The sequence below is a fragment of the Microcoleus sp. N9_A1 genome (genome assembly GCF_036701795.1).
Taxonomy (GTDB): Bacteria; Cyanobacteriota; Cyanobacteriia; order Cyanobacteriales; family Microcoleaceae; genus Microcoleus.
Genome location: NZ_JAUBRI010000027.1, coordinates 1 through 57,671 on the forward strand (window position 1 = coordinate 1; position 57,671 = coordinate 57,671).

45 protein-coding genes and 1 tRNA gene (1 of these 46 running past the window's edge) are annotated in these 57,671 nt (G+C 45.2%); 16 read left to right on the forward strand and 30 right to left on the reverse strand.

What is annotated here, in order from left to right; all coding sequences use genetic code 11:
• Both QUA58_RS14555 and QUA58_RS14560 read right to left on the reverse strand, forming a co-directional pair.
• Positions 1-262 (reverse strand): transposase family protein (locus QUA58_RS14555; RefSeq protein WP_333394602.1); only part of this gene is annotated, 262 nt, incomplete at its 3' end.
• A 127-nt stretch (positions 263-389) separates the two neighbouring features.
• Positions 390-1,403 carry a hypothetical protein gene (locus QUA58_RS14560; protein ID WP_333394603.1) on the reverse strand — a complete coding sequence of 338 codons (1,014 nt, stop codon included), beginning with the start codon at positions 1,401-1,403 and terminating at the stop codon, positions 390-392.
• Between the two features lie 269 nt (positions 1,404-1,672).
• Between QUA58_RS14560 and QUA58_RS14565 the strand changes: the two genes are divergently transcribed.
• Positions 1,673-2,239, forward strand: a complete 567-nt coding sequence (locus tag QUA58_RS14565) for a hypothetical protein (protein WP_333254021.1) — start codon at positions 1,673-1,675, stop codon at positions 2,237-2,239.
• A 149-nt stretch (positions 2,240-2,388) separates the two neighbouring features.
• On the opposite strand, the gene QUA58_RS31520 is transcribed toward QUA58_RS14565, so the two are convergent.
• The gene (locus tag QUA58_RS31520) at positions 2,389-2,556 is read right to left on the reverse strand and encodes a DNA cytosine methyltransferase (RefSeq protein ID WP_445243689.1); all 168 of its coding nucleotides are present in this window, start codon (positions 2,554-2,556) and stop codon (positions 2,389-2,391) included.
• 182 nt (positions 2,557-2,738) lie between these two features.
• On the opposite strand from QUA58_RS31520, the gene QUA58_RS14570 reads away from it, so the two are divergent.
• On the forward strand, positions 2,739-5,210 hold the full coding sequence (locus QUA58_RS14570) for an ATP-dependent Clp protease ATP-binding subunit (RefSeq protein WP_333254023.1): 2,472 nt from the start codon (positions 2,739-2,741) through the stop codon (positions 5,208-5,210).
• 265 nt (positions 5,211-5,475) lie between these two features.
• Here QUA58_RS14570 and QUA58_RS14575 read toward each other — a convergent pair whose 3' ends face one another.
• The 8 genes from QUA58_RS14575 to gshA all read right to left on the reverse strand — a co-directional run bounded on the left by QUA58_RS14575 (position 5,476) and on the right by gshA (position 17,980).
• On the reverse strand, positions 5,476-6,066 hold the full coding sequence (locus QUA58_RS14575) for a PEP-CTERM sorting domain-containing protein (protein WP_333254025.1): 591 nt from the start codon (positions 6,064-6,066) through the stop codon (positions 5,476-5,478).
• A gap of 1,146 nt (positions 6,067-7,212) precedes the next feature.
• Positions 7,213-11,262, reverse strand: a complete 4,050-nt coding sequence (locus tag QUA58_RS14580) for a hypothetical protein (protein WP_333254027.1) — start codon at positions 11,260-11,262, stop codon at positions 7,213-7,215.
• A gap of 216 nt (positions 11,263-11,478) precedes the next feature.
• Positions 11,479-12,018 carry a redoxin domain-containing protein gene (locus QUA58_RS14585; protein ID WP_333394604.1) on the reverse strand — a complete coding sequence of 180 codons (540 nt, stop codon included), beginning with the start codon at positions 12,016-12,018 and terminating at the stop codon, positions 11,479-11,481.
• Positions 12,019-12,130: 112 nt separating this feature from the next.
• On the reverse strand, positions 12,131-12,730 hold the full coding sequence (locus QUA58_RS14590; protein WP_333254032.1) for a peroxiredoxin: 600 nt from the start codon (positions 12,728-12,730) through the stop codon (positions 12,131-12,133).
• 126 nt (positions 12,731-12,856) lie between these two features.
• Positions 12,857-12,929: transfer RNA gene (locus tag QUA58_RS14595), tRNA-Met, on the reverse strand.
• Positions 12,930-13,067: 138 nt separating this feature from the next.
• Positions 13,068-15,542: a peptidoglycan DD-metalloendopeptidase family protein gene (locus tag QUA58_RS14600; RefSeq protein WP_333254034.1), complete on the reverse strand. Its 2,475-nt coding sequence runs from the start codon at positions 15,540-15,542 to the stop codon at positions 13,068-13,070.
• Between the two features lie 579 nt (positions 15,543-16,121).
• Positions 16,122-16,583 carry a tRNA (cytidine(34)-2'-O)-methyltransferase gene (locus QUA58_RS14605; RefSeq protein ID WP_333068971.1) on the reverse strand — a complete coding sequence of 154 codons (462 nt, stop codon included), beginning with the start codon at positions 16,581-16,583 and terminating at the stop codon, positions 16,122-16,124.
• A 245-nt stretch (positions 16,584-16,828) separates the two neighbouring features.
• Positions 16,829-17,980, reverse strand: coding sequence for a glutamate--cysteine ligase (gene gshA, locus QUA58_RS14610; RefSeq protein WP_333254036.1), 1,152 nt, complete (start codon positions 17,978-17,980; stop codon positions 16,829-16,831).
• 424 nt (positions 17,981-18,404) lie between these two features.
• Between gshA and QUA58_RS14615 the strand changes: the two genes are divergently transcribed.
• Positions 18,405-19,541 carry an RNA-guided endonuclease TnpB family protein gene (locus tag QUA58_RS14615; protein ID WP_333394605.1) on the forward strand — a complete coding sequence of 379 codons (1,137 nt, stop codon included), beginning with the start codon at positions 18,405-18,407 and terminating at the stop codon, positions 19,539-19,541.
• Between the two features lie 287 nt (positions 19,542-19,828).
• Positions 19,829-20,872 carry an AI-2E family transporter gene (locus QUA58_RS14620; protein WP_333394606.1) on the forward strand — a complete coding sequence of 348 codons (1,044 nt, stop codon included), beginning with the start codon at positions 19,829-19,831 and terminating at the stop codon, positions 20,870-20,872.
• A 156-nt stretch (positions 20,873-21,028) separates the two neighbouring features.
• Here the strand turns inward: QUA58_RS14620 and QUA58_RS14625 are convergent, their stop codons facing one another.
• On the reverse strand, positions 21,029-21,844 hold the full coding sequence (locus tag QUA58_RS14625) for a cobyrinic acid a,c-diamide synthase (protein ID WP_333254044.1): 816 nt from the start codon (positions 21,842-21,844) through the stop codon (positions 21,029-21,031).
• A 324-nt stretch (positions 21,845-22,168) separates the two neighbouring features.
• Between QUA58_RS14625 and QUA58_RS14630 the strand changes: the two genes are divergently transcribed.
• The 5 genes from QUA58_RS14630 to QUA58_RS14650 all read left to right on the forward strand — a co-directional run bounded on the left by QUA58_RS14630 (position 22,169) and on the right by QUA58_RS14650 (position 25,566).
• Entirely contained in the window at positions 22,169-22,411 is a 243-nt protein-coding gene (locus QUA58_RS14630; RefSeq protein ID WP_333254069.1) for a hypothetical protein, read from the forward strand.
• Positions 22,396-22,482, forward strand: coding sequence for a Mo-dependent nitrogenase C-terminal domain-containing protein (locus tag QUA58_RS14635; RefSeq protein WP_333254065.1), 87 nt, complete (start codon positions 22,396-22,398; stop codon positions 22,480-22,482). Before QUA58_RS14630 ends, QUA58_RS14635 begins: the two co-directional genes overlap by 16 nt.
• A 234-nt stretch (positions 22,483-22,716) precedes the next feature.
• Positions 22,717-23,580, forward strand: coding sequence for an Npun_R2479 family HD domain-containing metalloprotein (locus tag QUA58_RS14640; RefSeq protein ID WP_333254047.1), 864 nt, complete (start codon positions 22,717-22,719; stop codon positions 23,578-23,580).
• A 429-nt stretch (positions 23,581-24,009) separates the two neighbouring features.
• The gene (locus QUA58_RS14645) at positions 24,010-24,390 is read left to right on the forward strand and encodes a hypothetical protein (RefSeq protein ID WP_333394607.1); all 381 of its coding nucleotides are present in this window, start codon (positions 24,010-24,012) and stop codon (positions 24,388-24,390) included.
• A gap of 6 nt (positions 24,391-24,396) precedes the next feature.
• Positions 24,397-25,566 carry a hypothetical protein gene (locus QUA58_RS14650; protein ID WP_333394608.1) on the forward strand — a complete coding sequence of 390 codons (1,170 nt, stop codon included), beginning with the start codon at positions 24,397-24,399 and terminating at the stop codon, positions 25,564-25,566.
• Positions 25,567-25,689: 123 nt separating this feature from the next.
• On the opposite strand, the gene QUA58_RS14655 is transcribed toward QUA58_RS14650, so the two are convergent.
• The 6 genes from QUA58_RS14655 to QUA58_RS14680 form a co-directional block, all read right to left on the reverse strand.
• Entirely contained in the window at positions 25,690-27,588 is a 1,899-nt protein-coding gene (locus QUA58_RS14655; RefSeq protein ID WP_333394611.1) for an aminopeptidase P family protein, read from the reverse strand.
• Between the two features lie 16 nt (positions 27,589-27,604).
• Positions 27,605-28,774: a pyridoxal phosphate-dependent aminotransferase gene (locus tag QUA58_RS14660; protein WP_333254055.1), complete on the reverse strand. Its 1,170-nt coding sequence runs from the start codon at positions 28,772-28,774 to the stop codon at positions 27,605-27,607.
• Positions 28,775-28,954: 180 nt separating this feature from the next.
• Positions 28,955-31,996 (reverse strand): SMC family ATPase, encoded by a 3,042-nt coding sequence (locus QUA58_RS14665; RefSeq protein WP_333394613.1) that lies wholly within the window; start codon positions 31,994-31,996, stop codon positions 28,955-28,957.
• Positions 31,997-32,142: 146 nt separating this feature from the next.
• Positions 32,143-33,318 carry an exonuclease SbcCD subunit D gene (locus tag QUA58_RS14670; protein ID WP_333254059.1) on the reverse strand — a complete coding sequence of 392 codons (1,176 nt, stop codon included), beginning with the start codon at positions 33,316-33,318 and terminating at the stop codon, positions 32,143-32,145.
• Positions 33,319-33,511: 193 nt separating this feature from the next.
• On the reverse strand, positions 33,512-33,838 hold the full coding sequence (locus QUA58_RS14675; protein WP_333254061.1) for a DUF433 domain-containing protein: 327 nt from the start codon (positions 33,836-33,838) through the stop codon (positions 33,512-33,514).
• Positions 33,839-33,914: 76 nt separating this feature from the next.
• The gene (locus tag QUA58_RS14680) at positions 33,915-34,808 is read right to left on the reverse strand and encodes an ion channel (RefSeq protein ID WP_333394615.1); all 894 of its coding nucleotides are present in this window, start codon (positions 34,806-34,808) and stop codon (positions 33,915-33,917) included.
• Between the two features lie 112 nt (positions 34,809-34,920).
• On the opposite strand from QUA58_RS14680, the gene QUA58_RS14685 reads away from it, so the two are divergent.
• Positions 34,921-35,241: a hypothetical protein gene (locus QUA58_RS14685; RefSeq protein ID WP_333039230.1), complete on the forward strand. Its 321-nt coding sequence runs from the start codon at positions 34,921-34,923 to the stop codon at positions 35,239-35,241.
• Positions 35,242-35,547: 306 nt separating this feature from the next.
• Here the strand turns inward: QUA58_RS14685 and QUA58_RS14690 are convergent, their stop codons facing one another.
• The 7 genes from QUA58_RS14690 to QUA58_RS14720 all read right to left on the reverse strand — a co-directional run bounded on the left by QUA58_RS14690 (position 35,548) and on the right by QUA58_RS14720 (position 44,027).
• Positions 35,548-36,873 carry a hypothetical protein gene (locus tag QUA58_RS14690; RefSeq protein WP_445243693.1) on the reverse strand — a complete coding sequence of 442 codons (1,326 nt, stop codon included), beginning with the start codon at positions 36,871-36,873 and terminating at the stop codon, positions 35,548-35,550.
• A gap of 563 nt (positions 36,874-37,436) precedes the next feature.
• Positions 37,437-37,958: a hypothetical protein gene (locus QUA58_RS14695; protein ID WP_333254941.1), complete on the reverse strand. Its 522-nt coding sequence runs from the start codon at positions 37,956-37,958 to the stop codon at positions 37,437-37,439.
• Between the two features lie 292 nt (positions 37,959-38,250).
• A complete protein-coding gene (locus tag QUA58_RS14700; protein WP_333254940.1) occupies positions 38,251-38,601 on the reverse strand; it encodes a hypothetical protein in 351 nt (116 codons plus the stop codon).
• A 387-nt stretch (positions 38,602-38,988) separates the two neighbouring features.
• Positions 38,989-40,089 carry a saccharopine dehydrogenase NADP-binding domain-containing protein gene (locus tag QUA58_RS14705; RefSeq protein WP_333254936.1) on the reverse strand — a complete coding sequence of 367 codons (1,101 nt, stop codon included), beginning with the start codon at positions 40,087-40,089 and terminating at the stop codon, positions 38,989-38,991.
• Between the two features lie 2 nt (positions 40,090-40,091).
• Positions 40,092-40,259 carry a hypothetical protein gene (locus QUA58_RS14710; RefSeq protein ID WP_333254934.1) on the reverse strand — a complete coding sequence of 56 codons (168 nt, stop codon included), beginning with the start codon at positions 40,257-40,259 and terminating at the stop codon, positions 40,092-40,094.
• A 422-nt stretch (positions 40,260-40,681) separates the two neighbouring features.
• Positions 40,682-42,379: a beta-carotene ketolase CrtO gene (crtO, locus tag QUA58_RS14715; RefSeq protein WP_333254932.1), complete on the reverse strand. Its 1,698-nt coding sequence runs from the start codon at positions 42,377-42,379 to the stop codon at positions 40,682-40,684.
• A gap of 547 nt (positions 42,380-42,926) precedes the next feature.
• Positions 42,927-44,027: a tetratricopeptide repeat protein gene (locus QUA58_RS14720; RefSeq protein ID WP_333254930.1), complete on the reverse strand. Its 1,101-nt coding sequence runs from the start codon at positions 44,025-44,027 to the stop codon at positions 42,927-42,929.
• 150 nt (positions 44,028-44,177) lie between these two features.
• Here QUA58_RS14720 and QUA58_RS14725 point away from each other — a divergent pair, with 150 nt between their 5' ends.
• Both QUA58_RS14725 and QUA58_RS14730 read left to right on the forward strand, forming a co-directional pair.
• Entirely contained in the window at positions 44,178-44,504 is a 327-nt protein-coding gene (locus QUA58_RS14725) for a YbjQ family protein (protein ID WP_172184303.1), read from the forward strand.
• A 269-nt stretch (positions 44,505-44,773) separates the two neighbouring features.
• Positions 44,774-45,397, forward strand: coding sequence for a hypothetical protein (locus tag QUA58_RS14730; protein WP_333254928.1), 624 nt, complete (start codon positions 44,774-44,776; stop codon positions 45,395-45,397).
• 139 nt (positions 45,398-45,536) lie between these two features.
• On the opposite strand, the gene metH is transcribed toward QUA58_RS14730, so the two are convergent.
• Entirely contained in the window at positions 45,537-49,130 is a 3,594-nt protein-coding gene (gene metH / locus QUA58_RS14735; RefSeq protein ID WP_333394617.1) for a methionine synthase, read from the reverse strand.
• A gap of 141 nt (positions 49,131-49,271) precedes the next feature.
• Positions 49,272-49,493, reverse strand: coding sequence for a hypothetical protein (locus QUA58_RS14740; RefSeq protein WP_333254925.1), 222 nt, complete (start codon positions 49,491-49,493; stop codon positions 49,272-49,274).
• 773 nt (positions 49,494-50,266) lie between these two features.
• Between QUA58_RS14740 and QUA58_RS14745 the strand changes: the two genes are divergently transcribed.
• The gene (locus QUA58_RS14745; protein ID WP_333254923.1) at positions 50,267-50,422 is read left to right on the forward strand and encodes a hypothetical protein; all 156 of its coding nucleotides are present in this window, start codon (positions 50,267-50,269) and stop codon (positions 50,420-50,422) included.
• A 289-nt stretch (positions 50,423-50,711) separates the two neighbouring features.
• Complete coding sequence (locus QUA58_RS14750) at positions 50,712-51,833, forward strand: EAL domain-containing protein (protein ID WP_333254921.1); 1,122 nt, start codon at positions 50,712-50,714, stop codon at positions 51,831-51,833.
• Between the two features lie 166 nt (positions 51,834-51,999).
• Here QUA58_RS14750 and QUA58_RS14755 read toward each other — a convergent pair whose 3' ends face one another.
• The 3 genes from QUA58_RS14755 to QUA58_RS14765 form a co-directional block, all read right to left on the reverse strand.
• A complete protein-coding gene (locus tag QUA58_RS14755; RefSeq protein ID WP_333254919.1) occupies positions 52,000-52,875 on the reverse strand; it encodes an SDR family oxidoreductase in 876 nt (291 codons plus the stop codon).
• Positions 52,876-53,046: 171 nt separating this feature from the next.
• A complete protein-coding gene (gene xth / locus QUA58_RS14760) occupies positions 53,047-53,832 on the reverse strand; it encodes an exodeoxyribonuclease III (RefSeq protein WP_333394619.1) in 786 nt (261 codons plus the stop codon).
• Positions 53,829-55,238 (reverse strand): NB-ARC domain-containing protein, encoded by a 1,410-nt coding sequence (locus QUA58_RS14765; RefSeq protein ID WP_333394620.1) that lies wholly within the window; start codon positions 55,236-55,238, stop codon positions 53,829-53,831. Before QUA58_RS14765 ends, xth begins: the two co-directional genes overlap by 4 nt.
• A gap of 215 nt (positions 55,239-55,453) precedes the next feature.
• Between QUA58_RS14765 and QUA58_RS14770 the strand changes: the two genes are divergently transcribed.
• Positions 55,454-56,653 (forward strand): hypothetical protein, encoded by a 1,200-nt coding sequence (locus QUA58_RS14770; protein WP_333254915.1) that lies wholly within the window; start codon positions 55,454-55,456, stop codon positions 56,651-56,653.
• A gap of 24 nt (positions 56,654-56,677) precedes the next feature.
• Positions 56,678-57,671: the 5' portion of a hypothetical protein gene (locus tag QUA58_RS14775; protein WP_333394621.1), read on the forward strand. It continues 641 nt past the right edge of the window; the window shows 994 of its 1,635 coding nt (coding positions 1-994); the start codon lies at positions 56,678-56,680; its stop codon lies beyond the right edge, outside the window.

Below are 57,671 nucleotides of genomic sequence, written 5' to 3' on the forward strand. Positions count from 1 at the left end.
ACTGCCGTCGTGGGATTTTTAAATACACAGAACGACCAAAAACTGGTAAATCTCTTACTAAAATTGGTCGATTCTGATGCCTTTGTTCGGTATAATTTTGACAATGATGACAAACCATACCTTCTCCTAAAATCCTCAGTCCTAATAAAATTTTTCCCTCAATTTGAGTACAACTTTCAACCTTCACTCCAGGCAAGTCTAATATATAGTCCAAATAAAAGTCCATGACAGTAAATGTATTGTTTGTTGCATTATACACCATAAAGTTATGAGAGCCAAATTATTGTTTAATGATGAACGCCAATCCTCTCTTTATGAATAAATTAAAACTAAAATTTTTCCTCCTAACTTAATTATAATTGTACAGGGATCGAATATGCAAGAACCCATCAATCGCGCGCACCCTCAGACCAAACAGGCAATTGATTAATCTTGTCCAGGGTTATATCTACATACTTTTTACCGTCCGCCGCCCGATTTTCCCCAAAATATCCATCATCGCCATCGTGTTTGTGAGGGCCACTCAAAGCTTCTGCATAGCGGCCTTGCAAACGAGCTTGGTTGAAAGGAGAAGTTGCGTACCAGTACCAGCGAGTCGGAAAAACTATGCCGCCAATATCCTCAATTGAATCGCGAGTGCCGCGCAAATGGAAAATGCGATCGGCCTCTGCAAAACCATTTTCTCCCGAAAACACGCCCCCAACTGAAATAACAGTAATTTCTGCTTTCAGCCATTCTTTAAGATAGGGAGTAGCACCCAAAGCAACTTGTGCGCCGCCGCTAGTGCCAATTAAAATAACTTGCAAAGGTTTTTGAAGATTAGCTGAAATCAGAGATTTAGCATTCATTCGCTCGATAATTGCATGAGCAATTCCCTGATTGTATGCAAAACCGTAGCGATAATCCAGAGAAATTGCAAACCTCCAAAGATTGCGGATTTTGATGAATATATCCGCCCCAATCGGCCCACTTTTTGCCTGTGCTGCAAACCGCCAAAAAGGAGCTAGCCAGCGCTGTCCGCCTAAACTTTTGTTAGAAGCTGAATAAGGAAAAATATCCCCCACGGCTACGCACTGCGGGTGACTTTCAACTAAATGTTTGAGAAAAAATGCTTCTCCCGGTGTTAGTTCGTCCCCCGAAAAATCGCCAACTCCCGGTAAAAAGATGATATAACAATTGCTCGGTGAAGACTGGCGCGCTTCCGGGCTGCTGTCGTTCGGGGGCAATATCTCTGGCGAATTTTGCTTTAAACCCAAAGTTTCGGCACTTTGACCCAGCCACCATATAACAGTTCCCACTGGCGAAAGAATGCCCCAAACTAACAGGATTAGACCTGCGATGAGCAACAAATTTAAACTTCCTCCGCGCAGCCACGCAAGTATCTGCAAAATCAATCTTAGCATTTCATAAAATCTGGTAGAATGCCGGTTATACCAATTTAATGTGAAGTTGCACATATTCCGATCCCCCTAAATCCCCCTTAATAAGGGGGACTTTGATAGGAATCTTGTCCCCCCCTTATTAAGGGGGGGTTAGGGGGATCAGATTCGGGAGCAGCCTCATAAAAAATTGATATTAATTACCTAATTATGTAGAAATATTTTGGTGATTGTGCTGTATTAGAGCTTATTTTGTCCGAGTTGTCAACTATCTTGAGGAGCAGGAGTTAAAGGTGAGGGGAGAAGATTCAATTGCAGGTTTGCGAAGAACGCTTTGGAACGCACTTTCTTTGAACAGCAACTTTTACGAAAAAACTCCCTACACTGCCAGAACGAAGCGGATAGCTTTAACGATTGTAATTTTAGCAGCGGTGTCCCGCGTTTTTGGCAGTGCCGTCATTTTGTTAATCAATCGAACTGAGCTATCCGTGTTATTGTTAGCACTTTGGATAGATGCTTTGGCACTGGTGGGGGGTTATTATTTTTGGACTTTCACTATCTTTAAAATCGGGCAGTGGCTGAAGCCGGGTCACGTAACTTATGGGGAGTTGTTGGTTCCGATCGGCTTTGCCTACGCCCCGCAAGTGCTGAATTTCTTAACCTTAATTCCCTTGCTGGGAGAAGGGATAGAGCGGATATTAACTGTGTGGAGCTTGCTATCTGTAATTGTGGCGGTTCGCCAAGGTTTGGATATTAAAACTCGCTGGGCGGTGTTAATCTGTTTTGTGGGTTGGCCGCTGATTCAAATTGCGATCGGGTTTGTGAAAGTTATTAAACAGTTGCTTCCACAATGGCTTTAAAAGTAGCAACTTGTAATAATTAAAAAGGCAAAGAATACAAAAAAACTGCATTCTCAAGCCCTCCTAATTTCTGCGGCAAGTATGCGACTAATAGCCATTCAAAAAAGCCGCCAATTTTGCGATTGCGCTCCGGTGCGACAACAAGTCCCTTAACCTGTTAAAATAAAATTGCTTTGGGGCGCAAATACCCCAGCCAAGCTTGGGATTTCAAACAAAAGCATTCCCCGATCGTCATCGAGGCAGTTTCGCTTGCCAATTTGAGAGAATGCTTGACAGGGTGGCCGCGGCAAAGTAGATTTAGGCACAGCAGATAGCATGATTCTTGACGGCAACCACACCCCTACTATTCGGCTCTCCCCACTGTCCCTCCCCCCTTAGCAAGATACATTGTTAGAGAAGGAAATACACAAAAATTTACATCTATAATTTGTGTAGTGTTCCAAATCGCTCCTCACCAGCAGCGATACAGCCCTCGCCCAGACAGTAGGATAGAAAAAATATGTTTGAACGCTTTACAGAACAAGCCATTAAAGCAATCATGCTAGCCCAAGAGGAAGCGCGGCGCCTCGGCCACAATTTTGTAGGCACCGAGCAAATTCTCTTAGGACTCGTCGGCGAAGGCACTGGCATCGCTGCAAAAGTATTACTGGATATGGGCCTCAACTTGAAAGAGGCGCGCAATGAAATCGAAAATATCATCGGTAGAGGTTCCGGGTTCCTCCCGCCGGAAATTCCGTTTACCCCCCGCGTCAAGCGCATTTTTGAGACGGCGCTGAACGAAGCGCGACAGTTAGGACACAATTACATCGGCACCGAGCACATCCTGCTGGGACTGATCCAAGACGATGAAGGGGTGGCCGCGAAGGTGCTGCAAAACTTGGGGATCGATCGCCAGAGAGTTCGCACGCAGGTAATTCGTGCCGTGGGAGAAGTCGCGGCGGTATCAGGAGGGCGAGGAGATAGCGGTGGCGATCGCAAAATCCCAACTTTAGAAGAATTCGGCACTAACTTAACCAAGCTAGCAGCCGCAGGCAAACTAGATCCAGTCGTGGGCCGCGAAAATGAAATCGAGCGCGTGATCCAAGTGCTGGGGCGCCGCACGAAGAACAATCCAGTGTTAGTAGGCGAACCGGGAGTCGGCAAAACAGCCCTCGCCGAAGGCCTCGCCCAGCGAATTGTTAACAGAAACGTCCCGGAAATTTTAGAAGACAAACAAGTAATCAGCCTCGATATGGGTTCGCTGATTGCCGGTACAAAATTCCGCGGCGAATTTGAGGAACGGCTGACGAAAATTATGGCAGAAATTCGCGCAGCAGGCAACATCATTCTGGTAATCGATGAAATTCATACCTTAGTCGGTGCAGGCGCGATCCAAGGCAGCATGGATGCTTCCAATATGCTCAAACCAGCCCTGGCCCGAGGCGAATTGCAGTGTGTCGGCGCGACAACCTTGGACGAATATCGTAAGCACATCGAGCGCGACGCTGCCTTAGAACGCCGCTTCCAACCGATCAAAGTCGGCGAACCCAGCGTGGCTGAAACAATAGAAATATTGTACGGGTTGCGATCGGCTTACGAACAGCATCACCGACTGACAATTTCCGATGCAGCTATAGAAGCAGCGGCTACACTGTCAGACAGGTACATTAACGATCGATTTTTGCCAGACAAGGCGATCGACTTAATTGACGAAGCAGGTTCCCGCGTCCACGTCCTCAACTCGCAAACGCCGCCCGAAGTTAAAGAACTCAAAAAACAACTTCCGGCCGTCAGCAAAGAAAAAGATGCTGCTGTGCGCGAACAAGACTTTGATAAAGCTGGTAAATTGCGCGATCGCGAATTAGAAATCGAAGCCGAAATCGCCGAAGCTACGATCAACAAAAGCCACATCAGAATCTCTCCCATCGTCACTGAAGAAGACATCGCCCACATCGTGGCAAATTGGACGGGAGTACCAGTTAGCAAGCTGACAGAATCGGAATCGGAATTGCTGCTGCACATGGAAGACACATTGCACCAGCGTTTGATCGGTCAAGAAGAAGCTGTCAGCGCAGTTTCTCGCGCCATCCGCCGCGCGCGGGTCGGCTTGAAAAATCCCAATCGCCCGATCGCCAGTTTCATCTTTTCCGGGCCCACAGGCGTCGGCAAAACAGAACTGACAAAAGCCTTAGCAACATATTTCTTCGGTTCCGAAGAAGCAATGATTCGGTTAGATATGTCCGAGTTTATGGAACGCCACACAGTTTCTAAACTCATCGGTTCGCCTCCAGGTTACGTCGGCTACGACGAAGGCGGTCAACTAACAGAAGCAGTGCGTCGTCGTCCTTACACAGTGATCTTGTTCGACGAAATCGAAAAAGCTCACCCGGATGTCTTCAACATGATGCTGCAAATCTTGGAAGACGGCCGTTTGACCGATGCCAAAGGTCGGACAGTAGACTTTAAGAATACGCTGCTGATCATGACATCAAACATCGGTTCGCGAGTAATTGAAAAAGGCGGCGGTGGGCTTGGTTTCGAGTTTGCTGAAGGTGCCGCAGACGCGCAGTACAGCCGCGTTCGCAACTTGGTAAACGAAGAATTGAAACAGTTCTTCCGTCCCGAATTTATCAACCGCTTGGATGAAATTATCGTCTTCCGCCAGTTGAACAAGGAAGAAGTCAAGCAGATTGCAGATATCATGTTGCAGCAAGTCTTCGGCCGCTTAACCGAACAGGGTATTACTTTGTCGGTGACAGACAAGTTCAAGGACTTGTTAGTTACAGAAGGCTACAATCCCAGCTACGGTGCTCGACCATTGCGCCGCGCCATCATGCGGTTGTTGGAAGATGTACTGGCTGAGGAAATGCTGTCTGGAAAGCTGAAAGAAGGCCAAAGTGCGATCGTTGATGTGGATGAAAACGGTCAGGTTAAGGTAGTGCCCGATGGTCCATCTGAGCCGAAATTGCCAGAATTCGCATTAAGCCATTAATGCACTCTACAAACGCATAAATACTGTTGATTAAAAACCCGGTTTCTCTGAGAAACCGGGTTTTTAATTAACGGTAGTAATAAATATCTAATCACTACATATTTATTACTACCTTCAAAAATACCAGTAACATGAATCACATCTGCGGAATGTGGGGTAAAGGATACATAAGTCCTGAAATCATAGCCCTGTTTTACCATCAGTTTGCCTTAAAATCTTCAGTGTGGGGGGTGAAAAAGACTTGTGATAGCCGCAACAGGAATGTTTAGCGTTGCTTGAGGCGACGACGAGCTATTGTCCCTGCGACAAGTGCCAAAAGCGTACCACCTAATGTTAACGGCTCAGGCACAGAGGGAGAGGCAACAGCATATTGTTTTGGATAGTCGAGCTCAAATTCAAAAGAGATAAGACCCAACTCCCACACCACCTCACCCTGCCAAAGAGCCCGCCAAGCTGATTCCCCCAAGCCATAAGACTCTGAAGAAGGGTAATGTAACAAACGGTTAGCAAAAATTGGGCCACTAACTATATATTCATCACAAACAACACAGGGTTTGGGGTAAGTTCCCCCATAGTCGTTATCGCTTCCCAGCAGGAAACCTACAGTCTTGGCAAATGAATAAGCCAAGCTTCCATCATCCCCCCACCAAACTTGGTTCTTCAATTCTGACTCCAAATCACGAAAAGAGCCAGTTTTGTAAGACACATCATAGCTCGTTCCTTCAACTTCAACCGTCACACAGGGTTGAGAGAGGCAAGCAGCAGCGGCTGGCTTAGTCTCAAGGGTGATAGATGCAACAGCTACCAGACTAGAAACAGTCAAAATCGATTTGACTAAACCTAATGGAGCTTTCATGATTTTTCTCGGTAAATTTATTGTTGAACTCTGTTTTTCTAAATTAACCTATTTGATGGGAGGTTGACCTGGGTAAACGCATCTAATTTTTAAATTCCCATATATAGCGTTTGAGGAGAGACAAAAGCGCTACAGGTGGAAAAACCGTTCTCAATAAACACCAATAAAGCCGAGTCCGCAGTGCTAAAACCCCTCGTTATTGACAAGATGCGTTTACCCTGGGAGGTTGACTACGACTACAGATAGGACTTACGCACACAAAAAGTAGTGGCTCTTCTAGACTAACGATGATAAATTAATAGCAAAATGCCAATTTAATAGAACTCTTCTTCTAACCCACATTCCGCAGATAAATTACCATTCCTAATAATTATTTTAATTTTTCTAGCTGTAAGCCTTACAGAGTAAAGATTATACGGATTTTTAACTCCAATTTTTTCTCCAAGCTTATTAAAAATTTTTATTAATAAGAAGTCCCACATCTGAGTCAAGATGTCGAAAATCCGTTAAATTACTTGATTTATAAGTCAATGTGCGGAAGGTGGGTTTCAAAAGAATCCCCCACTATAAGTAAATATAATGAGGGAATTCTTTTTTGAACTAAATAAAGTTCAACTCCGAAAGGAGTGGTTTTCTTTGTCAATGTTTGCCCAGGTTTTCATTAGCAACACTTTCCCCTTAACTCCAGAGGTATGTTTAATCACTAACCTCCGTGTTCAACGCTAGAAAACGGCTTACCAAGCCTATACGTTGAAGTGCCTATATATTCCGAAGCACTCGTAGCAACCAAGAGTGTAACGAGCTACTAAGACTAATGACACGCTCCTTAATTTCTTAAGAAGCCCACACTGTAACGGTCTTCCGTTCAGTGCGTGGAGTTGTCACGCTCTCAAATCGCGCCGCTAAAAAAAATGTTTTTACCTATTGACTTAACTTGATTTTCGGGTTATATTTTAAATGATGGTATTGGTAACTCAAATTTTAAAATTTTCACCCATCCCATTATTTTATAATACCCTGTCAAGCCGGCGTGTCAAGCTTTTTACTCGAAAAAAAAGGGCAAATTTTAAAAATTTGATTAAAAAATAATCGGAGGGTATTGGTAAACGCGCCCTCCCCGCGCGACAGGATTTGATTGCAGAAAACTCAATCCCATGACTGAAATTGTACAACCCAATGCTGCACAAAAGCTGAAATGCGATCGCGCCGCGTTTCAAAAGTAGCAGCAATCCAGATAAATACAATCCCAAAAGCCAGACCAATCGCCCATTTAATCAGCGGATAATCGAAGATCAGAACCACCAACTGATAGAAAACATTGATTAAAAATACAGCCGTTCCCACAAACAAAAACGCCCGAACTCGCAGCGCCAAACCCGCTGCAATAGCCACCAAACTAAAATATCCCGCAACTAAACCGTGGCTTTGCTGAGTCAAAAGAGGTATCCCGCAAATCAGCGCAGTTGCTAGCATTCGCAGAGTGTGGCGCAGCGGTTTTTCTGCTGGTAATTTGAGAGTGCTATCGAACTGAGTAATGTAAAGCAAAGAAAGTCCTAAAGGAGTAACATAAAACTCTGGCTGAGTCAATCCTATTTGCCAGAACCACCGCAGCATTATCCAGTCAATTATTGCCACACTCACATAGGTAAAACGGGCTTCCTGCCTTTCCCAACCTAGGAAAACATAGAAGGCTGCAGCTATCAGCAAGCTAATCGGATAAAACTTAGCCGGACTTTCCAAAATAGCAACTATTGGAATCAGCGAAGCAATTACCTGCCAAGGTTTTTTTGACCAACCCCAGTTGTCCCAAGGCAAAATGTAAATGAAATAGGCAAATAGAGAAGTGAGGGCAACTTTCCAAGGCTCCAGCGGCCCGGAAATATACTTAACTAAAGGTGTATTGATCCAGTAAAGCCGGAGGCCAAAGGCTTCTAGCCAACCCAAGTAAATCCAAATTTCTGCCCATTGGCGATCGAGATTATTTCGCCCTTGCAAGAAAGCGTATTGAACTAATAAAGCACCAGTGACTAATCCTAAACTTAGGCCGGACTTAATATCATCGGCAGAAGCCCAAATCAGCAGCAAACTGCTCAAAACCCAGTGCAGGTGAGCAAATATTTTTAACTCTGCATTAGTTAAATGTAAATAATTGCTGAGCCAAGGAGATAAAATGCGATAGATATATGTTAAAGTTGTGCCGAGAGTGGCCAGGACAATTAAGCCGTCGCTAAAAGCTCCTCCTGGTGTTTGAAAAAGTTGATAGAGTAGCGATTCGTAAGCAGCAACCGACACGCCAATTAATCCTAAATAAACTAAAGGTTTGAATTCGGGTTCCCGCCTACCAATGCCGATCGCAATTAAAGACGCACCCAACACAGTTAAACCAGTCCAATTGGCAAAAGTTTGCGATCGGAAAGTTAAACCCAATACGCCGTAAGCCAAAGGTATAAAATGAATGCTAGGTAAAATTGTTGGATCGCGGTGGCGGCGCCGCCACACATCGCCCAATAATTGCGTAGACAACCCGATCGCAATATTCGCCACTGCCAAATTAATCGTAGTGCGATCGACAAAACTCAAACCAACTGCTATCAACAACTCCAAACTCCAAGCCAAAGCATAAATTGCCAGAGGGGAAAGTTGGCGTAAACTTCGGAAAATAATCGCAGCCATTATCACCAAAATAGCAGCCAAAACTTCAGTAGAAGGCGGAAAACTCAAGGTACTGCCTGCGTACAGTTCATAGGAATAAAAAGTAATAGTTGTTAACAGTAAACCTGCCAGTAAGATTGCCCACCCATCTAAAGCTCGATCGTAAATTTGAGCTAATTGAGAAGGCTGAGGTAAACGGCTGGAAAAACGAACAACCATGCTGCGAAGCAACCACAGACACAAAAGAGCGATCGCGCCGGCAATTCCCCAATCCCAACCCGACACAAAACCTAATTGATCGATCGCCGCCGCTACGAAACTCAAGCCAAATCCCACTCCAATCACAGCCGCTGGTAGCTCTACTAAATAGTAAGTATTGACCAACATTAATCCGGTTGCCAAGCCCAAAGCAATTAACCGATATCCCGGAAAAGTAAAAATTAGAAATTGTGCGAATATTAAGGCGATCGCGCTAAAGGTACTGGCGACTTTTTTGTGAGGAACCTCAGTATATTTAGCAACAACAGTCAAAGCCAAAGGAGTCGCCAGCCAGAGCAAACTCCACTGAGGGCGATAAGTGGCAGTACCCGCCATTAAATAATTTTGGAGCACGATAAAGCTGAATCCTGCTATTGCCAAGCCCAGATACCAGGAACTTTGGAACCATGCAGGATGCCAGCGGAAAAATGCAGAACTTTCTCGGGAATTTGCCGCTTTCATCCAGACAAAAAATCCCCATTCAGCAGCCATAAAAATTAATAAAATTGCTGACCAAATATTGGGTGGCTGGTTGGGGAAAAATAAGTCAATTGCCGAAGCGATCGCGCCTAAACCCATAATGTGAGTTATGGGAACCAAAATTGCGGGATTTCCCTGTTGTTCAACAGCAGAAGCCTGCCTCGCAACTCGCCGGGAATTCTCGGCACTTAAGTATTTCCAAGTGATCCAACCTAAAATTAAAGTAGAGACTAATAAATTGAGCGATCGCCAAAACGGATTGACTAAACTAATAACAGTTAAAACAATCCCCAAACCGAGAGCAAGGTTTTCGCCAAAACGGGCAAGTTGAAACTTTCGCTGGCGGTAGAGCCATTGGGCCGCAGTTACCATTAAAATTAAATAAGGCAACAGCAAAACACCCCAAAAAGCCCAAGGAGTTTCCTGAGAGTTTGTAAGCTGAGTTAAAAATGCCACAACTTGTGTTTTAATCCCTAAAGGAAGCACTCGCCAAAACAGCCAAATACTCTGAAGTCCCACAGCCTCAAGCATTAGCAAATCAAACTCTTGCCAAAACCGCACTAAACGGTTATAAAAAAACCAAACAGCCAATCCGCTAACTGCGATCGCCTGTAGCGGAATGTCGCGAAAACAAACCAGCCATCCCAAACCCACCAAACCCATTCCCGCTAATTGCCATTTAAAAAAATTGCTGGGATTTTGCGGGTCAGATATATTGTTTTCAAGAGTCCCAGATGCCAGGGGGTGCTGCCAATCTAGCCATGCTAAAAGCACGCCACAAATTCCCAAAGCTAAACCCATTTCAGCGATATTTATATCCTTGACAAATATCGCTCTACCCAGTAAAATTCCTAACGAATAAGCTACTAAAGCCGCTTTTTTGTAAGTCAGAAAATCTCTGCTCAAACTGAAAGCAGCGGGGAATGTTTCAGTAGTTCCCCCGCGTTGGATAGATTGCAATCGTTGTTGGTGAACTTGATAAACTGTAGCAGCAGCAGTTCCCACTGTACCCAAATAAACCGCAGCCAGGGAAAAGCCTCCAAATGCCCAACCCCAGTGCAAATAACTCAATCCCAAGTGATTTAGGGCGATCGAGTGAGTGATGTTTTTTCCTGAAAAGCTTTGATATTGATCTTTGATAATCCGGGCAGTTATCCAAGTCAAAATAAGTGCCGCTGCGATTGCTACCGCCCAATCCCAAGGATACCGCCACAATCCAAAAGTATCCATTGCCCAAAAATTGATCGGCACTAGCAACAGCGTCACTTCTTGCAAAGTTTGGGCAGTCAAGTGCAAATTATGCTGTCTGTTTGCCCAACTGCTAATCGCCCAAAAGGTTAAAGTATAAGCTAATAAAACTCCATATTGTCCGGCGGCAGGAAATCTTTCCCACTGACTGGCAGCTAAGACTCCAGAGGAGACAACTACCATGAACACTCCTAAAAACAACAGCCACACCACGCTAATTTCTGCCATTAACGAGTGCAAAATTTGAGCGATAAAATTAGCGGTGTGAGTAGTTTTTGTGGGCGTAGCAACGCTTTCTCTGCTGCTAGGTAATGCTTGAGGCGTTGATAAGGCAGGTACTTTTGGCTGGTTCCTAGGAGCTCGCGGGCCGTCTATTTCAGAAAGGTCTACAGCGGGAACTCTGAGTGGGCAGACTAAATACTGTCGGCACAATTCCTCAACCTCAGCGGGCGAAAGTAAACCTAGTCGCAGCCACGCATCTAAACCTGTCAACAACTCAGGATGCGAGGCTAAGACGCTCAATTCAATTTTGCTCGATCGATCTTTGGGAGACGACATTGGCTTAAACTTGTACTAAGTACCTTCAAGCTATAGCCTAGATTAATGTCGATCGAACATGGCAACATTCCGCCATCGAAATTGGCACAATAAGTATTTATAACTAAATATCAGTTGCAGCCAGTGTCAACCGATAAAAAAAAATCCCGCTGATGGGCCGAAACCAGCGTACATCAGCGGTGAAAAACTCCAAATTAGGACACAGCAGCGGTTTCCTTACCGATCGACATATTGCAGCAAAGTGTCCACACTAGCATTGTGGTCTATGAAAGAAAACAAATGTTTGAAGAGGAGTTTTCCCTCTGCATCCAAAACAAACTGAGCAGGCAAAGGAGCACCTAAAGCCTGACCGACTTGATAAGCCCGAAAAACTTGACAGCCTGGATCGGACAGCAGAGGCATTTTCAAGCCTAAATCTCTAACCACAATTTGGCTTTGGCGATCGTCGATACTGGCAACCATCAATAATTCTATATTGCGATCGGCAAATTTTTCCCAGTTTTCATTCAAAGCTTTAATGTGAGGAAAACAGAAAGGGCAATATTGCTTTTCAGTAAAAATCCGCGTAAAAGCCAGAACTACGGGCTTATCGCCCCGATAATTCGACAGCCGCACCAATTTGCCATTATTAATATCCGGCAATTCAAAATCTGGCGTTCTCTGTCCCAGCTTCAGAACATTACTCGCCGGAACAGGCAATAAATTTTGGAAAAACCGCTCATTTAACAAGCCGCTAAAATTAGTAGAAGTCAGCATATTTCCTAATTGGGTAATTGCTAATAGCTAATTGGTAATTAAAAATCCGGTTAAATAAATGCCTCTGCGGGTACGGACACGGCAGCGCCGTGTCCGTACAAATATAATCTGCTTAAACAGCAGCAAAGAATACCTTAGACTTGACCGGATCGGGAGTCATAGTCTTGTCACCGGGCTGCCAGCCGGCGGGACAAACTTCATCGGGGTGAGACTGGACGTGTTGGATAGCTTGCAGAGTGCGGAGAGTTTCGTCCACGTTGCGGCCGAAGGCAAGATTGTTGATAGTAGAGTGTTGGATGATGCCTTCTTTGTCGATGATGAACAGACCTCTGAGGGCAATGCCTGCTTCTGGGTCGAGGACGTTGTAGTCGGAACTAATTGTTTTTTTGAGGTCAGCAACCAAGGGATAGTTGAGGTCGCCGACACCGCCTGCTTTGCGGTCTGTTTGTATCCAAGCGAGGTGAGAGAATTCGCTGTCAACGGATACGCCGAGGATTTCGGTATCGATTTTCTTGAAGTCCTCATGGCGATCGCTAAATGCTGTAATCTCAGTCGGGCACACAAAGGTGAAGTCCAAGGGATAGAAGAACAGGACTACATACTTTTTGCCTTTATAGTCTGACAGTTTAACTGTCTTGAATTCCTGATCCACTACGGCTGTTGCTGCGAAATCGGGTGCAGCTTGACCAACCCGGAGGCATTCACTGGTCATAGATTTTGTTTCCTTTTTTACGAACTGTTACAAATATATCATACTCATAACGACTACAAGTATCTTCTCGATCAATCAAAAAAAGACGCTCTCAAATTTGAGAGCGCAGTTTTTTTGATTAAATAATGGCTCAGGCGGGATTTGAACCTGCGACCTTGGGCTTATGAGTCCCCTGCGCTAACCACTGCGCCACTGAGCCAAACCTACTTCACGATTTACTATCATAGCACGGTAGGGCTAGCTATGTCTTGTTTTCAAGAAACACTATTTCTAATGACTTCCAGTAAAAGTTATGAGTTTTGGTAATCATTCAAAACCCATAACTTCTGACCAGTCGTTACCGAGAAGCGCTGGACGCATCGTCGGGCAGAAAAGCCATTGGGTTGATAGCACCCTGTCCGGCGGGATGAATTTCAAAGTGCAAGTGCGGCCCGGTACTGAAGCCAGTGCTGCCCATTTCTGAAATCTGTTCGCCTTGAGTGACTCTCTGACCTTTTTGCACCAAAATTCGGCTGTTGTGGGCATAGACAGTCTCAGTGCCGTCGGGATGGGTAATTTCCACCAGATACCCGTAGCCGCCGTCGTTCCACTGAGCATAGGTAACCACCCCATCTGATGCTGCCACAATTGGCGTGCCGATCGGCCCTGCAATATCAATTCCCTTGTGCATCCGTCCCCACCGCCAGCCGTAGCCAGAAGTAAGAACACCCTTAGACGGCCAAATAAACCCGTTAGCCGACTGTTGTTTGCCGTTAGGCAGATAAGTATCAGGGCTCGAAAGCGGAGGCAGTTCTGGAGAAACCATGCGTCCCAAAGACGGGTTGCTTAGGGGATCGTAACCCTCGGCTCCCAAAGGAGCAGTTGCTACCACAGGCCGCTGCCCAGCAGAGGTCGGCGTCAGGTTGATTGGTTGCAGTTCCGCTGCGCGAGCGGGGTCTAAACGCTCTTGCTGCTGCTTCTGAACCTGCTCAGACCAGGCTCTCGATGGCGGTCTGCTGATTTCATTCTGCACCGCCTCAGTATAGTCGGGGGTGTAGAGATATGGATTGACACTTGGCATATCCTCAGACGGGTTGACCGAGGGCCCGTCAGTTGGAGTCAGGGACACCGCATTGGCGCCGATCGAATTGCGCGAGGCACGATATTCCTCTCGCAGCCTGACAACTTCTGCCCTCAAGCGTTCGGAATAAGGGTTGAGAGCTTCTGCGGTGGGGAGAGCCTCCGAATTCGACTCTGGTAAAGCGCTAGTTGGATCGGCATTTGAAGCCTGGGCGCTAGTATTTGCCACGAAGCTGATCGGCTGCGGGTATGCTCCCGTAGCGATGGCGGTAGCATTTGCACTGGCTGGTCCAGGCAGGGCACTGGTGTCAACTGCACCTGTAAATGTTGGTTCGCCTTGAAGATCCAGCTTCCGTGGATCGCTAATGGTTTGGGAAACTTGAGTCAGCGGAATGCTGTTAATTTGGGGAACCATCGGCGCTGAAATATTGTTCAGACCTTCCAGGTTCTCCAGGGGAGAGACAACAGGCACTGTGGGTGCGGGTGCTGCAACGCCAGCACCGGCTATTTCCGAGGTAGACGAGCTGGGGTTCAAAGATGCGGGAACCGAACTCGCCGCCCAGACAGATGTAGAGTTGGAGGCCGAATAAGAGGCTGCTGCCTGCACCCCTGGATTTTTAAACCCAACTTGGGGAATTTTCAACCGTTGATTAACATTCAGGAAGTTGGGGTTGCCGAGCTTGTTGACGGATATCAGCTCTTTGGGTGATACGCCGTGACCTTTGGCGATTGCATCTAGCGTATCTCCCGGACGCACGCTGTAGAGTACCCCAGCCGGTGCGGCGGTACTTTCTGCAGGGGGGACTAGCACAGTCGAGGGCAAACTGGGTGTTGCCAAAGACAGTTCAATTGACTCGAATGCTCGATCGGGCGATGCTGCTTGACCTCCCCCGGAATTGGGAATTACAGGTGTGGCATTGAGGTCAGGAATAGTTGTCCCAGTTGCATCTCCGGGGGAGGTCAGCGTCGGTGCTGACTCAGGCAAAAATGCCGCAGGTGTAGATAAATTTGCTCCCCCCTCCGACCCGAACATAGTTCGACCCGATTCTGTGGTGCGGTTTTCCTGTTTTTTCAAACTGTCGATCGCCCCGTCTGCATTCGGGATTTCGATCAAACTCTGTTCCGGTACCGTCGTGACCAGCGGGGTCGCTGCGGTTGATGGCAGCGCTGTCATGGCTGCACTATCCAATGGCTCGGAGCCAGTCAGATTTAACTCTTGTTCGGGATTGACCGTCGCTGCGCGATCTAGCGAAGCCGATGTGCTATAGCCGGCGTTCTGTTGTGGTGTGGCTTCCGTCGCAGTCGGAATTCTGAGCTGTTGGCCCACTTGGAGTATGGTATCGGGTTTGATGTCGTTGGCAGTTGCTAGTGCCAACGGTTCAACTTCATAATCCCGAGAAAGCTCCCAAAGGCTTTGCCCCTCCTGCACCTTAACCGTCGCGGGTTCATAAGGTGATCCGGGCTGTTCGGCCCTGGAACCGTCAACTTGTGCCGACGTAGCGGGCCCGTTGGCCGATACTGGCTGTACTTCAGCGGTGGATTCTGATGTCGGTGCGAGTTCAGACGCGCGAGCGCTGTCTCCATTTCTCGGTAGCAGGATGCCAGAAGCACCTACCGATATTGCCAGCCCGATCGTGGCGAGAGAGCGAACTCTGCCTGTGCTGAGCGTTGTCTGTTTGGATGGTTCCGCAGAACCATCTCTGTCGATTTCACTAGCCTGAACAGGCTTAATTTGGGGATATGTTCGTTTCAAAAAAACGACCTCCTACTGAGAAGCGCTAACTGTCCTTGGAAACACTCAAGGGGATCGCATGACGCTGAGTTATCAACAAGCAAAAATATTCTGATTGTTGACAGCTATCATGCTTAGGCCAGATTACCTTGCTTTTTTAATTTAGACAAGCTCAAACCGTCAGAAATTTTAAAATTCTCGGTCAAAACTGCTGCAATTAACCCCACAAGCCTTACACCGCAATAGCTGGAACGAATACATAAAATCTTCGTTCCGGTAAGGCTCTGAACTCTTACCTATTATCCGACTGTAGGCTAATTTCCGGACAGCCTACAACCGTATATTTACTAGATATAGTGTTCTAACCCAAGCTGGTGCTCGCTGACGCCCTAAATCGCTAAAATCCTCAGTTTTTGTTGCTGAATCATCTTGCGAGTAATTTGGTGTTGCTGATAACAATCTGTTTTTGAATGAATAAAATATATTAATCTCGGCTATCTAGATTTTTACTGCTTTGATACAAATTTCTTATATTAACAATGAGATTTGGCGACCTCCGGCAGCTATTAAATATCTATATATTTATGTGTTGATAATGATTTATCCCAGCTCGCCCAACTGTCGTTTAGCCTCAAATAAACCTACAGCGGCGCTGACGGAGAGGTTCAAACTCCTGACTCCAGGCTGGCTCATCGGAATAAAAACTGTGGCGTCGCAGGCATCTAAGACGAATTGGGGAATGCCTACAGTTTCCGAGCCAAACATCAGCCAGTCGCTGGGCTGAAATTGGAATTGGGCGTAATTGCATCGCCCGCCAGTGCTGAATCCGATCGATCGTCCGCCGCGCTGCTGCCGATAGGCCAGAAAAGCCGCTAAGTCTTCATGGCAGTGGAGGTTGACGTAGGGCCAGTAATCTAAGCCGGCCCGTTTCAGGTAGCGATCGCTAATTTCAAACCCCAGCGGGCCCACTAAATGCAGTTCCGTGCCTGTGGCAGCGCAAGTGCGGGCGATATTGCCAGTATTCGGGGGGATTTGCGGGTGAATCAAGACAAGTTGGGGCATGAAGCTAATACAATTTGAGATTTGAGATTTGAGATTTGAGATTGGGGATAATTGATTACACAAGGGTTTGGAGCTTGCTTACCGTTACATTTTTTTGGGGAACCAGTATAACTGAAAGCGCGAGTTTACAGCCATTGGGAAATGTAGAAATCTACCCAAAGGTAGAGATAATTCATAGCTTTTAGTTATATGGTATCCGTCCTCCCATTGATTAAATATTCTGATTTGTTTTTGATTGCCCCCTTTCAAGCAACTAACTGGGCGCACAAGTTGTCTTCTAGCTCCCATTCTTGGTGAGCCATGCCATCAATCCCTTGCAGAATAATACTGCGGGTGTCCAAACCGCGATCGTGAAGTTTCAACCACTGCTGGGCGGTGTTGCCTTCCCGGAGAATCTTTTTGAGTGGCGAGAGAAAGCAACTAAAGCCTCGTTTTTTGGCGAGAGGCCAGACTTCCTGGTAAATTTCCTCAATCCAATCTCGTGCCAAAATCTTTCTGCCATCTTGCCAGTGGATGAGTTCGGCATCCAAACTTTGCCGCGATGCAGCAATTTCGTTGGCGTCTGTGAGGGCAACTAAGTCTTCGTTGCGGGTGGCCGCCGGCAAGGTGCTGAGTTCTAAAGGGTCTAAGCTGGGGTCTTCCATCATCTGCCAAATGCGAGCTTCTAGCAAGGCAGTGATGGCCAACAAAGCCAGAGGATTGACCTCGAGGTCGCAAATTCTCAGTTCGAGGCGGTTGAGACAGTAGGGGCGACGATCGCCATTTGGGCGCACTGCAGACCACAAATGGCGGACGTTTTGCATGGTACCGAGTTCTAGCTGTTCTTCAGTCCACTGAATGTAATGCTTGTGACTTTCAAACAGGGGGACGATGGCGGGAGTTTTGGGAAACAAACCCCACCGAGTGGAATGATAGCCCGTCACTTCGCCGTCGAGGAAGGGGGAAGAGGCGCTCATGGCAAGGTATAGCGGTGCTTCGACGCGGGCGAGGCGGATGGCGCGCATCAGCATTTCTGGTTGGGAGATGCCGATGTTGATGTGAATGCTGGCGGTGACGACTTTGGTGCCGTAGGTTTGCTCGATGTAGGTGTGGTAGGGGTTGTTGGGATCGGATCGGTAAAATCGATCGCTCCCTCCGAGAGACAAGGTACTTCCCGGCAGCAAGGTATAGTCGCCCAATTGTTTTAAATACTCGCGCAGCCGGACTCGTGGCTTGACTAAGGCACACAACAGGCGATCGTAGCTGCACAGCGGGGCGGTCGTGTACTCCACATTGCGACTATCAGGCTCCCGGACAAATCCCTCTAGATCGGCAACTATGCGATCGGAGAGACCGACAACCTCACCTTCGGGAGTGCCGGTATACATTTCTACTTCAAAGCCTTTTGATAGCAGCACGTTTATTCCTCAGCTAAGTTGAGTGCTAGTTTCTAGTATCCCAAAAATTGACCTGTTCATACTATCTTCCACAAGGCAGAGTTGAAATTTTTCGCGACTGGCACTGAAACCGGGTTTTTCGGCGTCCGCTAATTTGGGGGTTTGTTTCCTAGTTGGCGGCCTGCCACGACAAATACTTCCCTCGCAAAGAGTTTCCGAGGCGGTTTTAGAGTCAGAAAAGCTGTTTGTTCGATCGCGGGCGTGTTTCATTGGGCATTCGGGGCGATCGAACTTATGGTGAATAGAACCCACTCCTGCCTCAGTTCGACATCTGTTGTCTGCCTTGAGGGGGGTTGCCACTGTTCACAAAAATCTACTATCGAGCTTTCTAAAGCTACTCATTAATTGTGCTAAACTCCTTACATGAGTAAGTTAACCGGATCTGATGTACGCCATCAAACTTGAATTAAAACTCAATAATCGGGAACGTACCTTGATGGCGCGACATTCTGGCTATGCGAGATTTTGCTACAATTACGCATTGGCTCTTTATCAAGGAGTTAAATATCTCCAAGGTAGTAGTGGCAAAAAAGTAGCAGCGATTGAACGAGTTTTCACCAACCACGTTAAGAAATTACCAGAATATCAGTGGACTAATACTCTGTCTTCCAGAGTTGATAAAACCACATTTCGGAATTTCGGTCAAGCACTATCGCGACACTTTCAAGGATTAGGAAACTTTCCCAAGTTCAAACGCAAAAAAGATGGCGACTCTTTTACAGTAGATGCTGCTGACTGGAATCATGCAATTTTACTCAAACCGCACAAGTCAATAAAAATTCCCACATTGGGGACTTTTAGACTCAAGGAATCCATCTCATTTCCTTGTATGGCACAGACATTTACCATCTCGCGCACCGCCGATAAATGGTATGTTTCCTTTGCTATCAAATCCCAAAAGATTCCACCTTTGTCTCACCCCATTGTGGCAAGGGTAGGTATTGACTTGGGTGTGTCAACTTTTGCTACTCTTTCCGATGGCAATTGTTACGAATCTCCCCGTCCGCTCAAAACAGCGAAAACCAAGCTGAGCAAAGAACAGTGGAGAAATCGCCACAAGCAATTGGGTAATAGCAGATTGGGTGTGAAAGCATCCAATAATGCCCACAAGCATTATCGTATAATTCCCAAAATCCATGCTAAGATTTCCAATCAACGTCGAGACTTTTTGCAGAAAACTACCACAGAAACTAGCCGAGAATATGCCCAGATTTGCATCGAAGATTTGAATGTGAGCGGGATGATAGCCAACCATAAATTAGCGGCTGCTATTTCAGATTGTGGCTTTTATGAATTTCGGCGTGAGTTGGAATATAAGTCGGTTATGTACGGCACGACAATTGAATTAGTTGACCGATGGTATCCGTCATCAAAGACTTGTTCAAGTTGCGGTCATATTCAGTCAATGCCACTGAAAGAGCGAGTTTTTGAGTGTCAGAATTGCGGTATAGCAATTAATCGCGACTTGAATGGCGCGATTAATTTAGCTCGTCAATCTGGTATTAAGCTGTCGCGCATTTAAATTGTATATTTAGAGCGGGCGGGACGCCCATCCCACAAGAGTTTGATTGTTTTTTAACACCCAATTTAAGTGCAGAACAGCTTAGTAAGACCAGTTCGGTCTGAAGTTACGCCTGTGGACAAGTAGGAGCCGACTCCCTTGGTGGAAGCAGGAAGTGAACATTAAATCTGCCATGAGTAGGTTTAAGTAGGTTTCATAGAACGGATAGCCGCAGAGATATCTTGGGTGCGATTCTAAAAGAGGACTCTGCAATATTTTTGAGCTATTATTAACTCGTGAGAACTCCTGTGAAAGAGCAAGAAAGAACCCCTCCCAATTTTTGGAATATGCTAAGCAATTTAGCCTTAGTCCGGTTTTTGCTTTTATTTGCTTCTGGTTGGGCTGGACTGCAACTTTTAGCTTACTTTGAAACAGCAGTCGCGGTTTTCACCATTGCTGCACTCGTGGCTTTTTTGCTCAACTATCCGGTGCGAACTCTCCAAAGATTTTTACCGCGAAGTTTAGCTGTCGCCTTCATTGTCTTGCTCACCATTTTAGTTTTTGGCGGTCTCACCGTCACTGTAGGCGTCACTCTTTTATCTCAAGGACAGCAATTAATTGACAGCATGACTGAATTTGTGAATGCTCTGGCGCCTCTGTCCGAGCGCATCGAAGCATTCCTGCGGGCGAGAAACCTGCAAGTTAACCTGCGAGTTATTGAGGAACAACTGCGAAATCAAGCTTTGGCGGGAGTTGTGTCGAGTATTGCTTTTTTACAAGTATTTTTAACCAATTTATTGAATTTAATATTAATTATGGTAGTGGCTTCTTTCATGTTACTTGATGGAGAGAGGCTGTGGCTGTTAGTTCTCAAATTTATACCTCGACACCTGCACAGGCGTTTAAGTGTAACAATAGAGAAAAACTTTTTAGGATTTTTTCAGGCACAAATCCTGTTAATGTTATTTTTGACAACAGCAAGTTTTTTAATTTTTCTGCTGTTAGATGTGAAATTTCCCTTGATTTTAGCCTTTATTATCGGATTGTTTGATTTAGTTCCGGGCATCGGGGCGACGCTGGGAATTAGCTTAGTGTGTTTTATTGTATTGTCTCAAAATGTGTGGCTATCTTTAAAAGTATTGGCAGCCTGCATTGTTTTGCAGCAAATTCAAGACAACTTTATTCATCCGAGACTGATGCAAAATTCCCTTAACCTCAATCCGGTAGTGGTATTTTTTGCACTGTTAGTCGGAGCAAGATCAGCAGGACTTTTAGGTATATTTCTGGCGATTCCGCTAGCGGGAGTGATAGTTAGCTGGTTTGACATTGAAGAAATGCAAGCGGAAGGTTAATTGATACAGCCATCCTATTTTATATCAAATCCGGCTGAAAAATTCGGTTTTAACTTACCGACTACAAGTCCCATGTTTCAAAAACTCTCCTGTACCCAACGCCAAACTAAAAGTAAAGAGAAAAAAGCAACGTAGGGTACAAATTACTACCTAAAGTCAATGAATAAATTGCAAGTCAGTAGGAAATCTTTCTTCTTCTGGTTCTGGATCATAAATGTAATCGCAGTCAAAACGCAGAGCTTGAGAGTGGCGGCTGATAGAAAATCCGCAATTACTCACCATTTCTGTAGTAAAAGTTGCCATGACTAACTCAATGAGCCTTCTGTAGGAAATGTTAGGTAGTTGAACGTAATAGGTGCGTCTGGCAAAAAAAATTCTCTCGTCTTTCGGTAGAATTATGCCATTAATTCTGTGTGCGTGTTGAATCGGCTTGATATAGGTTTCAATAAACTGGGACTGATTTTTTTGCAGTCTCGCTAATCTTTCGTGTTGCAACCAGCTCATTTGAAACGCAATTTTAATAAATTCAAAGCCCAAAATGTAGTTAAAAACATTATTGCGTTCTTCTGTACTCAAGACGAAGCGGAGTGCAGATTCTAAATATTGGTCTGTTTCTCGGCGCGATTGTTGAGCTGAGTGGATATAAAATTGTTTGATGTAGCTTCTTAAATCTGATTCGTTTAATTCTTTTTTGACTCTAAATCTGATTAAATACTCTTTGACTCGCTGTAGAGTATCTACATCTTCAAACATTTTTGATACTAAACCGTCGGCTGTATAATTATCTAAAAATTCGGCTTGCAAGTCGGGAGTAGATGCACACAATATGTAGCAGAGGGACAAGACATAACGCCGTTGGTTCCAAGGCAAGCTTTGAGCCCAATCTTTAACTTCTACAGGGAGTTTTTGGAGCACGGTATCTGTGTGGGGGAGTTGAGCAAGGTCGGCATATTTATGTTTTTGTTGAATCATTGCCTGAAACCTTATATTAGTAAGTATACAGAGCAGTAGATCGCAGATGATAGGAGAGGGGAGCTGCGAGGGAGGGCTGCAAGTTATTCTGTCTTATTTTATTGCCATCTATCTAAATATACATTCTGTAGGGAACAGAGGGCGTGATCTGTCTCACACTTTTGCGAATTTTCAATCACAAATGCTAGCCCTTCGCATCACATTTGGGGGCGGCGAGTGTCACGGATAAAACTTATTCACGTCACCGGAGCAACAGCGGGTTTCGTTGAGGATTAAGTCGGGTGATTCATAAGTTTTTGTTAGTAAGGATTACTGAGACAAATCATGAATTTTACTACAAGTATTTTCCCGGAAAATCAGTGCCAAGACTTAACTTTTCGCGTTCGCCTCGTGCAACCAGTGCGACAGTGGCTCGATAGCATTGCAGTGGGAGAGCCACCAGTAACTCAGTGGTGTGCCAACTTATACCCTCCGGGTATCATTGTGAGAGAGATATCTAGTTATTGGGACACCATCTTTTCTACATACCGCCTATATGCAAGCTTAATCATGTGTATGAGGAATTAGTGGGGTTGCGTTTTCGATTGCTCTCGTTTTTGGCTGACGTATGCGGGGAAGATGTAACGCCGTACTGTTGATTGAGGGGTCTCATACCTCGATCGCCCATTGATATCAATTATTTATGGGGTCTGCGCTCTGGTAGTTGCGAGAGCCATAATTTAAGCCATAATTGTTGATAATATCAATGGATGCCTCTCGATAGGAGTGGGTATCCATCGTGGCGCTTAAGCCAAAAATACATCTAACGGTAGCAGCAAAAACAATAACTATAAAAATAATTTAATAATCTACGTGGGATCAGGGAAGTGAATATGTTTAACGCAACTGAGCTGCTGATTAAGGCTTTTGTCAATCACCTGATTGAAGGCTACTGCCACACTTACGGCGGGTTTAAATCTGACTATGGCGAGATTATTGCTTGGGTGGCGAGTATGGCTTTAGAAAATATTGCTAATAGCGATGCTCTTTACCATAATGTCGAACACACTATTTTAGTAACCTTGGTGGGACAAGCAATTCTGGGTGGGAAGCACATCCGCGAAGGGGGTGTTTCCTGCGAAGATTGGCTGCACTTCCACATTGCTTTGCTATGTCACGATATCGGGTATGTTAAAGGTGTTTGCAGGCAAGATAGAACAGATTTGGGACTGTATGCGACGGGAATAGGCGACCTGAAATTAACGCTGCCTCCGGGGGCGACGGATGCTAGTTTGATGCCTTATCATGTCGATCGTGGAAAAATGTTTATTGACGAGCGTTTTGGCGGTCACAAACTGATTGATGCTGAGCTGGTTAAGCGTAATATTGAGCTAACTCGTTTCCCAGTTCCTGCAGATGAAGATTATCAAGATACTGTCAATTATCCAGGTTTAGTTCGCGCTGCTGATTTAATTGGTCAGTTGAGTGATCCACGATATTTGCAAAAGATTGCGGCGCTGTTTTATGAGTTTGAGGAGACTGGGCAAAATCTGGTTTTGGGCTATCAGAATCCGGGGGAGTTGCGGGATGGTTATCCGAAGTTTTATTGGAATGTGGTTTATCGATATGTGAAGGATGCGATCGGCTATTTGGAACTGACGCAGCAGGGGAAACAAGTTGTTGCTAATTTGAGCGCGAATGTGTTCCGGGTGGAGCATTCTCAGGTGCCAGAGTCGGCGGTGACTGTAGTTAGCTAGGGTTGGGGTGGATGTCAGGGCGATCGTTCTTTTTTGAGATAAGTAGGTCGCTCTAATTAAACGTAAAATGCTCTTCTTTTAAAGCGCCGCAGCGCTTAAATAAGTCGTGGTTCTGGGTATTCTGTTTTTTTACCGGGGCTTCCTTGAATCAGAAATTCCCCCTGGAAATATACTTACACAGGCTCAAAAGCCTCTCATCACAAAGGTTTCAATTGTTGAGTAAAAAAATGTGTACCCATGTAGATGATTGATATCTGTTTGTGATCGGCAATTATATTGAATCGGGCGATCGCCCACTAGAGCGTCTGATTATCAAGTTTGATTAAATCTTAGCAACTAAAGTTAGCAAGTTATTCTACACTAACTTTGTCAGCAGTTTACCAGAGTAGTGAAATGTCCCCTTGGGTAAAAGATCCACATTCAGGAGGAGTGAAAATCCCTCCCGCAGTTCAAGAACGGGTGAAGCAGCGTATTCTAGATTATGCTGCTGCTAACTACGCTGGTAAGTACACTCGCCTAGGCATCCGCTTTCGCAGTCAGTTTTGTTACATTGATGCCTATACAGAACCTGAGATACCCCTAGATTTTCCGAGCAAAGAGCTTGGCATATCTCGTGAAGAATATTTAGAACGAAGGCGAAATACCCCCCTTCAACTGTGTCGGCTGCGTTACTTTAGTGATGAAGAAGCTTGGACTCTGGGGTTTTACGCCTATAGCAGTGAAAAATACGAGCCTTGTATGTTCAGAAATGGCAGTTTCTACGGTACGCCTGAAGAAGCCTTTAAGATCTCTTCTATGTACTTGCAATAACCCAAAATGAGCGAATATCAATATTACGAGTTTCAAAGCGTCGATCGACGTTTGACTCAATCCGAACAAGAAGCACTCAGCCAACTCTCTAGTCGCGCGCAAATCAGCTCTAGTAGAGCTATTTTTGTCTATAGCTATGGAGACTTACCGGGCCAAGAAAAACAATTATTAATCAAATATTTCGATGCTATGTTTTACATAGCTAATTGGGGATCGTTACAGCTAATGTTTCGTTGCCCCAAAGGTTTGATTGATATCGAACTGATGCGGCAATATTGCGTTGAAGATATAGTTGAGGTTTCGGAAATTAATAATTTTGTCATTTTAGAGATTTCTATTAACGAGGAAGAAGGTTTTGATGGGTGGATAGAGGGAGAAGGAAATTTATCGTCTTTGATAGGTTTGCGCCAGGAAATTTTGCAGGGAGATTATCGTTTACTTTATTTGGCTTGGCTGAAAGGGATTACCTATCTTGATGAATTCGACGACGACGAAGATGAAGATGAGCGAGATGATGATGATGAAAATGATGATGATGAAAATGATGATAAAGAAGGACTAGAGCCACCTGTTCCTCCTAATTTCGGTAAGTTATCTTCATCGTTACAGGCTTTTATCGATATTTTTGAAGTGGATGAGCATCTACTGAAAGCTGCAATCAGTGCGAGTGTTACTAAACCTTCAATTCCCGAAAGTAGCATCACAGAAGCTATCAAAAAACTTGATCGTTCTGAAGTTGATAGTTTTTTACTGCGGTTACTCAAAGGAGAATCTAATCTCTCTATTGAATTGCGTAACAAATTATCAGCAATGATAGAAATTAAGCAAGATCAGAATCCCGGTAAACGAACAATTCGTCAGCTTTTAGCAAGCGCAGAAAAGGAAGAAAAACAAGAAGAAGAAACAAGAGAAAAGGAAGCTAAAGCTGCACGAATCAGAGAATTAGAAGCTTTGGCCAAGCGAAAAACGGCTGCTTGGGAAGATATAGACGCTCTTATTCAAAAAGGAACTTCTAGCTCTTATGATGAAGTAGTGATTTTACTTTTAAAACTCCAAGATTTAGCGGAGTATCAAAACCAAACAGTTGAATTTTTCACACTGGTTCAACAACTGCATAATAAATATAGCAGTCGCTCTGCATTGAAAAGACGTTTGCTTAAAACGAATTTATTATAATCGAATATGCTGGCGATAGCGGTTTGTATAGCCCGGAGATCCCCCTAAATCCCCCTTAAAAAGGGGGACTTTGATGCAGCTTTTGTCCCTCCCTTTTTAAGGGGGGATGTGGCTTAACTGAACCTATTGAATTTTACCTAACGCAGCGCAGGCTTTTTTCAACCAGGCGATTGTTGCTGCATCAAGTACGGGTGAGAGTTTCTCGACTACCGAAGCGTGATAGTTGTTCAACCATTGTAATTGAGTCTTTGACAGTCGATCGACATTAATCAATTTCCTTTCAAAGGGAATATACGTCAACGGTTCAAATCCGTACCAAACCGTAGCGTTTTTTGACGGCATTTCCCTGACAACATAGAGATTTTCGAGGCGAATTCCGCCCCATCCCGGTTCGTAATATCCCGGTTCGATACTCGTTACCATTCCCGGTTCGAGGGGATATTGTACCGATTTGCTGATACCGTTGGGGCCTTCGTGACCGGCTAAAAATGCGCCGACTCCGTGCCCGGTTCCGTGTCCGTAGTCTAGCTGTTGTTGCCATAATACCGCACGGGCGATCGCATCTAATTGCGAGCCAGTTGTACCTTTGGGAAATTGTTGCAGTGCACAGTTGATGTGGGCGATTAACACTGTTGTGTAGTGTTCTATTTGTAGCGCCGTCGGTTCCCCGACAATCAGGGTTCTCGTGTCGTCGGTTGTTCCTGCTAGATACTGTGCGCCTGAGTCCAGCAGCAGCAATTCTCCTGGTTTTAACGTGATTTCCGGGCTGGGAGTGCCGTAATGTACGATCGAGCTATTTGCTCCCGCACCTGCGATCGTTCTAAACGTTAAAGTCTGAAAATCCGTTTCTTGCTGATAAAAACTTTCGATGGTTTCTTTGACATCAAACTCTGTCACTACCTTACTATTTTCTAGCTGTTCACTCAACCACTTTAAAGTAAGAACTTTCGCTCGGCTTGCTTTGAAATTGGCTGATTTCATCTGCTCGATTTCTACAGGATTTTTCCGAGCTTTCATCCCTTCTACCGGATGTGTCTTAAAAATTATTTCGATGTTGTAGAACTGCGCTTCTTGCTGGTTTAAGATTAACTGGTACGTGCCTGCTGTGCTGTGTTTCGGGTCTAAAAATACCCGAACTTTATTCGGCAAATTTACGCAAGTTTCTAATGTATGCGGATAATCTGCGTAGGGAAGCAAAGTTATATCCGCCCGCAATTCTTGCTTAATTTCTAGTGGAATTCGTTCGGGATTTGTAAACAAAAACGCTGAATCTGTCGTGACAATGGCATAGGATATGAAAATGGGAATGTGGGGAATATCCGAGCCTCGGAGATTGAACAGCCACGCTATTTGATTCAGGTTGGTAATCGGAAGCACATCGATATTGGCGAGTTGCATCGCTTCTTTGACTCTGGCTAATTTTTCGGCGGTGGTTTCTCCTGTCAGGGATACAGGTAAGCTAAATATGGGCTCTGCATCAATCGCGGGTAAAGTCTCTGCTGTTTTCCAAGGAGTTTGCGATCGCACTTTGTCTGTCAAATTCTCCGGAATTGGTATGAGCTCAATCCCCGCATTCGCGAATTTTTTTACCCAATTTTGATATTGCTCTGTCGCTACAGTAAACGGGTCAAAACCAAATCTAATTTTAGTTGATTTTTCTGCCGATTCTACAGCCAGTTTTTCTAAAGTTTCAATTAAGGTTAAATTTCCTTCTAACCCGATTTTCGAGATTTCGATGAGTGCAGGATCTACTTGCAATTCAGCTTGTTCGTAATAGCGGGAATCCACAAACAACCAAGCGGAATCTTTACCAACCAACAAATCGCCGGCGGAACCCGTAAAACCGCAAATCCAAGCTCGCCGTTGCTTCGCTGCTGGAACTGATAAATTTAAGTGTTCGTCAACCGCTGGGATGTAATAGCAATCTAATTCAGCATCTGCCATCAAATCGCGCAAGTCTGCCAGTTTGGCAGCGCAGGTATCTTGGATATTTGTATTTGCTTTTAAATTAGTGGCAACCATGTTGAATCTTCCTATTTTACTTGTTTAAAATTGTCTTCAAACCTTTAACCAATCTCCTAATACCTGCGGTGGCGGTTGCTTTTTCCAAAGCACCGTAAGCAACCCGTAAATAGCAGCCACTATCCATGCCGAAGGTTGTACCGGGAAGCACTGCTACATGATATTCGCGAATTAATTGTTCTACTAATTCGATTGTATCGATTTCAGTATCAACTTTCAAGAAAAAGTAGAATGCTCCGCAGGCTGGGGAAATTGTACACAGATTTTGGATTGTATTGAGTTCGTCTAATACCAGTTGTCGCACAGATGCGATCGCCCTTACATAATTATCGCAGTAACCTCTACCAACTTGCAAGGCTCCCAAAGCTGCATACTGAGAAATTACCGGCGGACAAATTAAGATTGTATCTTGAATTTTCCTCACCGAAACCAGCAAATGTTCTGGGATTACCATATACCCGATGCGCCAACTCGCAAAACCGTAGGCTTTGGAGAGGCTAAACAGAGAAATTGTATGTTCGCTGCTGTGGGGAAAAGCGGCGGGCGAAGAGTGTTTGACGCCGTTATAAGTAAAATATTCGTAAGCTTCATCGCTGATGTGATATATGTTGTGCTGGCGGCAAATTTCGTTTACTTCGCGCAGTGATTCAGAATCATAAACTACGCCTGTTGGGTTGTTGGGTGAAATGGTGACAATTGCTCGCGTTTTGTCGGTAATTGCTTTTTTTATGCCATCAATATTGAGTTGATAGCTAGCGTCGGTTTCTACTATCACTGGTCGGCAATTTGCCATGATTGCCGCCATTTCGTGGTTGAAGTAATAAGGTGATTGGATAATAACTTCGTCTCCCGCCGAAGTGATGGCGAGAATGGCGTTGGTAAATCCCATGTTGCTGCCTGCGGTAACGACAATGCAGTTTTTGCTATTAATTTCTATGTCGTTATCAGTTTTAAGTTTGGCTGCGATAGCATCTTGTAATTGTGGAATTCCTTCCACGGCTTTGTATTTGTGATTATCGGGAGTTGCGAAGAATTCGGGGATTTTGTTAAAGGATTCTTGGGGCGGATTGTAGTAAACTACGCCTTGTCCTAATGATATCGTTCCCGGATTTTGCCGGATTAGTTCGCCTACTACGGGAATTATTGGCGATTGTACCGATTGCATTCGAGTTTTGTAAATCTTCATTTAATTTAACTCTGTTTTTAGGATAAAATTTCTTTGTAGACGGCGGTTGAAACCGCGTCTACACGAGGGAAGTCGGCCTCCGCCGACTGAAGAAAACAATTTAATTTTAACCATTTTTTCTTCAACCCGCGCACCATCCGGGTTTTGCTTGTGTAGACGCGGTTTCAACCGCCGAGTCTTCTAAACTCTTTCAACTTCTATTCTAGAGCCTTGCGGGGATTTAAAAACTTTAATTTGTGCGGGCAATCTTTCGCCTAATCCTTGAACGTGGGTAATCACTCCAATCAGCCTGTCTCGCTGCCGCAAAGATTCTAAAATTTGAGTAACGCTTTCGAGGGTTTCTGCGTCTAAAGTGCCGAATCCTTCATCGAGAAATAAGCTGCCCAATTGAGCTCCTTGAGATAGTTTTTCTGATAAAGCTAAAGCCATTGATAGCGAAGTGGCAAAGGTTTCGCCGCCGGAAAGGGTGCGGACTCGTCTCGCTTCGCCGCCGTTCCAATTATCTGTTACCCAATATTCGCCTTCTTGGTTTTTTAGTTTGTAGCGATTTTCGGTTAATTCTTGCAAAATCAAGGTGGCGCTGCCGACTAATTCTGCTTCTAAATGTTCTAAAATGTAGGATTGAAATTCGTTGGATTTGAGATTCTGCGCTAAGGTGTGATAGGTTTGCTCTTGTTCTGTGAAATTTGTAATTTGCTGTGACAGTCTTTCGGCTTGTTCGAGATTTTGAGCTGCTACTTGAATCCAAGCTAACAGTTCGGCGCGGTTGTTGTTGGCTTGTTTGAGGTTTTCTTGGGCGGTATGTTTTGCCGATCGCACTTGTGCTAAAGTATTCTCATCGGTAGTTCGGCCTGCGATCGCCTCGCTCAAATCTTTCGCCCGCGTCTCTAACTGAATTTTTGATTCGCGGTGAGAGCGAATAGCGTTTTCCCATTGCGATTGTTCTTTAACTGTCGCAACCGCTGCTAAAAATGTCTCTTCTGTGAAATCAGCCGCTGTTAATTTTGTAGTCCAATCCAGGTTGAGCTGCTGTTTCTGGGCTTGGGCTTGTCCAAAAACTTCTCCAGCTTGTTGCTCTCTCTCGGCAGCTTGAATAACCGTATTTTGAGCACTTTGATAAGATTTTTCAGCAACTTTCAGTAGATTTGCCAATTCTTGCTTGTCTTGTTCTAAGGCTTTTGCTAAATTAGCATAAGGTTGATATTCGGTAATTTGATAAAGCGCATTTACACAACTTTGCAACTGCTGGTGGCGGCGGTCTGATTCGGCGATCGCATCTTGATATTCTTGCTGTTTAGCAGCTTGAGTGGCCACCGCAAAATTAAATCTTTGCTGAAAATTATCATATTCCAATGATGCCAGTTGGAACTGCTGTTCGGTTTGGCGGTATTGGCGATCGCTCTCTTTAAGGATTGCCAACTCCTGCTGCAACCCCAAGCTTTCCCACTGAGGATTTTCCAGCACTTGAGTGATTTCCTGCTGCAATTGAGCAACTCTATTCGCAGTTAATTCGAGCATTTGAGCAATTTCCGACTCTTTTTGCAGGCAGGCTGCAACTGCACTTTTTGCCTCAGCCGCCAACCTTTGAGCATCTTGAAAAACCTGATTTGCCGTCGCCAATTTCTGCCGCAAACCAGCGACATCGACAATATTAGAATTCGGCAAAGGAGGGAGGATCTCGCTCTCAGGATGCACCCCCCCGCACACCGGGCAAGTATCCCCAGAATTCAGCGACATTCTGATAGCGGAAACACTCTCTAAACGTGCCGCTTCCGCATTAGCGGTTTGGACCACATCTAACTCACGGGCGCACTCTTTTAGCCTGAGTTCAACTGCTTCTAAATTAGTAGTAGCCTCCACATAATTTTGTTGAGCGCTTTCCTTCTCTGCCAGAGATTTATCCAACTGTTCTTGCTGAGTCTTTTGCTGCTTGGTAATTAGCTGAATTTCCATCAATAAGGGTGAAATTTGCTGCAATTGCTCTAAACGCTTTCCTCCCAGCGAATACTGTTCGAGCTGTGCCGCTGCTTGAGTAACTCGAAAACCCGCACCTTGAATTTTAGTGTTAGCAGCTTGCAGGTCTTTATCTGCTGCCATAAAAAAGCGGAGTTTTTCCTGTTGAATTTTTTGGGCAAGCGCAACTTCTTTTTCTAATTGAGCACGCTGTTCTTCATATACTTTAGCAGCAGCTAGAGCATTTTCGCGAGCCTTAATTTGTGGCGCTAGCACCTCTTCTTTGGCTTTTACCGCGTCAAGTTGCTGCTGCTCTACTGCTAGCTCAGAGCGAGCTTTAATTAACTGCTTTCGCGCTGCCACCGAGGCACTTTCGGCAGTTTCATACTGACTGCGAGCCGATCGCACTAAAGCCCAATCTCCCTGTAAATGATTGGCAGCTTGCGCTCTTTCTAAACGCTGTGCTAAAATTGTCACCTCGGCGGAATTAGCATTTAATTCAGTCAGTTGTTGTTGTAACTCTTGCCAGCGAGCGATTTGCGAAAATAGCTGTTCCTCTTCATCTAACGCCTTCTGAGCTTTCATCACAGCGCGATCGAACTCAGGTAACTGCTGCTCTAAAATCAAAAGTTGCGATCGCTTTAGATCCACCTCATCCGCCGTCGGCGCGCTCAACTCAGCTAACTGCCTTTCCACCATTTCCCGTTCCTGTTTCAGCAACTTTGCGAGTTCGTTTGCTTCCTTCCGCATCTGCTCAAAAATCTCAAATCCCGCTAGCTGCCGCAAAATTTCCCGGCGTTTAGAAGTATCCCCTTTAATAAACTCATCAAACTTTCCTTGAGGCAGAATAATTGCTCGCGTAAAAGTATCAAAATCCATTCCTAAAATTTGTTCAATCGTATTTTGCACTGCAACAATACTCGTCCCCAAAGTTTCCCATTCGCCGTTTTGCCAGCAGTCCAAAATCACCTTATTTTCAGGAGTTTTTGGACGAAAACGCCATGTCCGCGTCACCCGATACTGGGCAGAACCCACAGCAAAACGCAACTGCACCTTTAAATTTTTACTACCTTGACTTGCCAAATCGCCTACTTGCTTGCCGCTGCGAGTTGTCATGCCAAAAAGAGCGTAAGTCATGGCATCTAACAGTGAAGATTTGCCCGCACCTGTAGCACCAGTAATTGCAAACAAATCGAGTTGAGAAAAATCTAAACGCTGTTCGCGGCGGAAACTGGTAAATCCTTCGAGTAAAAGTTCTAGGGGACGCATACTGATTTTAGATTTGAGATTTGGGAATTTTTACAATTATGTTGTTTCGAGTGCTATGGCACTTATCAAGTCCGTTCGGGGAATCACTAGCAATGGCAAAGAATTACCAATTACCAATTACCAATTACCAATTACCAATTACCAATTTAACTATTAACTGTTTCCTTAAACTTCTTGTACAAATTCTGAAATCCCTCCAATACAGCGGGTTGCGGAGTCGTTCCCAAGCGGTTTTGATAATAGTTGCAGAACTCTGCGGCAGGATCGAAATTATTGGGATCGATATTAGTGTTCTCTGTTGCTTCTAGCGGTGCATCCCGATAGCGCGGCTCAATTAACAGCGCTTGAGAACAGATTTGGCGGACGCGATCGGCTAATCCGATTTGCGGGCTGTCCAGTTCGACAATTACCTTCAAGAAACCAGGATGATATTGATGAGCTTCTAAAATTTGATCGAGATTGTCATTATGACATTGAAGCACTTTTAACGGTTTGTGGCAAGCTACAGGTCTAAATTCTACCTTAGCCTGACTTCCAGGCTCAACTTCGATCAAGCAAAATCCTTTTTCCTGTTCCGCTTCTCCGAAATCTAACTGAATCAAAGAACCGGAATAATAAGCTGGGGAATTCTTAGCAATGCGCTGGTGAATGTGGATGTGTCCGAGGGCGACATACTGAGCTTCCGGCGGCAGAGTTTGCGATGACAGCAGGTATTTTTCTCGCGTGTAGTAAGCGACTTCGGATTTAGCCAAGCGAGCGCCGTCAATGCTCATGTGTCCCATCAGCATATTCACCGTATTGTCGCGAAAATCTGTGGTTAAATTTTGCAGTAAATCTGCTACGATTTCGCGGTAATCTTGGCGGCGGTTAGCGTCGCCGGAGTGCCAGAGAGAATTAGCATCTAACAGTCTTTGTTCGGAAGCAAAAGGCATTGCTCCCACGCACAGTTTACCACTTTTTGTATTAAGAGTAATCGTGCCGCCGTCTGCCGATCGCCTGGGTTTACCTAAAGCGCGAACGCCGGCGAGGGATAGCAGTTGGGCGATGCTGTCGATGCGGGATGCTGAATCGTGATTGCCGGCGATCGCAATTGCGGGAATTCCGGCAGCTTGGAGTTCGCAGAAAAAGTGATAGGCAATGCGTTCAGCGTAGGCGGTCGGGTTGGGAACGTCAAAAATGTCTCCGGCAACCAACACAGCATCGACATCGAGGGCTTTGGCTTGTTTCAAAATCTGTTCCAGGGCGATCGCAATTTCAAAAGTGCGATCGATTCCTCGGAAACGCCGCCCTAAATGCCAGTCAGCAGTATGAAGTATTCGCATAGTACAAGGAGTTTTTTGTTTATTTTAACTGAGATGTTGTACCATTTTCAAGAACGGGCAAGATGCCCGTTCCACAAAGAATGAATTTCTTGTGGAACGGGCATCTTGCCCGTTCATAAAAGCCTGATTTGAAATGGTAAAATATCTCAGTTTTAACGCTTTGTGCGATCTCGCTATAAATATCTGCCACTGTTTATGCCTCTTCCTGTTCTCTAATTGCTATTTCAATCTCATCAGGATATGCCTCAGCATAAGCCCAAGCATTCGCCAAATCAGTGGCACGCAGAGTCGGATAGTCTTCTAACAGTTCAGCTTCAGAAATACCTAAACGGCGAGCATTCACCAGCACCCAAACAGGAATTCGCGTTTGTCTGATGCAAGCATCGCCACCGCACACGCCGGGAGTATTTTGAATTCCAGACCCAAATTTTCTTAAACTTTGGGCTAGTAATTCTATAGCTTGAGCCTTCTCTTCAGGAGTTAAAGCCAAGAGTTGCGGTTGCAATTCTTTTAGTGTCATGTTCGCAGTTATTGAGTTCATAAATATTAACTTGTTTTGCCATACAGGTATTCTAGCATTGGCTCAATTAAAACATTCATTCCACAGGCTTCACATCGTGAAACCGAGTATAATCAACCACCCGCCCTCCCGTCGCCGATTTCAAAAGAATATCTACAAACCGCATATTCCACATAATTTCAGATGCCACAAAAGAATGTCGCGCATGAATAGTTTGCGAAACAGTTTCATCAATCCCTGTTAACGTAATTACAATTTCCGCTTGTTGCTCCATCAAGTCTTTAGCAGTAAGTTGGTACAAAGGACTGCTATCGTCAATTGCGTGCATAACCGTCCAAGTTAAGGCAAAAATCGGAGAGTGACTCCGCACCAATTGCAAATCGTAAAAACGCCGCATAAATTCTCCTTCCGGTGTTACCTCGTCGCGGATCAAAGTAGCTCGCTGCTGCGCTTCTAAAATTTGGTTGAAACGCTGATTTGCCGTGCGGTACATCAGAGTCGGAACGCCGTTGAAAGGAACGATCACAGCTACGCGGCTGAAGATCACTCTAGCTGTTGGTCGAGAAAATCTCGAAAAAGCCAGTCCCGTCACCATCGCGACTCCCCACAAACCAAAAAGCGCTTGGATCGCGACTATAGTATTAGCGTAATCCGTGCGCGGATACATAGCGCCGTAGCCGATCGTCGCCATTGTTTGTACGCTGAAATAAAAGGCATCTTGGAAAGAACCCGGCCGTGCGTTAGCAATGCAATCTCCTCCCGCCAAGTAAGCTAAGGCAAATAAAGAATTTGTGACTGTATACGAAATAAAAATCAGCATGAAAAATCGCGGCCAAGAAAGAGTTAGCAGCCTGTGGTAGAGGTCGGCAAAATGCAGGCGAGGTACTCCCAACTTGACAATATTTAAGGGAAATTGTCCTTGGCGGCTGACTAAACGTGCCTGTTCCTGGCGGTTGCGGTGAATTTTCATTGCGATTTGTAACTCCGGCTGTTTCAATTTGTAACTATTGCTTTGAGCGGGAAAACTTATCCTTTAGACTGATGTTTGATTCCAAAAATTCGGATAAAAGCGGAGTTTAGAAATGGTTGAGCTTAACTGGCATGACTATCTCGTTATGGTTTCTTTTGTGGCTTCTATTGCGGGTCTAGTCCTGCTGGGTGATAATCGCAACTCGCAGCCAACGGACGATCGCACTTTGAGCGAAGAAATCCTAATCAAGATGAGCTTTACTTACTGGATAGTGTACTGCATCTCTTTTTTCGGGCTGAAACTTCACCTACCAGAGGATAGCTGGTTATTGCTCAGTTTGAAGCTGACTACGGTTCTTTCTTACTTGTTGACTGCTTCTAGCATACTCAGCCTGCCGCTGCAACGCATGGCTGTCCGACGAGTTGAAGATTAACAAAAGGTGTTTGTAGTGAGGACTTCAGTTCTTTCGATCGCGGTGAAGAAAAACTAAAGTCCTGACTGCAAAGCTATTTGAGTTATAACCGGGCAATAAGCTCACAGCTAGCTGTGAGCTTGTTTAATGGTTTATTATCTGAGGGATGCAGATTAACGCGCCCAAAATGGCTAGGGTCGATCGCACTCATGCTTGAAATTGCCACTCTGTTTCTGTTGTCCCTGGGCTGCGGCCATCTCATCGAGTATCCGTTGGCGAAGCCCACGCTGTACTGGCTTCCAGTCAGCGTGTGGAGTTGTCACCTAGTTAGGATTTAAAGCCTTTAGAGCTTTTCTTTTTCTCCTGCGGTTTGGACTTTGACTTATTAACTTCGCCTAAAGCTTCCTGAAATAAGTTGTGCAGGTGCTGGGGAACGCTGGCAATTTCCGGGAGTTCGGGTTCTAAGGGTTTTTTAAACTCTTGCAGCAGGGCATCTAAATCGCGATCGATCTGAAAGTCTGTACGTTCCAATACAGTTTGCAAAATTTGTTCTAATTTCGCTGGATTAACTTTAGCTAACTGTTGCCAAATCCAGACATTAATTGCAGGATCTTCTAGATAGTTACGCACCAGCTTTTCGTAACCGGGAACGGTTGAAAAGTCTTCGGCTGCTAGCAGCGCAGTAAATTGAGCGTAAGTAGACAAAAAGGTTTGTCCCCAGCGAGGATGAGAAAGTGCTGTCACCTGTTCGGCTTTCTTGAAGCGATCGGGCAATTCAACTTTCGGCATTACCATTTTTGAATTAGCATTGCTGTCGAGCATTACCTCAACTGCCTTAGCATCGGTACCTGCCGCCGCGATTGCTGCTGCTTTGACTTCTTCTCGATCGACTCCGGCATCTTCAACGATATCCGCCAGAGATTTACTTCCATCAACGCCGATATCAGCTAGGCGTTTTTTAGTGATGAATTCCTGAAATTCAGCCAACTGTTTATTCAGGTGATATCCCGATAGCGTTACTTCCTCACTGCCAAAAAATTCGGTAAAATCTTCATGGTAGTGTTCTACCGACTGCCAAGCTTGCTCTAACAATTCCGGGGCATCGCTGTACAGGTTCTTTTTGTGATGTTGCTTGAAATTGCCGATCGCCACCGCCAACTTCGGCTTGCCCAATTTCCCCATCGGTATCGGAGGGCCCGAGAGTATCCACCAGTCATCGGTGAGGGGAGCAATCCGAGCCCGCAAGATTTCTCCTAACTTAAAGCGAGACATTTCTGCAAGAAAATTAGGACTATTGGGCTTGACAATGTAGTGCTTTGCCGTCAGCCAGTTCATCAGTTCAAACCTGTCGGGGGAAAGTTGAGTGATTTCAAATAACCCAGTGAAGCTTCTGTGCCCCCAACTTTCTAGCAAGCTGCGATCACTCTCGGTTAAATCCGGCTGACTTTCCGCAAATAGGTCGATCGGCGTTTTCTCTCCGACTTTACCTTCGATGGTAAAACTGTCAATCACTTGATTTTGCTGAGCAATGTCGTAGCGCTCACCAGTCGATCGAGCTGCAGCATAAGCTTCCAAAGCTACCGCCAACTCTCCCTCAGCATCCAGCACAAAGTCAATTAAATTTTGCTTGAGTGTCCAAGCTGTTTCCAACATTTCATTCACAATTTATACCAATTTTAGATGATACGGTTTGGGATTTTTAACAATTATCGGACTTAACACAACCGACGCTTTCACGCTCCGGCTGCGATTGAAGAAAGCGCATCGCGAATAAGGACTGAAATATGCGATCGATGCCTCAGTCCTGAATTAGTTTAATTTTAAGGCTTATAGTCAAAAAAAAATGCCAATTTTAAACCGGAGCATCCCGATGAGTGTAAAAAGCGTTTTTTAGGAGTGTGAACGTCCCGCACAGCAAAGCCTATACCTCTGTAGCGAGCAAGATGCTCGCACTCCTGTGAAAAAAAAATCTTGTTGAAAAATGCGATTTCAACTTAACCTAAAAATGCCCCTCTCGGATGTAGAGAGGGGCTCAAAATCCCCAAAAACTTCGCTAAACTCGCGTTAAAAACTGTGCCACCTATCAACAACAGTCCAAGACGCACCAACCGGATTTTTTTATCACAACACTTGGCGGCATTCCCGAACCAGGGTAAAAAACCCGGAACGATCGAGTTTATGTGCGTCCTAGACTGAAAAATACTTGCGATCAGCCCTTAGCGGCCGTCTTTGTCGATGTCGCCAGGAACAGCGCGTTCCACCCGATCCCAAGCGTCGCGCGTGGCGTGCTTAGCTTTTTCCCACTTCACATTAGACTTACCGCGATTTGTTTCGTAGTCACGCTGCAAATCGGGTTCGATCTCGTCGAATTTCTTACCACTACCGCCATAGCGGCTGTATCCCTCATAACCGGTGCGGTATGCAGGCTGATAGTCGTCGTAAGTCGCGCTCGTGTCAGCGTAAGGACGGGAATTGTAGTTGCTTTGCCAGTAAGCATCTTCTACCGTGGGGTCGATCGCCTCGGCCACACCTTTCCCCGCCAAACCGCCACTAAACGCACCCACAACAGCGCCGACAACTGCTCCTACAGGCCCGCCGATGGCACCGCCGATCGCAGCACCCGCAGCACCGGCACTCGCCGCACCAATACCCGTTCCCACTGGATGAGCCCCTGTTTCCCCCGACAGCGGGTCGAGGTTAGCATCAGGTTCATGTACCGTTTTTTTGTCATCGCTCATGATATTTTTTTCCTTTTATCTAACTGTAACTCTTAGTTAAATTTACCTTTGAAATTCATATCTATTCATCTGCCTTAAGGATGAAGCTGCTAGCTTAAAAACGAGGGAAATGAGAAAATACTTCTCCACTCACAAAGTAGTTTTATACGCTACTCTCAAACGATAAGGTGCGCCGAGGCGCACCCTAGATCATTATGTTCAAGTGAGTTCTGATCTCGGATCAATTGTGTACTCACGGAAGCTGTGTATTTACCAGCAACTTGAGTTAGATATAAATCTCTTGATTGATTTATTAGTTGCCCGTGACCTTTTCGATCAACTCTTCAGCTTTTTGAACTATGCCTTCTTGTGCGTGTTCTCCCTTGTACTCCTTTAAGCTTTCGTCGTAAGCTTTCTCAACCTTTGCAGGATTTTGAGAGGTTTTGACTATTTCTTCGTAAGCTGCTTGGGGATTGAGATCCTCGAAACTTTCTGCGGGGTCAGTAATTTTAGCTTCTGGCTGCGCTTGACTCCTGTCTTGACCTGCGTAAGCAGCCTGACTGGGTACTACCGCTAGACTTAGCAGACCAATGAAAGCCAGGGTACAGACCAGCAAAATGCTTTGGCTCAATCTTTGTCCTAGAGCTTTTAAAACCCGCTTCATATCAACTTCTCCTCGTATTTTTCCGCAAAAATTATGGTGTTTGTCGCTTCTTCACTGCGATCGCACATTGACAACCTTGTTTCAAGCGCAATCTTTGTCGCAGCTACCGCATCTAGAGCGAGCCAAAAGGGATGTTTCCCGTGACATCCCATATCTTAAGCGCCTGCTTGTTACTATTACTTCTACCAAAAGATAGATTAGTTAGACAAGCGGAACTCATCTCCTATGAGGGGCGATCGCAATTCCTGTGAGGAACCCTATCTCGGGGTTTTCCCATCAATTACGAAGCCCCTGACTCTTCTCTTGCGGCGCGTCTTTCGCGTCTTAGCAGTTCGGGCAAAAATCCCATTACCCAACATTTTAAAGTGCTATAAATAACCTAAGTGACTACAAAACAACCTGCTCTATGTCTAGGTTTCTGTTCTGCATAGCTCGTTCAAATAGCTCAGTAGAAAGAGCTTGTTCTACCGACCAAATCCCCGGTTTTTCCAGTTTACCTTCTAACATTAATTGAGCGATGCTGCCAGTACCAATGCCAGTAGCGACGGCAGCATTTGGGTGTACCGCTGTCGAGCAAACTTTAGCCGGTTGACCGTTTTTGAGACCGGTCACTTGCGATCGCACTGCCACACCAACCCCACTAAAACTATTAGTAACACTGGTCATCCCATAACTGACGTAGGAGAGAAATTCAATCACGGAGTTATTTTTTAGCCAGCTAGCAGGCCAATACTTAGCAACAAACCAGGTAAGGTGATTGTAAAGGTCGGGAGACGTACCGAATTTAGTCACAACTTTTTTTACTGGGAAAGTTTCGGGCAAAGTAATTGCTTCCGGCATATCGAACCAGTAAACCCCTGTTTTGCCGTAGGGTTCGGGAAATTCTATCGTTTCGCGATCGCTGTAGGGTTTTACTTGCTGCCACTTGCGATCTGCCCAAACCTCAAAAGGGGTTTGCAAGCCTAAAAAAGTAGTTCTCATGACGGTAACGCCAGCCCCGCCAGAACCTCCGACTACATAACTCAAATGGATGTGTTCTGCTTCATCTAATTGTTCCACATCTCGGCGCACCATGCTGTTAGAAACACCGGGGAAAATGCCCGTATTAATAATAGCAGTAATCCCAGCATTTTTAGCAGTTTCACGCAATTCTAAAGCTCTGCGAGTAAAACTGCGGCTGTCGCTAACATCAGTATAATTAACACCTGCCTCGATGCAATTTTTCAGCACGCTGGCGTCTCGGTAGTGAAATGGCCCGGCACAGTGAACCACGAGGTTAGAGGATGAAACAGCTTTTTGCAGGGCAGCACTGTCTGCTAAATCTAAAGCTTGATAGTGCACCCTATCCGGCGGCAATCCCGGCCCAATAGAGCCTTCAGGGTTGCGCCCAGTAAGAGTAATTTCTGCGTCGGTATGGGTAACAAGGTCTTGGGCAACACTGCTGCCAATTCGTCCTCGGCCCCCGACAATCAAAACTCGGTTTGCCATCGCTAAAAAAAGGGTAACGCCATTTCCCATTTTCTCAACTTGGGGCCGGCGTTTTCATCCGCATAAAGTATGAATTGAGGAGAATGCGAGATGCAGGGGGATCGGCGGCGATCGCCCTGATCCAGAGAGGGGAAGCGACTTCTACCAGCGACTTGCCGTTCTGCTTTCATTAAAGGTTTGGCTGCGATACTAAGTTCAAAAATGCCTTCAGCGTTAACCCGTTCCTCTAATATTGAGGATTTGATGGAGGGAATATTTCCTCTAAATATAAGCTAATCCGCCTTTAAATTGCATGGTAAAATAAATTTTCACTCTTGTGGAGTGGGCATCCTGCCCGCCCTCAAAATACAATTTAAATGCACAACAGCTTACAATATTTTAACTGATTTGATGGAACGCGAACCACCGCCACCGAGCGCGAAAGATGCACAGATTTAGAAAGGGTATTGAGGGCGATCGCAAATCGTTTTCCCTTCACAGGGAATCAACCAGAAAAAATTCTCGCACTCACAGACTGATAAATCAATACAAACAAACGCAGATAACGCTCCCATCTGCGTTTATCTGCGTTCATCTGCGGTTGCTAAAAATCTTACTTCTCATTACTCCGAAATACCGATTTAGCCGTAGATTTCAGAGAATTAGCCGCATCTGCTAAAGTCTGGGCGAAAGGCTGCTGGGAGTGCATAAAAACGCGAGCGGTATTGCGTCCCGGCATCCCGGAAATCGAGCCACCCGGATGCGTTCCCGCCCCCGTGAGATACAAACCCTCGATCGGCGTTTTGTAATTCGCCAACTCGGGCAAAGGACGGAAAAATATCATCTGATCCAGCGTCATGTCAACATGGTAATAATTCCCCTTCAAAGCCCCCAAACGCTCTCCCAATTCTGCTGGACTTTCGACCCGGCGGCCGATTATTGACTTCTTGATATTCGGCGCGTATTCTGCTAATTTATCGATGCAGCGATCGGCAACTTTGTTTTTGAGATCATCCGTCCAACCCGTACCGTGCTGGCCTGTTCCTTCAGCATTTTCGATCTGGTAAGGAGCAAAAAATTCAATCCAAGCCGTATGGTGTCCTGGGGGAGCCATTGACGGGTCTCTTACCGTCGGAAACACCACATACATCGATGGATCGGAGTCGGGAATTTTGCCGATTGAAGGCTCGCTGTGAGCAATTTCAACGTGTTTCACCGAGTCGGCAATCAACACAGAACCCATTAAATACTCGTCTCGATGGTTCCAGCGATCGAACTTTGGTATTTCATTGAGAGCTAAGTCTATTTTGAGAATAGTCTCGTTATTATTAACAATTTTTCGCTCCAATCTTTCCCGCAAATTCGGGTCAGCAGCATCGACATCGCTGTCATCCATTAAATGCAGAAACAAGCGCTTAGCATCAATATTAGAAATGACACCTTTTGTAGCGCGGTATTCCGTACCACCGGCAACTCGAACTCCTACTGCGCGACCGTTATCAACTAATATTTTTTCGACGTGCTGGTCGGTAAGTACGACACCCGAGTATTTTTTCACCACATTAAGCAGCGCTTGCACTAATGCACCCGTCCCTCCGCGCGGTCTTGCCATGCCGGGATTGTGCCTCATTGCCAGCATAATTGCGCCTACAGCCAGGGTTTTTTGCGAAGGAGGCGCGCCCAGTTCTGATGCTAATCTTGCGAGGGGTGCTTTGATAAATTCCTCGTCAAACCACTCATTGAGAATGTCCTCAGCGCTGGTGAGCATCGTGCGAATAAAGTCCAGCGTTTTGTCGGGGGAACCGATGACTGACAATAAATCTTTGATCTTTGAAATATCGTAGTTGCCCAGAATATCTATGATGGATTTTGGTGGCGCATTAAACATCGGAACCATTGCACCTAAAGCCCGCTGCCAAAAGTCTGTATATTCGGCATATTTTTTAGCATCGCGCTCGTTGTAGCGGGCAATTTCTGCACAAGTTTTTTCTACAGATTTGTGCGCTAAGAAATATTTGCCGTCGGGATGCGGACAAAAGGCAACTGGATCGCAGAAAAGATATTCTAAACCGTGTTTTTCCAGTTCTAATTCTTCTACAACTGGCCCTAAATGGATAAATTCATGGTCTATCGCGCAAAGATTGAATTTAAAATCCGGCAATTCGGGAATGGCAGCTTCGGTAGTTGCCGCGCCGCCGGGAACTGAACGTTTTTCTAACAAGAGGACAGTATATCCAGCTTTCAGCAGATAAGATGCACAGACGAGTCCGTTGTGACCTGCGCCTATGATAATCACGTCATACGTTTGCATAGATGAAGTTCTAGGGAGAGGATATTTTGCTTATTTTACAAATGTCAACAAGTTTGCTGTCTCTACCAATAGAAATAGATTCATTGTCAGTAAGCTGTTCTAGCATATTACAAAAGATGGAGCTTTGACAAACTACTGTTGTGCGATCGCCCTTATTTCTTCTTAACTTTACCAGAAAGAATTGGTTTAAAGCCTCTCCCTTTTAGGGATAAATTAAAAGAAGACTATTCATTACTTCAATCCTCTTCCTTCCAGGTAAAGGTCAACAGTCAACTGTCAACTGTCAACAAGTGACCGCCGTTCTCAAATCGCGCCAATATTCTACTCTATTTAGCCATTTTTATCTGCATTCACTTAAAAACTTAAGCAAAGGAAGTAAGAAGGAAGAAGCAACAGGAAAGGGAGCATAGGGAATAGGGAATAGAAACAGTTTTGAGATTGCTTTTTTCCTTGCAACACGGCGAGTGGAAGGAGTTAAGTCCTAGGAAAATTACTTACTCCACACTCAAAACTGCTAGCCAATTACCTATTAGTACATTGAGAGATATTACTTTAGTTGCTGGAGCGCCGCCTCAGCTTTTTGTACACCATCATTGTTGCCTTGCTGACGGTAAGTATCAATGGCTTGTTTAAAAGCTTCAATTGCTTCCGATTTGCGATCGCGCGCTTTGAGTGCCTTACCCATATTGTAATAAGCTTCTGCCCGGTTTGGATCAAGCTTAATCACTCGCCGAAAAGTGGTAATTGCTCCTAAAAAATCTTGTTTTTCCAGTTGAATTTCCCCAATTCCTGCGTGTGCTTCCACTAAATTAGGTCGCACCTCAATAGCCCGCTGATAAGCTATAAGCGCTCCGTCGAAGTCGTTTTGAGTCTGGAGAAGTTCGCCAATTTCTAGCTGCACTTCTGGGTTCCTGGGCTCCAATTTGGCAGCTTCTTCAAAAGCTACTAGCCCTTCGGAAGTATAGCCCGCACGCAGCAAAGCAGTGCCTAATTTTAACTGGACACCTGCTTGTTTGGGAGCGAGTTCGGCTGCTTGTTGGAGTACGGTGACAGCACTGGCAAAACTTCCCTGCTGGATCAATACTAAACCCATTGAAGAATAAGCTTGCCAACTTTTCGGATCGAGGGCGATCGCCTCTTGGTATGCTTTAAAAGAACCGACGTAATCTTTTTGCTGAAAGAGTACCACTCCGAGACCGATCCGGGCATTGACATTTTTGCGATCGAGCGCAGCGGCGCGGCGGTAAGCTGTGGCTGCTGCGGGATAGTTTTGCAAATTCGCCATAGCATATCCTAATGCGTATTGGAAGTCAGCATTGTTCGGTTCCAGACCGATCGCTTGTTGGTAAAATTCCACTGAGGCTTGATAGTTACCTTGACGCGCTTCTAAATAGCCAATACCAGAAAAAATGCGGGGGTTTTCCGTATCTAAACGTGCCGCTTCCTGATAAATGGTGATCGCCTTACTGTAGTCTCCTAAATCTACGAACTCGCGCCCTTGTCGCAGCAGAGCATCTAAATTTGAATTATTTTGAGGGTTGACTTGAACCGATGTTTCTGCTGAGAGCGCTATCTGCGGCGCTGCGACAGCGAATCCCGCTACTAGCAACGTACTGAATACCAAGAGACTTTGTTTGTGCACGGCCATTTGTTTCAAAGAGTGTGTGGAATGAAAGAGCGAGTTGCTGTCAGCTTGCCAAGCTGACAACTTATGGTTTACCAGGAATCTTTGAGCGGCGAGATGTAGTAAATCTACAGAACAAGACCCACTCAAAATTTTCGCGATTGAGGCCAACTGATGATTGTAACAACAACTGATATCATCCAAGGAGCAGAAATTCAATCTTACCTGGGAATAGTAACTGCTGAGGTTGTCTACGGCACCAACGCCCTGCGAGATTTCTTCGCGGGCATTCGCGACATCATCGGCGGGCGCACCGGCAGTTACGAGGAAGTGTTTCTCAAAGGACAGCGAGATGCCCTCGCGGAACTGGAAAAACGAGCCCAGCGCCTCGGCGCCAATGCCGTAATCGGGGTGGAAGTTGACACCGGCACGATTAATGTAGACTCGAGCGGGGCTTTGCTGCTGATTACTGCCGTTGGAACGGCTGTAAGATTGCGTTAAGCTGTATTTTCTGTATACGTCCGCATTTCCTGTATACATCCGGGAACTTTTCTAACTGGATAAAATAGTCCTGAGTCATCAGTCATCAGTCATCAGTCATTAGCTAATAGCGACTGGCTGAGGGCTGATGACTTTTTCGTTTCTTTCTTCAGACATAGAGACTGGTTATTTCCCCAGGCAGATATAGTTTTTATCAATCTCAGCCACAATCAATGCTTAGGTGAAAGATTGTTAAAAATTAAAGCAACTCTCAGAGGAAAAAAAAACCTATGTCATACGTAAATAGACCTGTGGATAACGTTGGTACCGAACCCGTGGTGGTAAATTCAGTGATGGAATACCATGATCGAGTACGTTGGGGCCCGATTTTTTCTGGTTTGGTAATTGCGATCGGCACACAACTGGTGTTAAGTGCATTGGGCGCTGCGATCGGGTTGAGCAACATTGCTAATTCAGGAGCTCCGCGCACTATTTCAGGGGACGTGGGTGCCGGCGTCGGAATTTGGTCAATTATCAGTTTGTTAATTAGCTTAGCCGTTGGCGGTTGGGTAACTGCTCGCGCTTGCGGCCCGATGAACCGCAACACAGCGCTTTTGAACGGAGCAATTTTGTGGGCAACTACCTTAACAATTGGCTCTTGGCTGTTAGCAAATGGCGTAGCCGGTACTTTTGGTGTCATCGCTGCCAATGCGGGAGAAGCAATTAATCAAGCGCAGCAGGGCGGGGTCGATTTGCCGAACCAAGCGCCTAACGTAACTGCTCAGGATACTCGCAATATTGCTGGTAATGCTGCGAAAGCTGGTTGGTCGTTCTTGTTCGGCTCGCTATTGGGTTTAGTTGCTTCGATGGTAGGAGCATCTGCCGGCGCGCGCACTCCCCGGAATTACTCGTAAGATGGAGTTTGGGCATTGGGCATTGGGCATTGGGCATTGGGTATTGGGCATTGGACATCAGGCATTTTTCTCGTTCCCAGGTAGAACCTGGGAACGAATAGAAGTTGACACTAATGGTACTCCGCACGCACCCTACAAATTAAGCGGTGAAGTATTTAGCCGCTGGGTGATAGGTGATAATTGCCGTAGTAGATTGTTCTGGATAAAGCTGTTCGCTTTCATCCATGTGCAAGTTTATACGATCGCACTTTAGCAATTCCAGTTGCTTGTACTGATCCGCCATATTCGGACAAGCAGGATAGCCGAAACTGTACCGCGAACCGCGATATCTCTGCGCTAGCATATCCCGAATATTGTCCGGTTCCTCGCTACCAAAGCCCAATTCGCGCCGAATCCGTGCGTGAGTCCATTCTGCCACTGCTTCCGCTGTCTGTACCGCCAATCCGTGAAAGTAGAGATAGTCAGTATATTGATTGTTAGCAAATAGCTTTTGCGCGTACTCTGTAGCAACTTCTCCCACCGTCGCCACTTGCATCGGAAATACATCGATTTTACCCGATTCTTTCGGCGCGAAAAAGTCGGCAATGCACAGCCGGCGCGCCGATTTTTGCCGGGGAAATGTTAATGTCGCTGCGGGTGTTGCATTCACAGGCAAGATGCCTGTGCCACTTTCTTTTGTGGGGTGGGCATCTTGCCCGCCATTCATAATTTCCGGGTTGTACAAGTGCAAAGAATTGCCTTCAGATTGACAGGGAAAATATCCGTAAATTGCTTGCGGATGCAGTAACTTTTCAGTGATGATTTTGTCTTTCCACTCTTCCAATATGGGATAAACTTTCTCAGCTAAGAAAGCATCGTATTCTTCCCGCGATTGGTCTTTTGGCTTGCGGAACTGCCACTGTCCCGCCACTAATGCTTGCAAATCTAAGTGCCAGAAAATCTCCTCAAAGGGGATGTCTTCTCCCTGCAACAGTTTTGTTCCCCAGAAAGGAGGATTTGGGCGATCGATATCTGCAGCAACCGCTTCGGAACGCTTGGTATCAATCACCACCGGAATGTCTGCTTTTTCAGCATCTTCTACAGCAGTTTCTGCCGAAATTTTAGCTGCTTTCACCGCCTTATTTTCTTGCCCTACTTCATCTAAAAATCCTTGCAAATCTTCCCAGTTACCAGCAGATTTGGCTGGCATGAGTTTCTCCATAAAGTGCAAGTCTGAAAACGCATCTTTGCCGTAAACAACTTTACCTTTATAAGTATTTTGGCAATCTTCATGCACAAACTTGGGAGTCAAAGCTGCGCCGCCCAAGATTACGGGAACGGTTATTCCTTTCTGGTTGAATGCTTCCAGATTTTCCTTCATGAATGCGGTTGATTTTACCAGCAAACCACTCATCGCAATACAATCTGCTTTGTGCTTTTCGTAGGCTTCGATGATGTTGTCAACCGACTGTTTAATTCCCAAGTTAATCACTCGGTAGCCGTTGTTTGATAGGATAATATCAACCAAGTTTTTGCCGATGTCGTGAACGTCGCCTTTAACAGTCGCGATCAGGAATGTGCCTTTGGCATTATCCCCGGATTCTGACTTTTCCATGTACGGTTCTAAATAGGCAACGGCCGCTTTCATAGTTTCTGCTGACTGCAATACAAACGGTAGCTGCATTTGTCCCGAACCGAACAATTCTCCTACTACTTTCATCCCGTCTAGCAAGAAGGTATTGATAATTTGTAGGGGCGGATAGGTTTCTAAGGCTTTGGCGAGTTGGATGTCGAGTCCAATTCGTTCGCCGTCGATGATGTGCTGCTTGAGGCGTTCTTCGACCGGGAGGTTTGCGTCTTCTGTCCGATCGCGCTTGGTAGTTTTGCCAGCAAACACCGTTGTCAGGTCGCCCAAGGGGTCATAAACGCAAATATCGCCGTCAAACTCCCGTTCGTCGTAGATCAGTTTACGGCAGATTTCTTGGTGTTTGGGGTCGATTTTGGCGATCGGCAAAATCTTGTTGGCGCTGATAATTGCCGAATCCATCCCCGCTTGCATCGCTTCGTGCAAAAACATGGAATTGAGAACTTGCCGCGCCGCCGGATTCAAACCGAAGGAAATGTTAGAAACTCCTAAAATTACGTGACAACCAGGCAATTCTTGGCGAATGCGGCGGATCGAATCGATAGTAGCTTTGCCGTTTTTTCTGTCTTCTTCAATCCCGGTGGAAATTGGCAAAGCCAGGGTGTCAAAAAAGATTTCTGAGGGTGGAATTCCGTAGGCGACGGCGGCGTTATAGGCGCGTTGGGCGATCGCAAATTTTTGGTCAGCAGTTCTGGCCATTCCGTCTTCATCAATTGTACCGATAACTATGCCCGCGCCGTATTTTTTCGCCAACTCCAAAACTTGATAAAAACGCGGTTCTCCGTCTTCGTAGTTAGTAGAATTCAGCAAACATTTGCCGCCCGCAACTTTTAAGCCGGCTTCCATCTTTTCCCATTCTGTGGAATCCAGCATTAAAGGGAGAGTTGCATTAGTCACAACGCGGGAGACTAATTCTTTCATATCGCGCACGCCGTCGCGCCCGACATAATCAACGTTGACATCAAGAATGTGCGCGCCTTCTCGCACTTGTTCCCTAGCCATTGCTACTAAACCGTCCCAGTCTTCGGCATTCAGCAAATCGCGGCATTTTTTAGAACCGCTGGCGTTGAGTTTTTCGCCGACAATTAAGAATGAGTTTTCTTGTTCATAGGGTTGAGCACTATAAATTGAGGATGCGGATGGTTCCCAAGTAATTTCACGAATTTTTGGTGTCAGAGTTGCGCCGATTTCTGATAGTTGTTGGATGTGATCGTAGCGGGTTCCGCAGCAGCCACCGATGACTTGCACGCCTAAGTCTTCGACGAAGCGCATCAAGGCCATTTTTAATTCTATTGGCGTGAGTTTGTAGTGCGCGTGGCCGCTAATGTTTTCGGGTAAACCAGCGTTGGGAATGCAGGAAACCACGAAGGGTGAATGTTCGGACAGGTATTTGACGTGTTCGGCCATGCGATCGGGCCCGGTGGCGCAGTTTAATCCTAAAATATCTATGGGATATGGCTGCAAAATAGCTAAAGCGGCGCTGATGTCGGAACCGACTAACATTGTGCCGGTAGCTTCCATTGTGATGGATACCATTAACGGAATCCGCGCACCTTTTTTCTTAAATACTTCTTCAATCGCATTTAATGCTGATTTAATTTGCAGCACATCTTGACAAGTTTCGACAAGAAATAAGTCAACGCCACCGTCATAAAGTCCTTCTGCTTGTTCGGCAAAAGCGGCGGTGAGTGTGTCAAAATCAATGTGTCCTAATGTTGGCAATTTGGTGCCTGGGCCGATCGATCCTGCGACAAATCTCGGCTTTTCTGGCGTGTCAAATTCGGCCGCGATACCCTTGGCGAGTTCGGCGGCAACTTTGTTGAGATAATAGGCTTTGTCTGCTAAATCGTACTCGGCGAGAACGATGGAAGCAGCGCCGAAGGTGTCTGTTTCGATGACATCGGCCCCTGCTTCGAGGAATCCCCTGTGCACGATGGCGACGGCTTCCGGTTTGGTGTGCACGAGATATTCGTTACAGCCTTCGTATTCTTTGCCGCCGAAGTCTTCTGCGGTGAGGTTTTGGACTTGCAGGTTGGTTCCCATTGCGCCGTCGAAGACGATGATGGGGCGCGAGGGGTGGTGGAGTCGATCGAGGAATCTGCTATTCATCAGCGGTAAAAAGACGTATGTGCTATATATTTACAATTTTATCTATTGTGCAATATTCTCAACAGTTATGCGTATGTTGGGGAACGACTGATGACGGAAGGATTTAATGCTGCTGACAATAGTTCGATCGCACCTGTAATTTTACCGATCGCCCTGGATTATTGTCAAAATTTGGCTGCGGGCGATGCTGCGGGGGGGAAAACGGGCCAGTAGCGAGGGTTTTTTTCGCTTAACTGTTGAGGAATTTGGCGAAAATGCGATCGAAATAATTAAACGAGTGATGTTAGGGGCGATCGGATTCTCGGCTGTCTCGTAGTTATGCTGATAAGTACGATCGCGATCGCTACCCCTGGCACTTGCCATTGTTTGAGTGTTTATTCTACGAATGGACGGTATTCGCTTATATCCCAATACGGTTTACTTAAGGCTTTTTGACGAATTTCTTAAGTTAACCATATTGCGGTAGGGGCGGCTTGGGCGAGCGAATTTATGAAATAATCGACTGTATCAAGGCAAAACCCGCCCTCTTAAGTAAACCGTATTCGCTTATATCCCATTGGTTGTTCCTCATAACTTTTTGAGAGTGTTTACGGCGGCAAGGTTAGTGTTGAACATTGCCAGATTCACATTACATTAGTCAAAGTATAGGGTGGGCATTGCCGACTCTAAATGCTATGTTTTGCTGCCTTGGTTGATGGTGTTTGAAAATGTTTAATTGGTAAGATTCGATTCATCCTAACACCCACATCCCGCAGTTCTGGATGACTAAGGGTTTTCATACATTCACTTTAGACAAAAATTCTGTGCCTATTTTTTATAATTTTAGTATCCTAAATTTCGCAGGTCTTTAAACATGATTGATGGTTATAAATTCTGTTTAAAAATATGGAAAATGTGGGTTCTAAGAGCGCTGCTGACGACGTTTTGTACGTCCATCAAAGTATTCTTGCTCTACTTATGCTATCGCTTCAGCAAAAGTAATTAAATCATTCTTGATGACGTTTTTCTCTAGAATTACCAGAAAGAATTGGTTTAAAGCCAATTCCTTCTGGTAAAATAAGTGAGAAAGCTTAATTCAAATCCTGTCATCCCGATTATAAAATTAAATTGGATATTCCCGAGCAAGTGAGTTTGTTTTGGGCGATCGTCCGGCTGTATATATTTGTGGTTGGGATAAATTAATGGATCGGGCGATTCCCTACGGGATAGCTGCGCTTCACGGGCGTGTTAATTTGCCTTTGCTAAAAAAATCAACTGTAGCGACTGTTTTGGCAGAGGGAATTAGAGAATAAGGTGTAAAGAATCACAGCAGCAGTAGAGAGTAGCCAACAAGTCTTTGCCTTCTCCCTCTGTGATGATTTGGAACAGTGTTTAATCACAGGTACTTGCTCAATGCTGAGAACTTTGACCAAGGTTTGAAACCGGAGGCAAGTATAAATAATGAAATAATTCTTAAATATTATAACTTTATTAAGATTTACATCTTGAGATAGATGAATTAATAGGTGAATTAGCTTATATTATAATAGAAGTTAATTGTTAGCGTTTCTAAAATCAACCCTAAAACCGGAGGATATTCCAATGCAAATCAGTGGCAAAGCCTTCGGCTCCTGCTCTCGCTGCGAAACAGTACCCGCAAAAATAGAGGGCAGCGGAGGTCTATACCTGTGGTTTCCAGTATCGCACACGCTGAACAAATTTATTTCTGCACTGGCGAAGGCTAAACTTGAATTCCAGCTTTTAGAAGAGAGCAAGTGTTTATACGTTATCCTTGAGGGAATAGCGAGAGAAAATTTTAGCACCCTAGCATCATCGGTGCTGACAACTCAAGAGTTGAAAGAGACAAAAGTTTTGTGGATGCCCGAAGTTGAACAGCCAAAACTTAGCGATTTTTATCGCAGCACTACATTAGACTCTTTTATTAATTTGAGTAACTCTGATTGGCTGTTAGATTTATTGTCCGAAGAACGCATTACTACACATTTTCAGCCCATTGTTTATACCTCAGATACTTCTAAAATTTTTGCCCACGAAGCGCTGCTCCGAGGAATTGACGAGCAAGGAAACTTAATTTATCCGGGTCGGATTTTTGCCCAAGCAGAATCAGCAGGCCTAATTTTTCAACTAGATGTTTTAGCCAGGACTCGCGCTATCTACGAAGCCCATGTGTACGATCTCAAAGAATTACTTTTTATTAATTTTTCTCCAACTTCAGTTTACGATCCCGCTACGTGCCTGCGAAGAACAGTACAGGCTATTGATGAAGCGGGAATTCCTCACAGCAATATTGTTTTTGAAGTAGCCGAATCTCAGCACCCTCCTGATATCGATCACTTGATTAATATTCTGAGGTTTTACCGAGAAGCTGGATTTTTAATTGCCCTGGACGATTTCGGCAGCGGTTCTTCTAATTTAAATTTGATGCACCAACTGCGTCCAGATTTTATTAAGTTGGATATGCAATTGATTCGCAACGTCCATCAAGATTATTATAAGGCACTCATTACGGAAAAGATGTTAGAAATTGCCGCTCAATTAGAAATTAAAACTGTTGCTGAAGGTGTGGAAACTTTGGAGGAGTTTGAGTGGGTGCGAGAACGGGGAGCAACTTTGGTCCAAGGTTATTTGATTGCTAAGCCCACTTCTCCGCCGATCGCAGTTACCAGCTATATTGGTGCTAAACCACTACCTATTTCTGCTTAAAAGGTTTCCAGTTGCGATTTGGCGCTACCTTTTGCTCGTACCCCGGCAGAGGCTGGAGACGCATATCGGGAGGAAGAGCCTCCATTAAAATGAGACAACTATTTGGAGGCATAGCCTCCGGATATTCATTACCAGGCTATGCCTGGTAACGAGAAGAACTAGCATTTTAAACGCTCAAATTGCGCCGCAGAAAGCTTTCTAAGGATTCCATTCTCATGCCGTAGATTGATTCCAAGTTTTGCACTTCTTCGGGAGTGCAGAAATACTCGTTACCCAGCAATACCCGCAAAGTTCCTAAGTCTTTTTGAGCTTGAGGATTCAATAAACCCAAGGCATTTCTCAAACCGTCAAACACCATCAGCGGCGGGTTGATTACCATCGGTTCGCGATTGAATAAGCGTCCAAAAATGCGGGGAATGTCATCCCTTGTCAGCACATCCTGGCCGCCAACTGCTAAAATTTGGTTGCGGGCGCCTTCGACTGTTGGCGAGTCTGCGGCAATCTTTGCTAAGTCGTCGGTACTGACAACAGATGTGCGGTTTTTACCATCGCCAATCAGCAGGTAAAGTCCGGTTTCTCGAAATCTTTCTGCTAGTGGTAACAAGCTGGAAGCAAAACCGGCAGGCCGCAAGATTGTATAATTCAAGCCGCTGTTTTGCAGGTATTTTTCAACTTCTCGCTTGGCTTTGAATACTGCGGAATCTTCGTATCCGCGATCGACTCCCAGTACCGAAAGAAAGACAAAGTGCTGCACTCCGGCTTCTTTGGCGCAGTCGATTAGTTCTATGTTAGCGCGGTAGTGTACTGCTTGAACGTCGCCGCCGGTGCCGTGGGTGCTGATGATGTACTGCACTCCTTGGCAGGCTTTTTTAATATCTTTGTCTTGTTTCAAGTCGCCGATAAAAATCTCGGCGCCTCTGTTTTCTAGTTCTGAGTAGCGAGAAGCGAGGCGAACAAATGCGCGGACAGGCTTGTCTTGCTGTCTGATTTCTCGTACAATTCGGCGGCCTAGTGCGCCTGTTGCTCCGGTTACTAAGAACATGATTTTTAGTTGTTGGTTGTTACTTACATCTTGCACCTTTCTCAAGAACAGGCAAGATGCCTGTTCCACAAAGAGTGAATTTTCTTCTGGAGTGGGCATCCTGCCCGCCCATCCAAGGCTTATGGAGAATGGGGCAAGATGTGAATTGTTATTAACCTTATAACTTATAAATCAAATTTCGACAATTACGGGGGCGTGGTCGCTGGGTTTGATTAATTTTCTGGGAGCAATGTCTATTGTACAGTTTTTTGCTTGTTCGTACAGGGGAGGGCTGAGATAATGGTGGTCGATTCTCCAGCCGTTGTTGCGGGGAAATGCTGCGGCGCGGTAGTCCCACCAGCTATAATGACCTCCTTCTGTGGTGAATTTGCGAAAGGGGTCGTTTAATCCTAATTCTATTATTTCTGTTAGTGCGAGGCGCTCGGCTACTGATAGGCCGACGGAGTTAGCATTGGCTTTGGGATTGTGAATATCTCGATCGTCCGGGACGATGTTGAAGTCGCCGCAAATGCACAGGTTGGGCGAGTTGTCTAGTGCTATTTTGAGGTATTCTTGCAGCAATTTGAGCCAATGCAGTTTGTATTCATATTTCTCGCTACCGACTTCGGAACCGTTGGGAACGTATACGCAAATAATCTGAATATCGTCGATAACCCCGGCTATGAGGCGTTTTTGTTCGTCAAAGATACCTGTGGTTTCGTCGCCGAGAATGGGGGAAAATCCGCTGCTGATTTGCGTTAAGGGCGATCGGCTAAAAATGGCGACACCGTTGTAGGATTTTTGACCGGAAATGTAGCAGTTGTAGCCGAGATTGGTGAAAGGTTCTAGGGGGAAGTCTTTGTCTGTGACTTTGGTTTCTTGGAGGCAGAGAACGTCTGGGGAGTTTGTTTGCAACCAGCTAGTAACGTGTTCTATGCGGGTGCGGATTGAGTTGACGTTCCAGGTAGCGATTTTCATTTTTTGTTTGTTATGTACTCTCTAATTGCTGGCTCGATCGTGAAGTGCGATCGCCCGTTTTGTTTGACTGTTTCAACTAATGACCGCCGTCCTAAAGATTGCATGACTTTCAAGAGTTCTGGCGGTGATAGTTGCAGGTTGTCTGGCTTTTTTGAGATGTCTGCTGGTTCGATCGCACTTGCTAGCCAAGAGATAACTTGTTGTTCGGATGCGGTTAGGCGATCGCACTGCTGCTGCAATAGTGATTCTAAGTCACCTAAAAATAGGGTATCATAGGAGAGGAATTCGGAAACGCTGCCGCCGAACAAGTCTTGAATTAATGTGGCAATTATATTTAACCATAAAGGATTGCCTCGGTAAAGGTCGATTAGTTCTGACCATTTTTCCGGTTCTGCTAATCCTTTTTCTCTGAATATTTCCTGTGCTTCCGGGCCTAAACCGTTGAGTTGCAGCGATTTGCAGGGGCGGTTTTCACCTTCTACTGCGGCGATTTCTCTGGGTTTTTCCCAACTCAGGAGGATTAAGCAACTGTTGTGGGATGATTCTGCTATTTGTTTGAAGAATGCGCCGTAATTTTCATATCCAGGTTGGTAATTGCCTGCGAGTTGTTGGCTGCTGAAGATGGTTTGGATATCATCGAGGATTAGGAGACAGCGGTGCGATCGTAAATATTCTAGTAGGGGCAATCCCCCCGTGGTTGCCCTTTCTTCTGGATAGGGGGCGGGCACGGGCGCACCGCCCCTACAGAATTGAATTAAGTCGGTTTGGAGTGATGCCAGGGGTGGCGCGTCGCGGAGACTTCGCCAGATGATGCGATCGAATTCGTGTTGAATTTGTGGGATTAGTTGGAGTGTAAGGGCGGTTTTGCCAATACCGGATAAGCCTAAAATGGCGATGAGGCGGGTGTGGTTTTCCAAAATCCACTCTTTGAGGGTGGTGAGTTCGGATGTGCGGTTATAGAATAGGTTGGGTTCTGGTGCGTCGCCTAAGTCTAAATGTACTTTAGGTTCGGAATTGCTGGTTTTTTCGTTAAATTTATCTTTGTCTTGCGGTTCAGGTTGTGAGACTTCTGGGGAGTGCACATTTTCAGCGGAGATGTTGCCAATATGGATGCAGCCATTCCCGACGAGTGAGACAATATTAGAAGCTTGTAAATTTTCCAGTTTAGCTCTAAAATTGGCTTTACATAATTGCTGATCATCTAATGCACTTGAGATAATTTTCCACAATTTGAAGCCTACTTCTTTAACATATTTTTCTGAACGGTGGTGTTCCTGTGCAATTTCCTTATATTTTTGATTGTCCCAAGCGCCGCGCAGTATAGCTTTTTGCAGACTATCTAAGTGTTTTCCTGTAGTAGTTAAAGCTAGATGGTCTGTAAATTTTAAGGCTTCTTCAACGTCCATCAGTCACTCATATGCAAGGGGTTGACCTGATTGTAACCTAACTAAATATGACTTTTTTCGTAGCAACTAACTAAATGTGACTTTTTATGACCTAGTTGGGATGGAAAAAACTACTAAATATGACTTTTTATGGCTTGAAAATTTTTGGCAATTAGGAAATAATTTATACTTAAAGCAGAAAATATTAGGCTCAGCGCTAGTTGTATCTACCTGTTATGACACAACCGAATATTCTGGAACTCGCGAAACAGGGAGATGCAAAGGCGATCGCGCTTCTGCTGAACCGCCAGCTACAAGCCAAGGGCATCACCGCCGCAGCTTCCCTTAAGGATGGTTGTTTACAGGTGATGCTGGAATCTGCAGAAGCGCCTAGTCAGCAAGTTTTGGCCCCGTGGGTGAGTAAGTCGATCGCTGGTTTGGGGGCTGCATCGATTGAGAAAGTCAAGGTTTACGGGCGACAGACGGGGGCGAAGGTGCCGGCGTGGAGTCAAGAGTTTGAAGTGGCGGGGCTAAAGTTGCCTGTTACGGATTTTACAGAGGGGCGGGCAAGTTCTAGTGAAAATACGGAGTCAAATCAGCTTAGTTTTAAGGAACGGGCTAAGCTTGGGGATGTGGAGGCGATCGCATCTCTGTTAAATCTTCCGTTACAGAATAAGGGGATTAGTGCGACTGCGAGTTTGCAAGATGGTTGTTTACAGGTGATGCTGGAGGGCGATCGGGTTCCTGATGAGGAGGCTTCTATCAGGATTGTCCGCAGGGAGTTGACGAATTTGAAGGCGGGGGCGATCGCTTCTGTGAAGGTTTACGGGCAGCAGGTGGGTGAAGATTTCCCGGTGTGGAATCGAGAGTTTGAGCTAAAGGCAGAGGTTAGTTCAGATTCCAAAAAATTATCAACAGATAAATTTTCCAATTTGACTGATCTATTGAATCCGATTATTGATTTGCTTAGAGAACGAAAATTTAAAGAATTGTTAGACATCGGCCAAAATTATCTTAATGAAAATCCCGATCGTCAAAAACGTTTGATTGTAGTAGGAGTTATTGTCTTAGCAACTCTAACCTTTAAAGGAATACCTTTTTTTGGTTTCAATCACAATATTAAAGGCTCACTAACACTCAAGGATGACTTCTTCGGTGGAGTGGGTCAGTTTTGTAATGGAAAAGGAGGTTACGGGGATATTAAAAGTGGTAGGCAGGTGCTAGTAAAAGATCATAAAGGAGAAACTATTGCGACTGGAGAGTTAGGCATAGGTAAAATAATATCTGATAACCACTGCCAATTTTCTATCGAAGTGAATGGTATAAGAAAAGCAGAGTTTTACACAATTCAGATCGGTAGGCGAGGCGATTTGACATATTCATATCAAGAGATGGAGGATAAAAACTGGGAGCTAAACGTGTCTTTGGGTGATTAATTAATAGTTAAAGGAGAGTAAATCATGTCAGATTTAGAGTACCTTGTAAACGAACTGCCCCAACTTGCTGATAGTATGAAACTTACTATTGGCAACTCTAGCGATATTAGACGGGAAATAGAGCGAATTAGCAACATTCAAAATAAACTAAATATTATTGAAAATAAGCTTCAAGAAGTATTGGACAGTGAAAAATTTAATAAAGGAGTTCTTGGCGCAATCCCTTTCTTCGGAACAATAGCCAGCTTTTTTATTCCTGGTGGATTTTTAGTAGATGCACTTCTCACGGCAGGGAGTAACTTACTTGCTGAAAAATTGGGCGAGCCAGATAAGGAAACGTCTCTTGCTGACTTAATAGAAAATGTTGAAAACTTAATTGATTGGGGCGATGGTCTAAAAAATATAGCCGAGAATATTTTAAATGATTCACAATTATTGCTCCAGCTAGAATTGGAAAGGAAATCTCTAAGTCTCCCTGAAGAAGTAAGGCAAATTGATGAAGATTTAAGAATTCACATAGACTTTGATCAAGAGCAAAGTTTAAGGCAACAGGTTCAGCAAATAAAGGTAGCTCAAGAACAGCTAAAACAGGTTCAGCCAAAACTGGATAGTATCGTACAAAATCTTGAACGTAATGTCGAGCCTATTGAGCGCATAAAAGCTTTTATATCTTACTTTGGGGAATCAGTGTTTGCGATAGAATGGTTTGATGAAGAGCATGGGCTTATTATCTCTTATGAGGGTCAAACTACAACATTAGGAATTATCTTGAATGAATGTGTATCTTTAAAAGAAAAAGCTAATGCTTTAATTGACCGGGCTAATAGGTTAAGAGGAGAGGCTGAACAATCTCTTAAGCACCTAGAAAAAGAACGCCGTCGCAAGGAACAAAAAAAACCTAGTCGTAAGCAAAGTGAAAGATCCACACAGACAGGAGAATCTCTAAATTCTATTGACCGTACCATGTCTTCAGAGCAAAGACGCGGGGGTAGAAGTGGCTGGATACTGATACTATCCA

Bases quoted from the DNA above. Each gene is read 5' to 3' on its own strand.
- QUA58_RS14765 (WP_333394620.1), bottom strand. From the start codon at position 55,238: ATGGACGTTGAAGAAGCCTTAAAATTTACAGACCATCTAGCTTTAACT.
- QUA58_RS14700 (WP_333254940.1), bottom strand. From the start codon at position 38,601: ATGAAGCGGGTTTTAAAAGCTCTAGGACAAAGATTGAGCCAAAGCATT.
- QUA58_RS14740 (WP_333254925.1), bottom strand. From the start codon at position 49,493: ATGGCAAGTGCCAGGGGTAGCGATCGCGATCGTACTTATCAGCATAAC.
- QUA58_RS14615 (WP_333394605.1), top strand. From the start codon at position 18,405: ATGTACGCCATCAAACTTGAATTAAAACTCAATAATCGGGAACGTACC.
- QUA58_RS14650 (WP_333394608.1), top strand. From the start codon at position 24,397: ATGAGCGAATATCAATATTACGAGTTTCAAAGCGTCGATCGACGTTTG.
- QUA58_RS14560 (WP_333394603.1), bottom strand. From the start codon at position 1,403: ATGCTAAGATTGATTTTGCAGATACTTGCGTGGCTGCGCGGAGGAAGT.
- QUA58_RS14755 (WP_333254919.1), bottom strand. From the start codon at position 52,875: ATGTTCTTAGTAACCGGAGCAACAGGCGCACTAGGCCGCCGAATTGTA.
- QUA58_RS14730 (WP_333254928.1), top strand. From the start codon at position 44,774: ATGTCATACGTAAATAGACCTGTGGATAACGTTGGTACCGAACCCGTG.
- QUA58_RS14725 (WP_172184303.1), top strand. From the start codon at position 44,178: ATGATTGTAACAACAACTGATATCATCCAAGGAGCAGAAATTCAATCT.
- QUA58_RS14705 (WP_333254936.1), bottom strand. From the start codon at position 40,089: ATGGCAAACCGAGTTTTGATTGTCGGGGGCCGAGGACGAATTGGCAGC.
- QUA58_RS14680 (WP_333394615.1), bottom strand. From the start codon at position 34,808: ATGAAAATTCACCGCAACCGCCAGGAACAGGCACGTTTAGTCAGCCGC.
- QUA58_RS14575 (WP_333254025.1), bottom strand. From the start codon at position 6,066: ATGAAAGCTCCATTAGGTTTAGTCAAATCGATTTTGACTGTTTCTAGT.
- QUA58_RS14660 (WP_333254055.1), bottom strand. From the start codon at position 28,774: ATGAAGATTTACAAAACTCGAATGCAATCGGTACAATCGCCAATAATT.
- QUA58_RS14770 (WP_333254915.1), top strand. From the start codon at position 55,454: ATGACACAACCGAATATTCTGGAACTCGCGAAACAGGGAGATGCAAAG.
- QUA58_RS14710 (WP_333254934.1), bottom strand. From the start codon at position 40,259: ATGAAAGCAGAACGGCAAGTCGCTGGTAGAAGTCGCTTCCCCTCTCTG.
- metH (WP_333394617.1), bottom strand. From the start codon at position 49,130: ATGAATAGCAGATTCCTCGATCGACTCCACCACCCCTCGCGCCCCATC.
- QUA58_RS14605 (WP_333068971.1), bottom strand. From the start codon at position 16,583: ATGCCCCAACTTGTCTTGATTCACCCGCAAATCCCCCCGAATACTGGC.
- QUA58_RS14670 (WP_333254059.1), bottom strand. From the start codon at position 33,318: ATGCGAATACTTCATACTGCTGACTGGCATTTAGGGCGGCGTTTCCGA.
- QUA58_RS14695 (WP_333254941.1), bottom strand. From the start codon at position 37,958: ATGAGCGATGACAAAAAAACGGTACATGAACCTGATGCTAACCTCGAC.
- QUA58_RS14625 (WP_333254044.1), bottom strand. From the start codon at position 21,844: ATGATTCAACAAAAACATAAATATGCCGACCTTGCTCAACTCCCCCAC.
- QUA58_RS14570 (WP_333254023.1), top strand. From the start codon at position 2,739: ATGTTTGAACGCTTTACAGAACAAGCCATTAAAGCAATCATGCTAGCC.
- QUA58_RS14585 (WP_333394604.1), bottom strand. From the start codon at position 12,018: ATGCTGACTTCTACTAATTTTAGCGGCTTGTTAAATGAGCGGTTTTTC.
- xth (WP_333394619.1), bottom strand. From the start codon at position 53,832: ATGAAAATCGCTACCTGGAACGTCAACTCAATCCGCACCCGCATAGAA.
- QUA58_RS14690 (WP_445243693.1), bottom strand. From the start codon at position 36,873: ATGTTGGAAACAGCTTGGACACTCAAGCAAAATTTAATTGACTTTGTG.
- QUA58_RS14655 (WP_333394611.1), bottom strand. From the start codon at position 27,588: ATGGTTGCCACTAATTTAAAAGCAAATACAAATATCCAAGATACCTGC.
- QUA58_RS14720 (WP_333254930.1), bottom strand. From the start codon at position 44,027: ATGGCCGTGCACAAACAAAGTCTCTTGGTATTCAGTACGTTGCTAGTA.
- QUA58_RS14665 (WP_333394613.1), bottom strand. From the start codon at position 31,996: ATGCGTCCCCTAGAACTTTTACTCGAAGGATTTACCAGTTTCCGCCGC.
- QUA58_RS14750 (WP_333254921.1), top strand. From the start codon at position 50,712: ATGCAAATCAGTGGCAAAGCCTTCGGCTCCTGCTCTCGCTGCGAAACA.
- QUA58_RS31520 (WP_445243689.1), bottom strand. From the start codon at position 2,556: ATGCTATCTGCTGTGCCTAAATCTACTTTGCCGCGGCCACCCTGTCAA.
- QUA58_RS14630 (WP_333254069.1), top strand. From the start codon at position 22,169: ATGAATTTTACTACAAGTATTTTCCCGGAAAATCAGTGCCAAGACTTA.
- crtO (WP_333254932.1), bottom strand. From the start codon at position 42,379: ATGCAAACGTATGACGTGATTATCATAGGCGCAGGTCACAACGGACTC.
- QUA58_RS14590 (WP_333254032.1), bottom strand. From the start codon at position 12,730: ATGACCAGTGAATGCCTCCGGGTTGGTCAAGCTGCACCCGATTTCGCA.
- QUA58_RS14675 (WP_333254061.1), bottom strand. From the start codon at position 33,838: ATGACACTAAAAGAATTGCAACCGCAACTCTTGGCTTTAACTCCTGAA.
- QUA58_RS14640 (WP_333254047.1), top strand. From the start codon at position 22,717: ATGTTTAACGCAACTGAGCTGCTGATTAAGGCTTTTGTCAATCACCTG.
- QUA58_RS14580 (WP_333254027.1), bottom strand. From the start codon at position 11,262: ATGTCGTCTCCCAAAGATCGATCGAGCAAAATTGAATTGAGCGTCTTA.
- QUA58_RS14685 (WP_333039230.1), top strand. From the start codon at position 34,921: ATGGTTGAGCTTAACTGGCATGACTATCTCGTTATGGTTTCTTTTGTG.